General features: G+C 69.7%; 48 protein-coding genes, 2 pseudogenes and 1 riboswitch (2 of these 51 cut by a window edge). Of the genes and pseudogenes, 30 read left to right on the top strand and 20 right to left on the bottom strand.

The window, feature by feature from the left end; all coding sequences use genetic code 11:
* On the bottom strand, positions 1-975 hold the 5' portion of the coding sequence (locus AB5J55_RS31490; protein WP_369273849.1) for an MFS transporter. The gene continues 573 nt to the left of window position 1, outside the view; only the first 975 of its 1,548 coding nucleotides appear in the window; the start codon lies at positions 973-975; the stop codon falls past the left edge of the window.
* A 187-nt stretch (positions 976-1,162) separates the two neighbouring features.
* Between AB5J55_RS31490 and AB5J55_RS31495 the strand changes: the two genes are divergently transcribed.
* The 3 genes from AB5J55_RS31495 (at position 1,163) to AB5J55_RS31505 (ending at position 3,277) form a co-directional block, all read left to right on the top strand.
* Complete coding sequence (locus AB5J55_RS31495) at positions 1,163-1,786, top strand: TetR/AcrR family transcriptional regulator (RefSeq protein ID WP_369273850.1); 624 nt, start codon at positions 1,163-1,165, stop codon at positions 1,784-1,786.
* A gap of 82 nt (positions 1,787-1,868) precedes the next feature.
* Positions 1,869-2,570, top strand: a complete 702-nt coding sequence (locus tag AB5J55_RS31500) for a ribonuclease HII (RefSeq protein WP_328878688.1) — start codon at positions 1,869-1,871, stop codon at positions 2,568-2,570.
* A gap of 68 nt (positions 2,571-2,638) precedes the next feature.
* Positions 2,639-3,277: a hypothetical protein gene (locus AB5J55_RS31505; RefSeq protein ID WP_369273851.1), complete on the top strand. Its 639-nt coding sequence runs from the start codon at positions 2,639-2,641 to the stop codon at positions 3,275-3,277.
* Positions 3,278-3,758: 481 nt separating this feature from the next.
* Here AB5J55_RS31505 and AB5J55_RS31510 read toward each other — a convergent pair whose 3' ends face one another.
* The gene (locus AB5J55_RS31510) at positions 3,759-4,394 is read right to left on the bottom strand and encodes a hypothetical protein (protein ID WP_369273852.1); all 636 of its coding nucleotides are present in this window, start codon (positions 4,392-4,394) and stop codon (positions 3,759-3,761) included.
* Between the two features lie 336 nt (positions 4,395-4,730).
* Here AB5J55_RS31510 and AB5J55_RS31515 point away from each other — a divergent pair, with 336 nt between their 5' ends.
* Both AB5J55_RS31515 and AB5J55_RS31520 read left to right on the top strand, forming a co-directional pair.
* Positions 4,731-6,890, top strand: a complete 2,160-nt coding sequence (locus tag AB5J55_RS31515; RefSeq protein ID WP_369273853.1) for a RecQ family ATP-dependent DNA helicase — start codon at positions 4,731-4,733, stop codon at positions 6,888-6,890.
* Positions 6,891-7,414: 524 nt separating this feature from the next.
* A pseudogene (locus tag AB5J55_RS31520) lies at positions 7,415-7,927 on the top strand (DUF4192 family protein); the annotation flags it as partial.
* Between the two features lie 1,042 nt (positions 7,928-8,969).
* On the opposite strand, the gene AB5J55_RS31525 reads toward AB5J55_RS31520, so the two are convergent.
* Complete coding sequence (locus AB5J55_RS31525) at positions 8,970-9,191, bottom strand: hypothetical protein (protein ID WP_369276348.1); 222 nt, start codon at positions 9,189-9,191, stop codon at positions 8,970-8,972.
* 2 nt (positions 9,192-9,193) lie between these two features.
* Positions 9,194-9,409 carry a hypothetical protein gene (locus AB5J55_RS31530; protein ID WP_369273854.1) on the bottom strand — a complete coding sequence of 72 codons (216 nt, stop codon included), beginning with the start codon at positions 9,407-9,409 and terminating at the stop codon, positions 9,194-9,196.
* A 174-nt stretch (positions 9,410-9,583) separates the two neighbouring features.
* On the opposite strand from AB5J55_RS31530, the gene AB5J55_RS31535 reads away from it, so the two are divergent.
* Genes AB5J55_RS31535 through AB5J55_RS31545 form a run of 3 tightly spaced genes read left to right on the top strand, consistent with a single transcriptional unit; the run spans position 9,584 to position 11,190 of the window.
* Positions 9,584-9,817, top strand: a complete 234-nt coding sequence (locus AB5J55_RS31535; protein ID WP_369273855.1) for a hypothetical protein — start codon at positions 9,584-9,586, stop codon at positions 9,815-9,817.
* The gene (locus tag AB5J55_RS31540) at positions 9,798-10,322 is read left to right on the top strand and encodes a DUF6879 family protein (RefSeq protein WP_369273856.1); all 525 of its coding nucleotides are present in this window, start codon (positions 9,798-9,800) and stop codon (positions 10,320-10,322) included. The genes AB5J55_RS31535 and AB5J55_RS31540 overlap by 20 nt, the downstream gene beginning before the upstream one ends.
* 19 nt (positions 10,323-10,341) lie before the next feature.
* Entirely contained in the window at positions 10,342-11,190 is an 849-nt protein-coding gene (locus AB5J55_RS31545; RefSeq protein WP_369273857.1) for a helix-turn-helix domain-containing protein, read from the top strand.
* Between the two features lie 144 nt (positions 11,191-11,334).
* Here the strand turns inward: AB5J55_RS31545 and AB5J55_RS31550 are convergent, their stop codons facing one another.
* Entirely contained in the window at positions 11,335-11,748 is a 414-nt protein-coding gene (locus AB5J55_RS31550) for a hypothetical protein (RefSeq protein ID WP_369273858.1), read from the bottom strand.
* Positions 11,749-12,103: 355 nt separating this feature from the next.
* Between AB5J55_RS31550 and AB5J55_RS31555 the strand changes: the two genes are divergently transcribed.
* Positions 12,104-12,703, top strand: coding sequence for a hypothetical protein (locus AB5J55_RS31555; RefSeq protein WP_369273859.1), 600 nt, complete (start codon positions 12,104-12,106; stop codon positions 12,701-12,703).
* Between the two features lie 89 nt (positions 12,704-12,792).
* On the opposite strand, the gene AB5J55_RS31560 is transcribed toward AB5J55_RS31555, so the two are convergent.
* The 5 genes from AB5J55_RS31560 to AB5J55_RS31580 all read right to left on the bottom strand — a co-directional run bounded on the left by AB5J55_RS31560 (position 12,793) and on the right by AB5J55_RS31580 (position 17,297).
* Positions 12,793-13,431: an HK97 family phage prohead protease gene (locus AB5J55_RS31560; protein ID WP_369273860.1), complete on the bottom strand. Its 639-nt coding sequence runs from the start codon at positions 13,429-13,431 to the stop codon at positions 12,793-12,795.
* Positions 13,432-13,440: 9 nt separating this feature from the next.
* On the bottom strand, positions 13,441-14,883 hold the full coding sequence (locus AB5J55_RS31565; RefSeq protein WP_369273861.1) for a phage major capsid protein: 1,443 nt from the start codon (positions 14,881-14,883) through the stop codon (positions 13,441-13,443).
* Positions 14,884-15,093: 210 nt separating this feature from the next.
* The gene (locus AB5J55_RS31570) at positions 15,094-15,438 is read right to left on the bottom strand and encodes a hypothetical protein (protein WP_369273862.1); all 345 of its coding nucleotides are present in this window, start codon (positions 15,436-15,438) and stop codon (positions 15,094-15,096) included.
* Between the two features lie 388 nt (positions 15,439-15,826).
* Positions 15,827-17,032, bottom strand: coding sequence for an AAA family ATPase (locus AB5J55_RS31575; protein WP_369273863.1), 1,206 nt, complete (start codon positions 17,030-17,032; stop codon positions 15,827-15,829).
* Between the two features lie 76 nt (positions 17,033-17,108).
* On the bottom strand, positions 17,109-17,297 hold the full coding sequence (locus tag AB5J55_RS31580) for a helix-turn-helix transcriptional regulator (protein WP_369273864.1): 189 nt from the start codon (positions 17,295-17,297) through the stop codon (positions 17,109-17,111).
* Positions 17,298-17,590: 293 nt separating this feature from the next.
* Here AB5J55_RS31580 and xerC point away from each other — a divergent pair, with 293 nt between their 5' ends.
* From xerC to AB5J55_RS31620, 8 genes and pseudogenes are all read left to right on the top strand, one after another.
* Entirely contained in the window at positions 17,591-18,718 is a 1,128-nt protein-coding gene (xerC, locus tag AB5J55_RS31585) for a tyrosine recombinase XerC (protein ID WP_369273865.1), read from the top strand.
* Between the two features lie 90 nt (positions 18,719-18,808).
* Positions 18,809-19,900 (top strand): annotated as a pseudogene (locus AB5J55_RS31590) (DUF4192 domain-containing protein); the annotation flags it as partial.
* A gap of 1,014 nt (positions 19,901-20,914) precedes the next feature.
* Entirely contained in the window at positions 20,915-22,804 is a 1,890-nt protein-coding gene (locus AB5J55_RS31595) for a glycogen debranching N-terminal domain-containing protein (RefSeq protein ID WP_369273866.1), read from the top strand.
* Between the two features lie 131 nt (positions 22,805-22,935).
* On the top strand, positions 22,936-23,694 hold the full coding sequence (locus AB5J55_RS31600) for an NUDIX domain-containing protein (protein ID WP_031486391.1): 759 nt from the start codon (positions 22,936-22,938) through the stop codon (positions 23,692-23,694).
* 384 nt (positions 23,695-24,078) lie between these two features.
* A complete protein-coding gene (locus AB5J55_RS31605) occupies positions 24,079-26,055 on the top strand; it encodes an ATP-binding cassette domain-containing protein (RefSeq protein ID WP_369273867.1) in 1,977 nt (658 codons plus the stop codon).
* Positions 26,056-26,218: 163 nt separating this feature from the next.
* The gene (locus tag AB5J55_RS31610; protein ID WP_369273868.1) at positions 26,219-27,106 is read left to right on the top strand and encodes a FadR/GntR family transcriptional regulator; all 888 of its coding nucleotides are present in this window, start codon (positions 26,219-26,221) and stop codon (positions 27,104-27,106) included.
* Between the two features lie 427 nt (positions 27,107-27,533).
* Positions 27,534-29,069, top strand: coding sequence for an RNA polymerase sigma factor (locus tag AB5J55_RS31615; RefSeq protein ID WP_369273869.1), 1,536 nt, complete (start codon positions 27,534-27,536; stop codon positions 29,067-29,069).
* Between the two features lie 152 nt (positions 29,070-29,221).
* Positions 29,222-30,079, top strand: a complete 858-nt coding sequence (locus tag AB5J55_RS31620) for a serine protease (protein WP_369273870.1) — start codon at positions 29,222-29,224, stop codon at positions 30,077-30,079.
* A 110-nt stretch (positions 30,080-30,189) separates the two neighbouring features.
* On the opposite strand, the gene AB5J55_RS31625 is transcribed toward AB5J55_RS31620, so the two are convergent.
* Positions 30,190-30,420 (bottom strand): hypothetical protein, encoded by a 231-nt coding sequence (locus tag AB5J55_RS31625; protein ID WP_053848812.1) that lies wholly within the window; start codon positions 30,418-30,420, stop codon positions 30,190-30,192.
* Positions 30,421-30,864: 444 nt separating this feature from the next.
* On the opposite strand from AB5J55_RS31625, the gene AB5J55_RS31630 reads away from it, so the two are divergent.
* From AB5J55_RS31630 to AB5J55_RS31640, 3 genes are all read left to right on the top strand, one after another.
* The gene (locus tag AB5J55_RS31630) at positions 30,865-32,985 is read left to right on the top strand and encodes a type IIA DNA topoisomerase subunit B (protein WP_369273871.1); all 2,121 of its coding nucleotides are present in this window, start codon (positions 30,865-30,867) and stop codon (positions 32,983-32,985) included.
* Between the two features lie 216 nt (positions 32,986-33,201).
* Positions 33,202-33,627 carry a DUF485 domain-containing protein gene (locus AB5J55_RS31635; protein WP_369273872.1) on the top strand — a complete coding sequence of 142 codons (426 nt, stop codon included), beginning with the start codon at positions 33,202-33,204 and terminating at the stop codon, positions 33,625-33,627.
* Positions 33,624-35,216 (top strand): cation acetate symporter, encoded by a 1,593-nt coding sequence (locus AB5J55_RS31640; RefSeq protein ID WP_369273873.1) that lies wholly within the window; start codon positions 33,624-33,626, stop codon positions 35,214-35,216. The genes AB5J55_RS31635 and AB5J55_RS31640 overlap by 4 nt, the downstream gene beginning before the upstream one ends.
* Positions 35,217-35,350: 134 nt before the next feature.
* Here the strand turns inward: AB5J55_RS31640 and AB5J55_RS31645 are convergent, their stop codons facing one another.
* From AB5J55_RS31645 to AB5J55_RS31665, 5 genes are all read right to left on the bottom strand, one after another.
* Entirely contained in the window at positions 35,351-36,031 is a 681-nt protein-coding gene (locus AB5J55_RS31645; protein WP_369273874.1) for a response regulator, read from the bottom strand.
* Positions 36,028-37,704, bottom strand: a complete 1,677-nt coding sequence (locus AB5J55_RS31650; RefSeq protein WP_369273875.1) for an ATP-binding protein — start codon at positions 37,702-37,704, stop codon at positions 36,028-36,030. Before AB5J55_RS31650 ends, AB5J55_RS31645 begins: the two co-directional genes overlap by 4 nt.
* A 107-nt stretch (positions 37,705-37,811) precedes the next feature.
* Positions 37,812-38,753 (bottom strand): sucrase ferredoxin, encoded by a 942-nt coding sequence (locus AB5J55_RS31655; RefSeq protein ID WP_369273876.1) that lies wholly within the window; start codon positions 38,751-38,753, stop codon positions 37,812-37,814.
* 220 nt (positions 38,754-38,973) lie between these two features.
* Complete coding sequence (locus AB5J55_RS31660; RefSeq protein ID WP_031486357.1) at positions 38,974-39,210, bottom strand: hypothetical protein; 237 nt, start codon at positions 39,208-39,210, stop codon at positions 38,974-38,976.
* Positions 39,211-39,313: 103 nt separating this feature from the next.
* Positions 39,314-39,865, bottom strand: a complete 552-nt coding sequence (locus tag AB5J55_RS31665) for a DUF6082 family protein (protein WP_369273877.1) — start codon at positions 39,863-39,865, stop codon at positions 39,314-39,316.
* A gap of 323 nt (positions 39,866-40,188) precedes the next feature.
* Here AB5J55_RS31665 and AB5J55_RS31670 point away from each other — a divergent pair, with 323 nt between their 5' ends.
* The gene (locus AB5J55_RS31670; RefSeq protein WP_369273878.1) at positions 40,189-41,298 is read left to right on the top strand and encodes a GTP-binding protein; all 1,110 of its coding nucleotides are present in this window, start codon (positions 40,189-40,191) and stop codon (positions 41,296-41,298) included.
* Here the strand turns inward: AB5J55_RS31670 and AB5J55_RS31675 are convergent.
* Positions 41,295-43,751: a DNA topoisomerase (ATP-hydrolyzing) subunit A gene (locus AB5J55_RS31675; RefSeq protein WP_369273879.1), complete on the bottom strand. Its 2,457-nt coding sequence runs from the start codon at positions 43,749-43,751 to the stop codon at positions 41,295-41,297. The two genes, AB5J55_RS31670 and AB5J55_RS31675, sit on opposite strands and share 4 nt — an antisense overlap.
* Before the next feature lie 546 nt (positions 43,752-44,297).
* On the opposite strand from AB5J55_RS31675, the gene AB5J55_RS31680 reads away from it, so the two are divergent.
* The 4 genes from AB5J55_RS31680 to AB5J55_RS31695 all read left to right on the top strand — a co-directional run bounded on the left by AB5J55_RS31680 (position 44,298) and on the right by AB5J55_RS31695 (position 49,128).
* Complete coding sequence (locus AB5J55_RS31680; protein WP_369273880.1) at positions 44,298-45,677, top strand: M16 family metallopeptidase; 1,380 nt, start codon at positions 44,298-44,300, stop codon at positions 45,675-45,677.
* Positions 45,674-47,062 (top strand): M16 family metallopeptidase, encoded by a 1,389-nt coding sequence (locus AB5J55_RS31685; RefSeq protein ID WP_369273881.1) that lies wholly within the window; start codon positions 45,674-45,676, stop codon positions 47,060-47,062. Before AB5J55_RS31680 ends, AB5J55_RS31685 begins: the two co-directional genes overlap by 4 nt.
* Positions 47,063-47,275: 213 nt before the next feature.
* Positions 47,276-47,438: riboswitch (cyclic di-AMP (ydaO/yuaA leader) on the top strand.
* 13 nt (positions 47,439-47,451) lie between these two features.
* Complete coding sequence (locus tag AB5J55_RS31690; RefSeq protein WP_369273882.1) at positions 47,452-48,234, top strand: M23 family metallopeptidase; 783 nt, start codon at positions 47,452-47,454, stop codon at positions 48,232-48,234.
* A gap of 198 nt (positions 48,235-48,432) precedes the next feature.
* Complete coding sequence (locus tag AB5J55_RS31695; RefSeq protein ID WP_369273883.1) at positions 48,433-49,128, top strand: GntR family transcriptional regulator; 696 nt, start codon at positions 48,433-48,435, stop codon at positions 49,126-49,128.
* 187 nt (positions 49,129-49,315) lie between these two features.
* Here AB5J55_RS31695 and AB5J55_RS31700 read toward each other — a convergent pair whose 3' ends face one another.
* Positions 49,316-49,597: an HPr family phosphocarrier protein gene (locus tag AB5J55_RS31700; protein ID WP_019755624.1), complete on the bottom strand. Its 282-nt coding sequence runs from the start codon at positions 49,595-49,597 to the stop codon at positions 49,316-49,318.
* Positions 49,598-49,787: 190 nt separating this feature from the next.
* Between AB5J55_RS31700 and AB5J55_RS31705 the strand changes: the two genes are divergently transcribed.
* From AB5J55_RS31705 to AB5J55_RS31720, 4 genes are read left to right on the top strand one after another with little or no spacing between them, the layout of a single operon-like run.
* Positions 49,788-52,634, top strand: a complete 2,847-nt coding sequence (locus AB5J55_RS31705; protein ID WP_369273884.1) for a GNAT family N-acetyltransferase — start codon at positions 49,788-49,790, stop codon at positions 52,632-52,634.
* A 52-nt stretch (positions 52,635-52,686) separates the two neighbouring features.
* Positions 52,687-53,274 carry a DUF5998 family protein gene (locus AB5J55_RS31710; RefSeq protein WP_328422510.1) on the top strand — a complete coding sequence of 196 codons (588 nt, stop codon included), beginning with the start codon at positions 52,687-52,689 and terminating at the stop codon, positions 53,272-53,274.
* Position 53,275: 1 nt separating this feature from the next.
* Positions 53,276-54,469, top strand: a complete 1,194-nt coding sequence (locus AB5J55_RS31715) for an alkaline phosphatase family protein (RefSeq protein ID WP_369273885.1) — start codon at positions 53,276-53,278, stop codon at positions 54,467-54,469.
* Positions 54,470-54,524: 55 nt separating this feature from the next.
* The gene (locus tag AB5J55_RS31720) at positions 54,525-55,166 is read left to right on the top strand and encodes a thymidine kinase (RefSeq protein WP_369273886.1); all 642 of its coding nucleotides are present in this window, start codon (positions 54,525-54,527) and stop codon (positions 55,164-55,166) included.
* A 43-nt stretch (positions 55,167-55,209) separates the two neighbouring features.
* On the opposite strand, the gene AB5J55_RS31725 is transcribed toward AB5J55_RS31720, so the two are convergent.
* Positions 55,210-56,013 (bottom strand): VOC family protein, encoded by an 804-nt coding sequence (locus tag AB5J55_RS31725; protein ID WP_369273887.1) that lies wholly within the window; start codon positions 56,011-56,013, stop codon positions 55,210-55,212.
* Positions 56,014-56,308: 295 nt separating this feature from the next.
* Between AB5J55_RS31725 and AB5J55_RS31730 the strand changes: the two genes are divergently transcribed.
* Entirely contained in the window at positions 56,309-57,160 is an 852-nt protein-coding gene (locus AB5J55_RS31730; RefSeq protein ID WP_369273888.1) for a sulfurtransferase, read from the top strand.
* A gap of 135 nt (positions 57,161-57,295) precedes the next feature.
* Here the strand turns inward: AB5J55_RS31730 and sepH are convergent, their stop codons facing one another.
* Positions 57,296-57,416 carry the 3' end of a septation protein SepH gene (sepH, locus tag AB5J55_RS31735; RefSeq protein WP_369273889.1) on the bottom strand. It continues 920 nt past the right edge of the window, so only the last 121 of its 1,041 coding nucleotides appear in the window; its start codon lies off the right edge, out of view; the stop codon is at positions 57,296-57,298.

Genomic DNA, 57,416 nt, shown 5'->3' on the forward strand with positions numbered 1-57,416 from the left:
GGCGATCACGACCGTCACCGGCAGGAAGGCGAGACCGGCCTCGATCGGGCTGTACTGCAGCACGTTCTGCACGAACAGCACGATGTAGAAGAACATGCCGAACATGGCCGCGGCCAGGCTGAGCATGATCACGTACGTGCCCGAGCGATTGCGGTCGGCGAACATCCTGAGCGGCGTGATGGGCTCCTTGGCCCGCGACTCGATGAACGCGAAGGCCACCAGCAGGACCACCGCCGCGCCGAACGACCCGATGGTCAGGCTGTCCCGCCAGCCTTCGTCCGCCGCGCGGATGAAGCCGTAGACCAGGGAGGCCATACCCGCGGTCGAGGTCAGTGCGCCCGCGATGTCGAAGCGTCCGGAGTGCCGTTCGGACTCGCTGATGTACAGCGGCGTGAGCACCGCTATCAGGACACCTATCGGCACGTTGACGAAGAGCACCCACCGCCAGTCGAGCCATTCGGTGAGCATGCCGCCGGCGAGCAGACCGATGGCGCCACCGCCCGCGGAGACGGCGGCGAAGACGCCGAACGCCCTGTTGCGCTCCGGGCCTTCGGGGAACGTCGTGGTGATGAGCGCCAGCGAGGTGGGCGACGCGATCGCGCCACCCACGCCCTGGAGCACGCGGGCGGCCAGCAACTGCCACGGTTCCTGCGCGAATCCACCGAGCAGGGAGGCGAGGGTGAACAGCAGGATGCCGGTCATGAAGACCCTGCGGCGGCCCAGGATGTCACCGGCGCGACCGCCGAGAAGCAGCAGGCCACCGAAGGTGAGCGTGTAGGCGCTGACGACCCACGTGAGGTCGGTGGTGCTGAAGTTGAGGGCATTTTGAATGTGCGGGAGCGCGATGTTCACAATCGTCGCGTCGAGTACCACCATGAGTTGGCAGGCCGCGATGACGGTGAGCGCGATGCCGGGATGCCCCTCCCGGCGGGCCGCACCTGGTTTTTGATCCTTGATCAACTGAGAGGTTGTCACTATGGGTCCCCCACAAGTGCCTTAGTGAACGCTCGCGTTCACTGTCGCGTCAACCGTAGTGAGTCCCCAGTAGTGAACGCAAGCGTTCACTTATGTTGTTGTCGCGCGGTCTGTCTCCCCGTAGTCGCCGCGTGGAGTTCCCGTGTCCCCGAAATCCCCGCTTCGCTTGTTTGTTGGAGACGCTCAGATGGTTACCTCGCGCTGGACGGCCGCCCCCGCTCAGGCGGCCTCTCCCCGTCGCCGTGGCGCCGCGCTCGAACGCGCGATCCTCGATGCCGCGCTGGAGCAGCTCAGTACGGTCGGATGGAACGGCCTCACGATGGAGGGCGTGGCGGCCGGTGCCCAGACCGGGAAGGCCGCCGTCTATCGGCGCTGGCCTTCCAAAGAGGAGCTCGTCGCCGATGCGCTGCGGGCCGGGCTGCCGAACTTCGCGTCGGCTCCCGACCTCGGGAGCGTGCGCGAAGACCTGCTCGAGCTGTGCCGGCATGCGCGGGAGGCGATGTTCTCGCGGCCCGGTTTCGCGCTGCGGTCGGTGATTCACGAATGCGACAGCCTCCAGGCTCAGCGCTTTCACGGGGTGATCTTCGAGGGGGTCGTGGAGCCGACGATCGCGTTGCTCCGAGAGGTCGTCAACCGTGGAATTGAGCGGGGAGAGGTGCGGGCCGACGCGGCGAACGGCTATGTCTTCGACGCCATTCCGGCGATGATGATGTACCGATCGAAGATGTGCATGAGCGAATGGAATGATCGAGATCTCGAGGAGATGGTCGATCAGTTGATGCTTCCACTGCTCCGCCCGGCGGCCCGCTGAACCGCGGCTGGACCGGCTCGGAGGTGGCTTCGGTGAACCAGGGTGTCGAAGCCGGTTCCGGGCGGCGTACGCTAAGGGCGCCATGCCGTACGAACCGCCTACTCACACCGTCGAGCGCTCCCTCCGAGCCACGACCGGAGCGAAGATCATTGCCGGTGTCGACGAGGTGGGGCGCGGTGCGTGGGCCGGCCCCGTCAGTGTCTGCGCTGCGATCACCGGACTGCGCCGACCCCCCGAAGGCCTCACAGACTCCAAGCTGCTCACCGTAAAGCGGCGCACCGAGCTCGCCGACCTGCTGCGGACGTGGGTGACCTCGTACGCCCTCGGGCATGCCTCTCCTGAGGAGATCGACGCCCTGGGGATGACCGCAGCGCTGCGGCTCGCCGCGGTGCGTGCCCTGGAGGCCCTGCCGGTCCGACCCGACGCGGTGATCCTCGACGGGAAGCATGACTATCTCGGGAACCCTTGGAGGGTACGGACGGTCATCAAGGGTGACCAGTCGTGTGTGGCGGTCGCGGCGGCCTCGGTGATCGCCAAGGTGCAGCGCGACAAAATGATGGCCGAACTGGGTATCGACCATGCAGACTTCGGTTTTGCGGACAACGCCGGGTATCCGTCGCCCGTGCACAAGGCCGCATTGGCGGAGCGGGGGCCCACCCCGTACCACCGGTTGTCGTGGGCGTATCTTGATGCGCTGCCCCAGTGGCGGCACCTCAAGAAGGTCCGCAGTTGGGTGGAAGGAAGCGTTCCGGAGATCGAGGGGCAGCTCGGCTTCGACTTCTGACGATTCCGCTCGCACTTGTGTGCCACCCGGCCATGCGAGCCGCACCAGCGTTTGATAAATATCAGCTCATGCCTCTCATTCCCGAGGAGCCTCAGATTCACGAGAGTGCCCAGGGTCCCCGCGTTACGCCGGCCAGCGGCCGCACCGCGCCGACCCCTCGTCCCGTACCCGGCCCCCGCCCCGCGGCTCCGTCGCGTCCCGGCCGACCCGGGCCCGTGCGGCCCGCGCCGCCGGTGCAACGTTCGCCGCGTGACGTGGCCGTGGCCAAGCCCGGACCGTCGAGTCCGGCTGCTCCCGCCGCCGCTCCGGCTGCGGCGGCCCCGCAGATCCAGCTGATCCCGGCCTCGCTCGAGGGCGCGCTCGACGCTGCCGAGGAGGCCGTCGACCTGCTCCTGGAGTCGGGCCGCGCCCCCAGCGACGTACTGGTGATCACCACCGGTGAACAGCACCCGTGGGCCGCCCACGAGCTGTCCTTCGGCGAAGCCTCCTACTGGGCGCAGCACGACGCCGGTGACGACGTCTTTTACGCCGATGCCTCCGTCGCCGACCGTGCCGCGCCGCGTCCGGTGGTCGTGGTGGCCGTCAATGGCGGTCCGGACACTGCCGCTGCCAACGCCCTGCCTCTGGCCCTTGGCCGGGCCGGTGCCCTGCTGATCGTCTGCGGTGACCCGCAGCGGATCAACTCGGTGCTGGGCGTGGGCGTCTGAGCCGTTCCGGCTCGTCCTGACGGAAACTCCGCAGGACACCGGGGGCGAGGGCCGTTCTGGCGGCGTCTGCACGGCGGGCGGTCCGGCGTGCTCGGAGGGATGGGAAGCGCGCTGTGCGCAGGCCGGTCGGTTCTGGGATCGGAGTGTCAGTTCACGCCGTACGGGTGAGTCGGCGTGGGGGTTTCCATCGCGAGGGCCGGCCGATCACCAGGCGCATGCTGCTTCCGTGGTGTCAGTGCACGGAAGCCCTGTGTTCACGGCGTGAGCTGGGCGGGTTTCGTCCGGTGGTCGCGCGGTGCCTGCGTGGTGGCTGCTCGGCGACTGCGCGTGGCACTCGCAGCGGCTTGGCGGTCCGTGTCGGGTCCTCGTCTGCCTTGGGCAGTCGTATCGCGTGCGGCGTATGGCGTGCAGTGTGCGGCTCGACCGTGGCGTCGGTCGAGCACCCTTGCGGGCCGTTGGTCGAAGACTCCTGCGGGCGCCCTCAGCGAGCCGCCGCGCGCCGTAGGACCTCTGAGGCCGCGCCCCCGGTGCGGGGCAGCGGGAGCGGTGACTCGGACGTGGCGAAGGGCTCCGGCGCCGAGTCGGTGTTGGGGCGGCGGCCGCCACGGCCCTCGCCGAGGACCTGCCAGCCGTCCCGGGTCAGCGTGATGTACGCGCCGCAGCGCAGTCCGTGCAGGGTGCAGGCGTCACGCAGGCCCCACATCCACGCGCCGTCCTCCTCCGTCCAACGGGCGTCGCCCTCGCGGCAGTAGAGCAGGACGGCGGTGCGCACGGGGGTGCGGCGCCGCAAGTCGTGCGGGATGACGCGGCGGAGCTGGGCGAGCAGCGCGTTGCGGAACATCCAGCCATCCGCCGGGGACGGCCGACGCGTGAACGAGGCACTCGCCCGCAGGCGCTCCTCGGCGTCGAGGACGGCCACGATCGCGGTCGTCGGCCCTGGGCGGTGCCGGGAGTGCAGACCGCTGACGACCTCGCGGGGATTGCGCAGAAGCGGGATGCCCGCGGCGGCCCACTCCGCTGGTTCGAGCATGCGGGCCAGCGGGTTGGTGGATGCGGTGGACGGGTCGGCTGACGTCGACACGGATGCTGCAGAGGACGGAGCGAATCCGAAGGTCACGGTCCTCCCTTCGGCTACGCGCCCACACTGCGGGCGAGGTCGGAATCGGGGGAGCGCACGCCGCAGCAGAGCCCTACCGGATCACGGACGAGCCGTGCGGGGAGCGGACTTCAATTCTTCCTGTCGAACCTGAATGCGGCAACGAGCAATTGGGGCCACCGACCGATATCTGGTGGTGCGAGGGTTATATCCCTACCCAGCGCGTCACTGTGCGACGCATGGGGCCACCTGCACAACCAGGTCTTTGATGCCCACCGCGCTCCGTCAACGGTCCGTGAGCGCCTGTTGCCCCGGGTGAGGTGGCTGATTGTCAGTGGCATCGGGTTGCATGGAGACATGGACGATCTGGAGCTCCGTACTGAAGCCGATGCCATCCTCGCTGAGCTCGTCGGCGCCCCCGGCGGTTCGGCCCGACTGCGGGAGGACCAGTGGCAGGCGGTGGCGGCCCTGGTGGAGGAGCGCCGTCGTGCCCTGGTGGTGCAGCGCACGGGCTGGGGCAAGTCGGCGGTGTACTTCGTCGCCACCGCTCTGCTGCGCCGACGTGGTGCCGGCCCGACGGTGATCGTCTCCCCGCTGCTGGCGTTGATGCGCAACCAGGTCGAGTCGGCGGCGCGGGCCGGTATCCGGGCGCGGACCATCAACTCGGCCAACCCCGAGGAATGGGACACCATCTACGGGGAGGTCGAGCGCGGTGAGACCGACGTACTCCTCGTAAGCCCCGAACGCCTCAATTCCGTGGACTTTCGCGAGCAGTTGCTGCCCAAGCTCGCCGCCACCACCGGCCTGCTGGTGGTCGACGAGGCGCACTGCATCTCCGACTGGGGCCACGACTTCCGGCCCGACTACCGACGGCTCCGGGCGATGCTTGCCGCGCTGGCCCCCGGGGTTCCGGTGCTGGCGACCACGGCGACCGCCAATGCCCGCGTGACGGCGGACGTCGCCGAGCAGCTGGGGACCGGCGCCGGTGAGGCCCTGGTGCTGCGCGGCTCGCTGGAGAGGGAGAGCCTGCGGCTGGGCGTGGTGCAGTTGCCTGACGCCGCGCACCGTCTGGCCTGGCTGGCCGAGCACCTGGACGAGCTGCAGGGTTCCGGGATCATCTACACGCTCACGGTGGCCGCAGCCGAGGAGGCCACCGCGTTCCTGCGGCAGCGCGGCTTCCAGGTGGCCTCGTACACGGGGCGCACGGAGAACGCGGACCGGCTGCAGGCCGAGTCCGACCTGCTGGCGAACCGGGTCAAGGCGCTGGTCGCGACGTCGGCGCTGGGGATGGGATTCGACAAGCCGGACCTGGGCTTCGTGGTGCATCTCGGCTCGCCGTCGTCGCCGATCGCCTATTACCAGCAGGTCGGCCGCGCCGGCCGAGGCGTCGAGCACGCGGACGTCCTGCTGCTGCCCGGCAAGGAGGACGAGGCCATCTGGCGCTACTTCGCCGATACGGCCTTCCCGCCCGAGGCACAGGTCCGGCAGACCCTCTCGGCGCTGGCGGAGGCGGGACGCCCGCTGTCGGTGCCGGCCCTGGAGGCTGCGGTGGATCTTCGGCGTACCCGGCTGGAGACCATGCTCAAGGTCCTCGACGTCGACGGGGCGGTCAAGCGGGTGAAGGGCGGCTGGATCTCCACCGGCGAGCGGTGGGTGTACGACGCTGATCGGTACGCGTGGGTGGCGCGGCAGCGAACTGCCGAGCAGCAGGCCATGCGGGAGTACGTGAGCACGACACAGTGCCGGATGGAGTTCCTGCGCCTGCAGCTGGACGACGAGGGAGCCGCTCCGTGCGGCCGCTGTGACAACTGCGCGGGCACCTGGATCGCTTCGTCGGTCTCTGCCGAGGCTCTGACGGGGGCGGCGAAGGAGCTGGATCGCCCGGGGGCGGAGGTCGAGCCGCGCCGGATGTGGCCGACGGGGATGCCCGCACTGGGTATCGACCTCAAGGGCCGCATCCCGGCCAAGGAGCAGTGCTCGACCGGGCGGGCGCTGGGCCGACTCTCGGACATCGGCTGGGGCAACCGCCTGCGGCCCCTGCTGGCCGAGAACGCCCCCGACGGCCCGGTCCCTGACGACGTCCTGCAGGCCGCGGTCGCGGTCCTCGCCGACTGGGCGCGCTCACCGGGCGGCTGGGCACCGAACGTGCCGGACGCCTCCGCCCGGCCGGTGGGTGTCGTCGCCGTACCGTCCCTGGCCCGTCCGCAACTGGTCGGTTCCCTCGCCCAGGGCATCGCGACCATCGGCCGCCTGCCGTATCTGGGGACCCTGATGTACACGGGACCGGGTGGCGCGCATGCTGCGCGGCGCAGCAACTCGGCTCAGCGCCTGCGGACACTGGCCGACACGTTCGCCGTTTCCGAGGAACTGGCTGCCGCCCTGGCGGGTTCCCCGGGGCCTGTCCTGCTCGTGGACGACTACACGGACTCGGGCTGGACCCTTGCTGTCGCCGCCCGCCTCCTACGCCGGGCCGGCAGCGAAGCGGTTCTTCCTCTGGTCCTCGCTGCGGCGGGTTGAGCTGCTCTGGGGTGTTGTGGAGACGGGCGGTGACGGTCGCCCGAAGGCGAGCGTGGACTGCCGCGGTGATCGGGGCTCGGGGAGGGGCACGTGCGTGCGTGGAACGCGGCGATTCGGTCCCACATCCAGGTGAGGTTGGAGTGCTTCGGCCAGTGCCCGCTGTGTGGAGTCTGTGCCAACTGGACGCCATTCGCTGTGAGTTTTGGCGGGTAGGGCAACGCACCCGGGCCATCACCCTGGGGCCGGCGCTGAGGGAGTTCTGCGTACCGCGTCGGGTGAACGGTCGGGCGTCGCGCATCCGGAGTGAACGGTGCCGCGCGTCCCATGAATGACACAGCGCACCAGTGAATGACGGCGAGCATCAGAGCACGGCATCTGAATGACGCCGCGCACCAGAGCACGGCATTGAATGACACCGCGCACCGGAGCACGGCTTTGCGCACGCCCGAGCAATTGTCGTGTCCATGGTTGGACTTATCCACAGGGTCAAGCGGAGCATCGCGATCCGGGAGATCGTCTGTCGCATGACGAATCACAGCGAAGCGACTGGCTTTTCCGAGAGTGACGACGCCGGGCGCGGTGAGCAGCCCCTCGCCCCTGGGGCAACCGGCCCGGACGAAGCGGGTCTGCCCGAGCACCAGGTCACCCTGCGCACCCCCGCCGAACTCGCCGATGCCCTGCCCTATCTCCTCGGATACCGCCCCGAGGACAGCATCGTCCTCGTCGCCCTGCACGACAGGGCAGGCCGCGGACGGTTCGGTGGTCGAGCGAGGCTCGGCATTCCAGCGAGTGCGGATGACTGGGACTCCGCGGCCGGGCAGTTGGCCCACGGCCTGGTGACGGGCAGCGAGCGCAGGGGAGTCCGACCGGAGCAGATGGTCGCCTTCCTCTGCCAGGAACCGGCCAAGGGCGAGACGGGCCGCCAGGTCATGGAACGGCTGCGCCCCCTGGCCCAGAAGATGCGTGTCGCCTGCGGCAACCTGGACGTGCCGGTGATCGAGGCCCTGTGCATCTCGGACGGCCGTTTCTGGACGTACTTATCTCGTGTCCTGGGTTACCTGCGGCAATGCCGCGAAGTGGCCGCTGACCTGCGCAGAAGGTGATGGACAGCGTCGGTCGTTTTCGGTCCTTTCTCGGTGTCCAGTGGCCTGGATGTGTCCCGGAGGTGGCCTAGCGCCGAGTAGGTCCGCCGGATGATTGAGGCGATCGTATGAGGGGATACCTCCTGATGAGTCGTCATTGGCGTCGTGGACGGCGTCGGGGGTATGGGGGGATGCCACATGTCGGGCTGGAAGAACCACGACTATTCGCGAGACGTCCGGAAGCGGTGGGAGGACGTACGCAGGCGGGAAGACGGTCTGCGTAAGCGGCTGGATCCGACTCCCCGTCCTCGTCACCCTTCGGATACCTGGCGACCAGAGCGACCGACGGCAAGCGGTGGCGGCAGTGACGGTGCGGGGGCGCTTGGTCTTGGTTGCATCGCGATCGTAGCCGTGTTCGTTTTTGCCATTTTCGGCGTGGCCGTCGCGATCATCGGCGCCATCTTCGGGGTGTGGGGCTAGCGCCGCCCGCCCGGCACACCCTCCCCACCCGACCTGCGGAGATGCACGGGAGTATCAGCCGGTGGGGAAGGCGTTCAGGGATCGTCGGAGTCGCCCGGCGAGCGTGCCGCAACCACTACGTCAAGGGCGGGCAAGGAGCACTGTTACGACGAGTGCCCCAACAGAGACGGCGACGAGCACTGGCTCACGCATGTTTGGGTAACGGGCCGCACCGTACGCCGCTGCCGCAACGACGAGAAGTGTCAGGATTAGGTTCTCGGGGGACACCTTGTTCCTTCGGGTCGGGGCCCGCCCGCGCCCTGCTTCCAACGGCCTTGGCGCGGGTGGACCCTGCGTATTGGGCCCTCCGCGCAAAAACGAAAAGACCCCTGCCCACTGAGGGCAGGGGTCCATCAAACAGTTAACGATGGCGACCAGCCGCTAGTTACGGGGGGATTCCCCCTAGACGGGGCCAAATTCGGCATCCCAGTAGCCCCATCGTATTGGGAGGTTCTATGGGCCGAACATATGCAAGATCTCAATCGCCGTTACTGCTGTTCAGGATCGCCTCGGCCATCTTCTCGGCCGCGTCCGCGCGGACCATGCCCAGGTGGACATACGCCTTGCCGCTGTGGGTCACCATCGGGCGCACGCTGCCCCAGACGCTTTCGGGAAGGCCCAGACCGGCCAGGGCTTCCCGGATCGCCTCCGCCGCGTCCGTGGCCGCCTTACGGCCGTCGCGGTAGGTCTGCATCTCCATCGTCACGAGTGGCCGCCTCCGGCGTGCTCACGGACGGCGCTGGCGTGCCTGGCAGCCTGGGCGATCTTCCCGGCCTTCTTGCATGCGTTGAGCTTGCGCCACTCGGACTGGCAGCGTGCGCAATCGGCGACTGGTGCGCAATCGAGCAGCCATGCGTTAAAGCCAACAGGCAGCTCTACAGGCGGTTCCTGCGTGGTCTTGTGGCGTGTGGCTGCCATGGCGTCTCCCCGACTCGTGTGACTCCGGTTAACGACCGTAGGTAGGCGAACACTGGCCGGTCCACGGAGTTGCACGCGGTTGCACGTGGGGCATGTTTGCCCTTGACCCCCTCTTCCGCCCAGGTGAGGCTCACCCTGCAACCGGCAGCAACCGGCTCGACGTTGGGAGAGGCAATGCAGCTACGGTTCGTCGGCAAAGATCCGGAGTCCGGAGATCACGGCTGCCCGGCCGTGTGGGTGGACGAAGCGACGCAGGATCTCGTCATCCAGGGTGTGAAGGCCGATGTCGAGACGCTGGCCCGAACCGTCCAGGACAGTCCGCATCCGGACCATGAGGGCGTGGTCCGGCTACCGCAGCGCATGATCCCGCTGCTGAGGGAGGCACTAGGTGTCGCAAAGCCTCAGTAACTTTGCTGACCTGGTCCGGGCCGTGGAGCACTCCGCCGTGCACCTTGAGATGCGCGACGTGTACGCGATCTCAAACGAGGACGAGGGATTCACGGCGTGGAAGCAGGGTCACCGGCTCGATCCCGATGACCGCGCATCGTGGTGGCGTCCCTGGCTCGACCTCGTCCAGGAGATCACCGCCAAGGGCGTCGTCATGCGCCGCGCCCGCATCGTGTCGGAGCCGGTGAGCGAGTACATCCACTATGAGCACTCGTTCACCTTCACGAACGTCGCCGCAGGCGAGGACGTCCGCTGGCTCCCGAGGCGGCAGGCTTCCGACCTCGCCCTCCCGGGGAACGACTTCTGGCTATTCGACGGCCGTATCGTGCAGTTCAACGTCTTTGACGGTGACGGGCGTTGGGTGCACACCGACGAAAACGACGGGCCGGCAGTTGCCCGGATGTGCTCGACCGCGTTCGACGCCGTCTGGGAGCGGGCCATCCCGCACGAGAAGTACGTCATCTGAAAGCCCGGTACGCCAGTTCATGTCCACATCCCCGCTGTCCACCGCCCAGGCAGCCCGTGCGGCCATCGCTACCCGCCTGGACGAGATCCGAAGGGATGCCGGGCTCAGTGGGCTTGAACTGGCGACACGGTGCGGCTGGCACAAGTCGAAGGCTTCCCGCATCGCACGGGCCAAGACGGCTCCATCCGACGAGGACATCCGGGCGTGGTGCAGGGCCTGCGACGCCGAGGAGCAGGCGGCGGACCTGATCGCCGCCTCCCGCACCGCCGAGTCGATGTACGTACAGTGGCGACAGCTCCACAGCGACGGCATGCGGCGCGTCCACGAGAAGACCCTGCCGCTCTACCAGCGCACACGCCACTTCCGCGTTTACGCCTCGAACCTGGTTCCGGGCATGCTTCAGACCGCCGACTACGCCACGGGGCTCCTGCGGTCCATCACCGACTTCCAGGGCACCCCCGACGACGTCGCCGACGCCGTACAGGCACGCCTCAACCGCTCCCGCGTCGTCCATGAGGGCAACCACCTGTTCGCCCTGCTACTCGAAGAGACGGTGCTGTACTACCGGGTCTGCGACGACGCATCGATGGCCGGGCAGCTGCGGTACCTCCTGGAGATCATGTCGCGCCCGAACGTCTCCCTCGGGATCATCCCCTTCACGGCCCGCCGCACCGTGTGGCCACTGGAGGCCTTCTACGCCTTCGACGACGCCCAGGTAGCAGTCGAGACACTGACGGCCGAGGTCAACATCACCGCGCCTGGTGAGATCCGCGCGTATCTGAAGGCGTTCGCCGAGCTGTCCCGGATCGCCGTGCACGGCCGCGAGGCGCGAGAGTCCATCGCGAGGGCCCTCGTGAGCTGCGGTTAATTCTCCCACTTCTCAGCGTGCAGGCGAACGTCTCACGCCTCACAATCGGCAGACAGGAGAGCATCTTGTCGACGGCGAGGGAATGGTGTCATGGCATCGCGCACGGTGTGGTTCAAGAGCATGCGAACAAATGGGCTTGAAGCATCAGTCGAGCATGCATACGTCGAATTCCAGACGATCGAAGAAGCTGAGAAATTCAAACGAGACGGCGGCTTCCCGGTGGGCGTCGAATTCTCCTGGCAGCCCGGGGGAGAACCCCCGGCAGGTGCAGCAGAAGAGGGAAGGGTCGTAGAAATGGAGCTTCGTGTCATACCGCGAAGGATCACCAGTAGCGGACCACAGTAATAGCCTGAAGGGCTGGCTCCCATGGGAACGACGATCACACTTGTTTTCGGTGGCATTCTCGGCGTTCTGGGCATCCTGGCGGTCATCAGCTTTAAGGGAAGGACTGCCGGAGACAGTAAAGCAGCAGTAGAAGCGATCCGGGCTCAGACTGGTGTTCTTGCTGTAATCGCCGCAGATGCAGCGATCCTCGGAGCCGCTCTCTGGGGCGCCCATAAGACAGGGGATAACGTAAACCAAGTGGTGGGAATACTGACGAGCGCTTTTACCGCTGTGACAGCGATCACTACATCCTTCTTTGGGATCAGAGCTGTATCCAATACCGCTGCGCAGGCCATGGGCAGCCACTCCTCCGGCGTCGCCCCGCCCTCCCGGGCGGCGGATGAAGGGCAGTGAGGGGGACTGAAGCCGCTCCCAAATCGCCGCGCGGGGAGAAACGCGGACGGGGGGGGGTCGACCGCCCGGCCCGAGATCACGTCGGCACCCGCCCCCCTGGCGGTGAGCAGCCAGGCCAGAACCAATATCACGTTGGCAACCCCATCCCTGGGTGGCGGGCTGGCAGAATCTCGCCATGGACGAGGGGTGGGCGGCGGTCTCTGCCGCAGCGATCGGCGTGGTAGGCACTGTCCTGGGTGCGATCTTTGGTTACCTCGGCGGTCGGGCGCAGGCGCGAGGCACCGTCGAAGGGGTGGAGCTGAATCTCTCAGGACAGCGGGCAGACGCTCTGCGGAGGGCCGAGGTGGATGCGTGTGCGCTGTTCGTTGATGCTTGCAATCGCGCACTACTCAAGCTGAGCCACGTGCGGAGCATTGCTGAGCTGGACGGTGATCAGGTGCATATGTTGAGCATGTACGGAGTTGGCTGCCGCGACGACCTTCTTCGGGAACTGCGAGACATCCAGGACGAATGCCTCTTGCAGCAGACCACACTATTTCTCCGCGCACCAGCAGCCTTCGCACTAGAGGCTATTGCTGTCCGCCAATCCTTGGCGACGGCTACGGACGGTATGTATCGATGGCTTGCTGCGCGTGCCGGCAGGACAGAAAATGAACAGGAATGGCGTGGAGAGGCTCTTGCAAGACTTAGTCGGTATGGACAGATGTTGACGAAATTCAGCACTGATGCTCAGATGCGCTACTCGACGGAACCTCAGTCACTACATCAGCAGTGACGCATTGGGTGGCATGGGTGCGTTGCACACAAGCGATGGCGCCTTCTCCCACGGTCTCGGGCTGCACCGTGGGAGAAGCTCATGCACACCTACTCGGCAGGGCCTAGGCGCAGGGCAAGTCCACGCAAGTACGTTGCCCGCTCGCCAGGCCTCAGAGCCATCGACGAACGCACGCCGACCGACGTGGATTCGTAGGCGGGCTGGAGGACTGGGCCAGCCTCGTACAACTCGACCGCGCGGAGCGTCCGGAGCATGTCCTCACCTCGGTAGAGGCGGTCGATGGCGCGCTCGGCGTCCACCGTCCGCCCCTTGCTGTCCGTCCACTCCTCGGCAGTCACGCGGAAGGCGAAGGACATACCGGAGATGGCCCCGGCGACGATCGCTTCGCGAACCGCCTCGGCTGCCTCCGAGGTGAACAGTCGAGCCTCGACATAGAGCCCGTGCGTATCCTCCCGCGCGGCCGTCATCGCACCGATCGGCAGGGTGCCCACCTTCGGATCCCGCCCATGGTTGTACTGGATCTTCGGCGTCCGTCGGGCGAGGCTTTCGGCGAACGCCCCCGGTGCCACCTGCTCACGGAACTGGACCCCCATCTCGCGGATGAGAGTCGGGCTGTTCCACACGGAGGCGTAGCCAGAGAGCGTGCGGCCGCTGCCGGCCCGGTCGGTGACCTGGTCGGCGAGGCGCTCCTCGACACCCCCCGTCTGAAACCGTTGTATGGCTGTCATCCCGTCACCTCACGCCGTGGTAGCGACGTTCAGGACACGCGCCGCGTTGGCGATAACGACACCGGCACCGACGCGGCTCCACAGGAGCAGCCCTCGCTCGCCCGTCGGGCGCCGGTTGGCGCCGACCAGGTGGTGCACCAGCTCCACCGTGGATCCGGCGAAGTCGACGATCGTGTAGGTCCGCCGGATGTCGCCGTAGATGAGCACCGGGTTGTCCGCCGTGACCGCCGGATTGATGTCGGCGGTGCTGCGCATGGTCGAGTTCTCATAGAGCCGCTTCCTCAGCAGCACCGGGTTCTCGCTGCCGACCTGCGGATAGCGCGGCGCCCCGTTACTTGTCTCCGCCTCCGAGAGCTTGTTGATGGTGGCGATGTCGGCCATCCACACAGCCCCCGGCTGGAAACGCGGCGGCAGGACGTTCTGAACGTTGTACGGGTCCACGTTCGCGTTGAACGTCTCCGCCACTGCCGGGGACAGTTCCGAGGCGGTACCGTCCAGACCGGTCCACAGTCCCTGCGGTTGTGTCGTGCCGTTGCCGTTGAGGAATGCCTCAGCGGTGATCTGGTCGTACCCGTCGACAAGCAACCGGGTGAGGTCAGAGATGGCGCCCCCGTACGAAGCGGTTTCGTACTCGAACGAGAACGGAACGAAGGACGTGGTCTTGAAACTCTTGATGGACGGAGACGCGAGGGTCGGCGAGTTGTCCGGTACCTCCACGGATTCGGCCGTCCACTGGTTCGTCACGTGCGCGGAGGTCACCGGCCGGAACTCCTGCCCAATCTCCCGGCGCACCTCGGCCAGCTGACGGATCGGGCTGATCGAGCCGTCCGACGAGATCCGGATGGCAGGGTCGATGACCACGGGGATCTGGAAACCGCCGGAGGAGTTGACGCCGGCCTGCATAGCGCGCATCTCAGCGCGGACTTCTTCCACGCGACGGTACGCCTCGGCTTCGCGGGCACTCCATAGCAAGTGGCCGCGTTCGCCGGAGATGGCCTTGAAGAACGCGGAGACGTAGGCGGGGTCCGACCCAGCAGCCGCCCAGCGCGCGGCGAGGGTGCTGTGCTCGCGGGCGCCCATGAGTTCCTCCACACGCTCCGCAGCGGCGGCGGGCATGGTTCCGTCCCTGACAGCACCGTCGAGGTTGCGCATGGCCGTGTCCCGCAGCTCTGTGCCAGGAGTGCGTTCCCGCCGCGCGCGAGTGCCCTGGTCGCTGCCGGGCTCGACGGCGGCGCCCATCTCGACTCGGCGGCGCAGGGCAGCCTCGCGGGCGGCGGCGCCTTCGAGGAAGGACTCAGCGTCGTTCCAGCGCTGCTGCTCGTCGTCGTCCAGTTCGCGGCCTTCGGCGGCGGCATGAATGTCAGCGAGAGCCTGCCGGGCATCGGCGACGGTGGAGATTTCGGTGTCGCTCTCAGTAGGGTCGTAGTTCGCGTAGTACTTGCGTCGTGTCATTTTTCGGTTGTCCATTCGAAAAAGGCATGGGTTGATTACTGCCTGATCGAAGGGGGGCACTTCCGACCCTAACGCTCTACGACCAATCCCGGCTTTCCCAGGGGGCCCTCCCAGGGGCCCACACCGCCGAAACAGCCAGAATTCGGCATACATATTCATGAGAACATGATTGGGGCGCCAAAGTCAACCCCCGGCGCCCCTTCTTCTGGATTATTCTCCGGTTTCCCATTCGGGTGGAATAGTGTTCGGCGCATCGAGTGGCATCCATTGCCCCTCGGGCATTTCCTTGACCTCGTCGTTGAAAATCCACTCGTGATCTACCACGCCGAAATCCTCGCCCGCGAATGAGAACCAAATGGCCTGGCCTTCCCTTCGGAAGCGGGTGCAGGCGTCCCCGGCCAGTATTCCCTGGACTCGAAGTGCAGCCCTTCGCTCATCGGACTGGGCGAGCCAGGCCGCTTCGATGGCCGCCTGGAGCTTAATCTTCTGGGTGGCGGTAAGGCCATTGAGCCTCGGCATGCCATCGGGGCCCGTTGAGTCGGGAGAGTGTGTCATTTCGAATGATCCCTTTCGGTTTTAAGATATTGAGCGCGCCGGGCCGGGCATCCACTGTCGTGGTGACCGTCCAGGAGTAGGGCCTCGCAGAAATTGCACACCGGTGACTGTTGGCGTTGGCGGCGACGGAATTCTGGCCACCAGGGGAGAGCGTCGGTTTCGATATTCGGTTTTGGTGACAATTTTCAAGGCCGTTCCTTCTTTGGGCTTTCGGCAGCCAGTGCACGTTTCCCCGTCCTAAGGGACGGGGGAAAACGTGTACCCGACCGTGCACGATGTGCACTGACCCGTGCACCCGTTGACCTGCGCCTTTGTTGGCGCCCGTGCACCCCCGTGGACCGATCGGTGCAGCCGGAGTGCACGTAATGGGCGTGAATGATTACGCTCCTTAGCCCGGGGGAAGGTGGTACGTAGCCGCTCCGGCCTTCCCCTGGGGGTCGAGTCGGAGAAGCCGTCCACTGGTCGCAAGCGCCTCCAGGCGGCGCCGGGCCTTCTCCTTCTGGGCGGGCGTTGGCCTGGCCTCCCCGAAGAACTGCTGCGCGGCGGCCAGCACAGTCAGCCCTTCCGGCGCGGCGAGACGCGCCAGCTCAATGGGATTCGGCTCGTGGGCGACGGTGGAGAGACCAGCGTCGTGGTCGTGAAGCACGTCAAAGGGGCCAACCTCAGACGCAGGCTGCTTGAGGTGTCGGAGCTTGATCACCGGGTCACCCGCGTCGCCGTGGAGGCCGAGGACCGACCCGGCGCCGGAGGTGATCCATGTGGAGCCGTAGACGTCCGCGAGCGTGGTCGGTGCCGCGCCGTTGGCGCCCTTCTTGACGTTGTGGTGCAGCTCCAGCACTTCGATCTCTGCAGTGAGCGCCGTCTGCCGGGCACGGTTCAGGCCAGCTCCTGCTTCGTCGCTGGACAGACCGACCGCGACGTCCTTGAGGCTGTCGACGATGACGGTGTCGGCGTCGTACGCCCTGCACAGCCGGACCAGGGCGTCGGTGTCCTGGGCGAAGTCGGTCGGGGGCGGCCCCTGCCAGACGGCCAGCTTGTCCCTCAGCGTCTCTCGATCTCGTTCGCTGAAGATCCGGCCGGCGGCCCGCTGGAACTGCTTCGGCCGGTCCGCGGCCAGGTAGAGCACACGGCCAGGGGTCTGGGTCACGGGGTAGCCGAGCACGTCGGTACCGCCGATGCCGAGCAACGCTCGGAGCACTTGACACGCGATGGTGGTCTTGCCGACTCCGGGCGGCCCGGCAATGAGCAGAGCCTCACCCGACGCCCACAACACCTGCGACCCGGCCCCCCATATGGCCGGGGTGTTCGTAGCGTCGAGGAGGAACTGATCGCCGGGGACGGCGGTTTTCACGTCTCCTGCGTCGGCCTCCATGATCGCGACGAGTTCCTTGATGCGTCGCTCCAGCCGGTTTTGTTGGACCTGATTCCTAGCCCCTTGGACGGCGCGGGTCTCGAAGTTGAGCCCGCCCACTTCCTTCTTTACGGTGACGATCTCAGTGAAGCGTTCGTGATGCTCCCCGGGTATGGATACCTTGATGTCTTCGACACTCGGCCCAAACCCCGACAGGGCATAGTCGGCAAGTTGGGCGAGCATCTCGTAACCGACGTTGAAGTCGGAAGCTGGTTGGCTAAACATTTCCCTTGTTCTCTTGACCCTTCTGTTCGTTACGCTACACGCCGCACCGATCCACGGTCCGCGATTCGAGCCACTTCTCTATATCTGCGGCGCGGAAGCGGCAGTGCTTCCCAACCTTGACGTAGCGGGGGCCGACTCCCTGGCTGTTCCAGCTGTAGACGGTCTTGACTGAGACCCTCAGGGCTTCGGCGAACTCTTCGATCGTGATCATCTTCTTCAGCATCCAATCTCTTTCCGTCCGCACTGGTCACTACTGCCTGTGAGATAAGCGAATCACGCGGAGTGCGTCTTCAATGAAACGGGGTTTTCCATAAACTCCTGTACGTGCGCAGCAGTACGCTGGACACGGAAGTCACAGGGGGGCGGTTAGAGAAGAGCACAACCATGGCCACCGTCGAAGACCGCTGGCACTCTCGGAAACCGAAGAGCCGCGATAACACTCCCTGTGCCGAACATCGCATAGCCGACGGCGAGTTGTACCCGTCGGCCATTCATGGAACCGGTAAGCGCTACTGCGTGCGCTGGCGCGATGAGGGACGCCGTGAACGCCGGAAGTCCTTCACGAAGAAGGGCGATGCCGACAAGTTCGCCGCGAAGGTCACGGTCGACCTTGAGCGCGGCCACTACATCGACCCGGACGCGCCGAAGAAGCCTCTCCGCGAAGTGTGCGAGGGATGGCGGAGGAGTGCCGACCACAGGCCGCAGACCGCACAGGGAGCGGAGAGGCAGTTCCGCATCTGGGTATATCCGTACCTCGGTGACCGCGCGGTCGGCGGACTCAAGCGCGGTGACATCGAGGCTTGGCTCAAGATCCTTCGCCAGACGCTGGCTGAGTCAACCACCGCGATCATCTACGGGCGGCTCAAGGCTGTGCTCACCTGGGCCGTGCACAACGACATGATCGTCAAGAACCCGTGCAACGGCATCAAGGCACCCAGCACTCGCCGTCCTGAGATCCTCCCCCTGCCGCAGGAAGCGGTGGCGGCGCTGGTCGCGGCAGCACCGCCCAGGTACCGGGCGCTGATCCTGCTGGCGGCCGGATCGGGCCTACGGCTGGGCGAACTCGTCGGCCTCGAACTCCGGGATCTTGACCTCGACAAGGGCGAGGTCCACGTCCGGCAGCAGGCGGTGCGGCTCGACCAGGGAGACCCGTACATCGGCCCCCCGAAGACGGACAGCAGCTACCGGACTGTCCCGCTGGCCAAGGGGGTCGTGGAGGCCCTAAGCGAGCACGTGCGGCGCTTCCCGGCCGTCCCCCTGGAGTTGGTCGACCAGACCGACCCGAGGCGGCCACACAAGCGCACGGCGCTCCTGGTCTTCCCCAACGGCAGCGGCCGGGCAACCATCAACGGCGGTAACTGGTCAGGCGTGTGGTCGAACACGCGCAAGAGGGCGAACGCGGCGCTGGAAGCGGCAGACGCCCCGATACGGGTGCCGCAGTCGGCGAGCATGCACGACATGAGGCACTTCTACGCCTCGCTGCTGATCGCGCACCGCGAGTCGATCAAGACCGTGCAGAAGCGGCTGGGCCACGCCAAGCCCTCCGTGACGCTGGACGTGTACACGCACTTGTTCGAGGAGATCGAGGACACCACACGGGACGCCGTCCAGAACATCCTGGGCGGTATCAGCGTCGAGTACTGACGGTCACTCGGGATGACCCTCCGCACGCGGCCACAGCGTGTCCTGATCTTGGAGTAAGAAGGAGAAATCCCAGCTCACGCAGGACGGACTGGGCAGTACGTCCAGTACTGCTGCGACCGCGCCGAGTGCTGTCCGCCCGAGGGCCGTCCGATGGGCCTGCCCGGTACGTCCGTGCTGGCCGCCGCGGCCACGTACGCCGGGGTTCAGGTGCGCGGAACGCTGCGCGAGTTGCGGGCCAGGTTGCTGCCCTGGGAGACCGCCGGCGCTCCGGAGCAGGAGGTCGCCCTCGATACGGTCGGCATGGAGCTTGTCGCCAGGATCCTGGACGACACTAAACGCGCGGGCGTGGCGGTCGAGACGCTGGAGCTCGCGGAGCGACTCAGGTGCCGGTTCGCCGAGGCCCCGCCTGTGTCCGGGACGCTGACCGCTGATCTCCGCGATGACGGACTGCTCGGCCACGACGAAGCAGCGAGGCTCATTCTGGGTCTGCAGGACCGCGTGACCCGCGACCGCGCGGCCGAGTGGATGGAGGGCGACGAGGCCGCTCCCGCGCTCCGACTCTGGCGGGCACTGGCCCGCCGCTGTGTCGGTCCGTACAGCGAGCACGCGGCGGCGCCCCTCACCCTCGCAGGCTGGGTGGCCTGGTCCACCGGCGATGAGCTGGAGGCCCGAGCAGCCCTCGCCATGGCCCTCGGCGTCGACCGCGACTACCTCTTCGCACGTCTGCTGCACCAAGCCTGCAACGAGGGGCTGGACCCCGAGTCGATCCGCCGCTGCCTGCGCGCGGAACGCGTGAGCCGTGAGCAGGAGGTCACAGAGCGGCTCGACCAGCCGGAGGACGTCGAAGAGCCGGTGCGGGGCACGGGGGTGGAGTCCGCGCCGACATCTGGGGAGGGCGGTGGTCGCCGATCTCGGGAGACGGTGGGTGCTGCCGGCAGCCTGCCTCGATCAGCCAGGGGCAGCGGGCGGAACCCGGGGGAGCGGGCCGCGAGGGGGCCGAGTGTCACGCGTCCTCGTGCGTCGGCGGGAAGCCGTCCCGGTGCCGTGCGGCCGGGCGGCACGGCACCGGGGAGCTCGAAGGGGTCGGCTCCGCGTACGTCGAGGAAGGGCGCCGGTCGCCGGAGTGGACCCCGCCCGGACGGCATGCGTTCTGGAGGGGCAGCCGGGGAGGGGGACGCGTGAGCGTCGATGGCAGAGTGCCGACCGAGGTCGTGGAAGCGGTGGCATCTACTTGCGACGCCGCGTGGGCGGGGACGTGGTGGGGGGCCTCTGACGCGCGGGCCGGCGGCCATGCAGGGGCTCAGGCGCGCAGGCGGGAGCGCCATGGTGGGCCTCAGCCGCGCTGGCGGGAGCGACATGCAGGGGCTCAGCCGCGTCGACGAACCCCGCCAACGCGGTGGCCCTCCGGACGAGTTACCCCGTCATGGGCGTGACCTGGAGGGATCCGTCCCCGTTCACCTGAGTGGCGGAACGCCTGAACCAGCCGTGCCGTCGCACCGCCCCTGTCACTCCGGGTCCCCCAGCCGGCGCCGCACTCACCCGCGGCGCACAGAGCGCAGAGGAAGCCGCATGCCACAGTCGACTCCGGTGCGGGCGCCGATCCCGGTGCCTCCGCCGACGCCGATGCCACCGCCGACTCCGGCCTCCGGGGCCGTCGACGACCGCGACCGCTCCACCCCCGGCGGAATAGTTCCGTCCCAACGGCTGGACACTGGGCTGCCTCCGGCCGTGGACGGTGCGGGGCGGCACACGCCCAGGGGCCCCAGCGATACCCCTGGACGCGATGCCTCTCGGAGCGCGGAGTTCGGCGGTGCAACTCGAGGCGCCGATGTCGGCGATGCCCCTCGGACAGCGGAGTACGGCGGTGCAGTACGGACCGCCGAGTACACGGACGCCCCTCGCCGCGCGGAGTGCGGCAACGCTCCCCGACGCACCGAGCCCCCCAACCGGCCGACGTCCCAAACCTCCTGGACCACGTCGCCGACCCCCCAGAGCCCGACAACGCAGTCACATCCCGACCACGCAAGGCGCGCGTCCCCGCCTCAAGACACCCCTTCGTCGGCTCAGCCACCAACCAAGCCAACCCCGCTAACCACATCAACTCCACTAACCACACCCACCTCACCAACCCCGCGTCGGTCCGACCTGCCTCCCACCCACAACGCCCTGATCTGCGTAGCCCTCCCGGGCCTCGCCATGTCCACGGATCAGGGGCAGTTGACCGGCCGGGGCCTCGACGGCTTCTATCGCGCAGGTCGTCGAGTGCTCTCGCGCTGCCAGATCCGTGTGGCCGGGCGGGAGCCGCTCGCCGTGCAAGCCCGGATGACCGGGGCCGACCTCGCCCGTTTCGTGGGCACGCTGCGCAGTTCCCCGCAGGCGGGCCCCGACCCGGACGTCGTCGTCGAGCGAACCCGTCACGCGGACGGCACCGAGCGGATCACGCTGCAGAGCGCGGCCGCCCGCCCCCTGCGTCTGCCGGTCGAAGTCGCTTTGGGCACGGACCTGGCCGACCTCGGTGCGATCGTGAGTGGCAACGCGGGACCGGAACTCCCCGCCACCGTCCACGACTGCGGCCTGCGCTGGTCGTCCGCCAAGGGGAGCACGACGGTGACGGCCGACCCCCCGCCCGCCGACGCACTGGCCTCGGCCGGGCTGCTGCGCTGGGAGTTCGTGCTCCCCCCGGGCGGCAGCGCGAGCATCGAGCTCCGGGTGCGGCCGGACGGTGCGGGACCCGTGCGTGCCGTCGGCCGAGCCGCGACCAGCCCGCTGGCGCCGGCGCGGGCGGTCGGTGACGACCCCGGGGTGGAGGCGCTGCTGCGGACGAGCATCGAGGACCTCCAGGCCCTCCTGCTGCGCGACCCGGCCCACCCCTCCGACATCCACCTGGCCGCCGGGGCACCGTGGCGCTGTGGCCTGGCCCCGGCCGAGGCCCTCGCCGCAGCCCGGATGACACTGCCCCTGGGTACCCGGCTCGCCGCGGGCACACTGCGCACTCTCGCCCGCACCCAACTCCGGGGCCAGGGACCGCAGTCCGGCATGATTCCCGCGCCGATGAGGGACGCCGGCACACATCTGCCACCGGGCTGCACAGGCACGGAGGCCACGCTGCTCTTCCCCGCACTGCTCGCGGAGGCCCGACGCTGGGGGCTGCCCGAGTCCGAGACCGAAGAGCTCCTCCCGGCGGCCGAGTCGTGTCTGACCTGGCTGCGGAACACCGTGGGCGACGGCACGTATCTCCCCGACCCGCAGCCCGGCGGTCCCGTCCGCTGCGAGACCCAGGCCCACGCTCATCGTGCGGCGCTGCTTGGCGCCGATCTGCTCGACGACTTCGGCAGACCGGGCGGTTCCCAGCTGCGGCAATGGGCCGGGGCGCTGCGGAACGCGTTCCGTGCGGACTTCTGGATCGATGACCTGGGTGGCGGCCGGCCCGCGGCAGCCCGGGCCCCGGACGGACGCCTCGTGCCGCAGCTGGGCGCGAGCGCCGTCCACCTGCTCGACACCGGCCTGCTGGGCGGTGGCGAACAGGCGCCCGGCCTGCTCGACAAGGTGCAGACCGAGCAGCTCACCCGGCTGCTGGGCGGTCCGGCCATGGACTCGGGCTGGGGTCTGCGCGGGCTGGGCGTGAAGGAGGTGGGGCACAACCCGTTCGGTCACCGCAGTGGCGCCGTGCGGGTCCACGAGACCGCGCTCGCCGTCGCGGGCCTCGCCGCGGCCGACTACGAGAAGGAGGCGAGCGCTCTGCTGAGAGGCGTACTGGCCGCCGCCGCCGTGTTCGGCCACAGGCTGCCCGACATGTACGCGGGGGAGCGGCGCACCAACGGGAGCGCACCCCTCCCGCATCCGGCGGCCTGCCGCCCCGCGGCCACGGCGGCGGCAGCCGGGGTGCTGCTCTTGACCACGCTCGCGGGCATCCGCCCGGACGCTCCGGCGGGCGCGGTCACGCTGCGCCCCGTGCGCAGTGCGCCGGTGGGCGAGATCATCCTGACCGGCCTTCGGATCGCCGGTGCGCCCTTCTCTGTACGTGTCAGCCGCCTGGGTCTCGCCATGGTCGAGGAAGCGGCCGACGGGCTGCAATTGCGAGCGTGACCTCGTACGACTCTCAACGACACGACATGGGGAGAGGGCGGTGAGGCCCGTACCGGGGCCGAATTGGATCAGCCATCGATGGGGCCGACGAAGGGAGTGTTTATCGTCAGGCAGACGACTATGATCGCCGCATGCCCTACGACCCGTCAGCGTTTCCGCCCTTTGCCGTCACCGTGGACCTGGTCGTGCTGACCGTGCGCCGCCATGCCCTGTGCGCGTTGGCGGTGCGCAGGGGCGAACCGCCGTTCCAGGGACGCTGGGCACTGCCGGGTGGGTTCGTACGGGCCGACGAGGACCTGGCGCAGGCCGCCGCGCGCGAGTTGGCCGAGGAGACGGGGCTGCGTGCTCACGACCCGGCCGTCCCGGCGCAGGACAACGGCGCCCACCTGGAGCAGCTCGCGACCTACGGTGACCCCAAGCGGGATCCGCGGATGAGGGTGGTCAGTGTCGCTCACCTGGCGCTGGCCCCCGACCTGCCGGCCCCCCGTGCAGGCGGCGACGCCAGCAACGCTCGCTGGGCGCCGGTCGACGAACTTCTGCAGCAGGGCGGTTATGGCCGCGACGGCGAACCCGTAGCACCGCTCGCCTTCGACCACGCGCAGATCCTGGCTGACGGAGTGGAGCGCGCCCGCTCGAAGATCGAGTACTCGTCGCTGGCCACGGCGTTCTGCCCCACCGAGTTCACCGTCGGTGAGCTGCGCCGGGTCTACGAGGCCGTGTGGGGTGTGGCGCTCGACCCGCGCAACTTCCACCGAAAGGTGACGGGCACGCCGGGCTTCCTCGTCCCCACCGGCGGCACCACCACGCGCCAGGGCGGCCGTCCCGCCCAGCTTTTCCGGGCGGGCGGAGCCACGCTGCTCAACCCCCCGATGCTGCGGCCCGAGGTCTGACGCGGACCAGAAGCGCGACGCCGGCCAGGCGCGCACCCGATGCCGAAGCGGGCTCGGGAACGACGTCATGGGATCCGAAATCGGCTCATGGGCAAGGGCCACCGCATCCGAACGGGGCTCAGGAACAAGGGGCGCGGGATCCGATCGCGGCTCGGGAACGAGGGTCACGCTTCCCGACCGCGGCTCAGAAACGAGGGCCACGGGCCCCCGAACAGGGCTCGGGAACATGCGCCGCTGGCCCCGAACAATGGTCGAGAACGAAGCCCGCAGGCACGAACAGCGCTCGGAAACGAGGACCTCGAAACCCATCCGGGCCGAATCCCCCCTGCACAGCGGGCCTTGCCCTACCCGAAAAAACGGACATAGCGCGCTATCTTGCTGCGAGTGATCCAGGCCATCGGACTGACCAGCGACCCGCGCAAGGAGCTTCCTCCTGCCGTCGACGACGTCTCCTTCGAGGCCCACGCGGGCCGCGTCACCGCGCTGCTCGGGGCGTCGGGAGCGGGCAAGTCGACGGTGCTCAGACTCATGCTCGAACTCCAACCGGGCCGTGGAATCACCTACTTCAGAGGCCGCCCCCTGCACCGCATCGCCCATCCTTCGCGCGAAGTCGGCGTGCTGCTGGGCGACCTCCCCGGGCACCCGGCGCGCACGGTCCGTGGGTATCTGCGCATGCTGTGCGCCGCCGCGGGCGTTCCGGCCCGGCGCGCCGACGAAGTCCTGGAGGTGGTCGGCCTCGTCAGCCTGCGCGAGGAACGCCTCGGCACCCTCTCGCGCGGCATGGACCGCCGCCTCGGCCTGGCCTGCGCACTGCTGGCCGACCCGCACACCCTCGTCCTCGACGGCCCCGCCGAGGGGCTCTCGGGTCGCGAGAGCTGCTGGCTGCACGGCATGCTGCGCGCGCACGCGGCCCAGGGCGGCACGGTCCTGCTGACCACGGCCGACCCGAAGGAGGCCGCGCGCACCGCCGACAGGGTCGTCACGTTGCAGCGGGGCAGACTCGTCGCCGATCAGGACGCCGCCGACTTCGCCCGCACGCGGCTGCGCCCCCGCGTCGCCGTCCGCACTCCCCACGCCTCCCGCTTCGCCTCTCTGCTCACCAAGGAGGCGCGCGCCGCTCACCGCTCCGTCGAGGTCGTACGCGAGAGCGGCAACCGTCTGTCCGTGTACGGCAGTACGTGCGCCGATGTCGGCGAGACCGCGTTCCGTCACGGCATCCTCGTCCACCAACTCGCCGACGAGATCGGGGACATGGGCCCCGGTGCCGGGGTGGGTCCCCAGTCGGCCGAACCGCGAACCGACGAGGTGCCGCACACCCCGGACGTCGAGTTCGCCGCTGCCGGTGGCCGCGGGCGCAGGACCACGCCACCCCCGGCGTCCGACTCGGGGCCGGCCACAGTTGCCGCGCAGGAGGCTTCCGCAACCGCCCCGAGCGCATCCGCGGAGGTTGCGCAGGCACGGGCAGGCGTTCCGCGACCGGCCGACGCACCTACGGCTGGGTCTGCCGCGCAGGCCACCGCAACGTCGCGTCCGCCGGCTTCTGCCGCCGTCGCCCTTCCCGACCTCCCGCCCCCGATCTCCGTCCGCCCCGCCCCCAGCCCCCTCCGCCCCCTCCGCTACGAACTCCGGCGCGCCGTCGGTGTCGGTACCAGCTTCGTCACCGGCGCCGCCGTGCTCGTGGTGTCCGCCCTCACCGCCGTACTGCTGGCACGCGTCGGGCATACGCCGCAGGCGCGGCTGATGGCCGGGTGGCCGCAGCAGTTCCCGCTGCCTCCCGCGGCGCTCGGGGCCGGGCTGCTCGGTGCGATCGCGTTCGGCGACGAGTTCCGCCACCCCGCCCTGGCCGCGGATCGTGGCACCGTGCCCCGCCGGCTGGGGCTGCTGGCCGCGAAACTCCTCGTCGCCACCATCACCGCGCTGGTACTGGCCGTCCTCACTGTGGGGTGCGTCACCGAAGTGCTCTACCTCGTATACGGACCGGAGCTCGCGGAGGTTCCCGCGGACTGGCTTTCGCTGAGCGCGAGTTGGATCGGGCTCATCGTCGGCTGCGCCTGGGCCGGAGTCCTCGCGGCCGGCCTCTTCAGGTCCACTTCGGCCGGGCTCGCGGCAGTGGTCGCCGTGCCCATCGTCGTCGTACCCCTCGTACAGAAGGTCTTCGAAGGACCGTCTGTACGGACGGCGGCCGGGTTTCCGCTGCGGCTGCGGGAGCTGCTCCTGTCGCAGTGGCCCTTCGGGGGAGAGCGCTATCTGGAGGCCGCCGCGCGTGTCGTGGCCCAACCCGTCGGCGGCGCCCTGACGTTGTCGCTCACCGCCCTGCTCTGCGCCTACCTGCTCACGACCCTGCGTGGCAGGGTCCGATGACGACCATCCGTGCCGTTACCGTTCCTGTCGTGCGCACAACTCCCCGGGGGAAGCCCATTTCTTTCCGATAAGGCGTCAATTGCGACGGGGTGAGCGATCACCCTTTCGTGTGCTTTTCACCAAAGACCTCAAGGGAGTTGAGGACGGCGCCGACAAAGGATGCGTGAGTACCCTTGCGCACACCATGATGACCGCCGCCCGCTCCGCAGACTCCGGCCTCGCCGGCCCGGGCGAACTCGACCGCTACCCCTACGCCGAGGCCCCCGTCGCCGACCGCGTCGGAGCCCCCCTCTGGGACGGCGGGGACCCGGAACTGGGCCGCGTGGGCCGGCGCGCCGCCGGCAACCGTGGACGCGGGCTGCACGGCCAACTCGTCCAGCAGCTCGGCCAGATGATCGTCTCCGGCGACCTGGGCGCCGACCGTCCGCTCGTGCCCGAGGAGATCGGTCAGCGGTTCGAGGTCTCCCGCACCGTCGTCCGTGAGTCGCTCCGTGTCCTGGAGGCCAAGGGCCTGGTCAGCGCCCGTCCGAACGTCGGCACGCGCGTGCGTCCCGTCAGTGACTGGAACCTCCTCGACCCGGACATCATCGAATGGCGGGCCTTCGGGCCGCAGCGCGACGACCAGCGCCGGGAGCTCAGCGAGCTGCGCTGGACGATCGAGCCGCTGGCCGCCCGTCTCGCCGCCGGGCACGGGCGCGACGACGTCCAGCAGCGGCTCGCCGACATGGTCGAGATCATGGGCCACGCGATGGGGCAGGGTGACGTGCTCACGTTCTCCCGCGCCGACGCTGAGTTCCACTCCTTGCTCATCCAGGTCGCGGGCAACCGCATGCTGGAGCACCTTTCGGGGATCGTCTCGGCCGCCCTCCAGGTCTCCGGCGGCCCCGTGACGGGCTGCGACCGGCCGAACGACGCGTCGCTGGCGCAGCACAGCAGGATCGTCGACGCCCTCGCCGCCGCTGACGGCGCGGCCGCCGAGGCGGCCATGCGCCAGCTGCTCACCGTCCACCCCGAGGTCGAGCGCGTGGTGCCCGCCCCCCGCGAGCACTGACCGCGCCACCGGGTGGCGCGGCCGGGATGCCTCCCCCTCCTGTGGCATCTTCCGGTCTGCGCTCCCTCCCCCGTCGGACCCGCAGGATCCAGTACTGGATCCTGCGGGTCCGACGGTGCGACGAGGCCGCGGAATCGCCGTAGAGTGCATGGTTCGGGCCGCGGGCGACCTGTTATGTCTATATCTGCCTGCTTTTGATCGGTTACGGGATGTGACTCGGGCCACGCAGATTGGGCGTAACGCTTGGGGAAACAGCGCGATGACCTAAGAGGTGACTGCCGAGGAGGGAATACGGACGCCGCTCAAGGCGCTGTGCATCTTCCCGGCCCCCGCCCGCACCGTCGGCCCAATCCCCAGGTCGGTGGTCGGCTCCTGTCCGCCGTGGACGGAGCCGGAAGCCGTTTTCCAACGTTCCGAGAGGTTGTTCGTGTCGGCCAGCACATCCCGTACGCTCCCGCCGGAGATCGCCGAGTCCGTCTCTGTCATGGCTCTTATCGAGCGGGGAAAGGCTGAGGGGCAGATCGCCGGCGACGATGTGCGTCGGGCCTTCGAAGCTGACCAGATTCCGGCCACTCAGTGGAAGAACGTACTGCGCAGCCTCAACCAGATCCTCGAGGAAGAGGGTGTGACGCTGATGGTCAGTGCCGCGGAGCCCAAGCGCACCCGTAAGAGCGTCGCAGCGAAGAGTCCGGTCAAGCGCACCGCAACGAAGACGGTCGCGGCCAAGACGGCGACCGCAAAGAAGGCCACCGCCCCCGCCACGCCCGAGGCGTCCGCCGTCGAGCCCGCCGTCGAGGACGACGCCCCCGCCAAGAAGGCCGCTGCCAAGAAGACGACCGCCAAGAAGGCGGCCGCGAAGAAGACCGTCGCCAAGAAGACGGCGGCCAAGAAGACCACCGCAGGCAAGAAGGACGACGCCGAGCTCGTCGAGGAAGAGGTCCTCGAGGACGCCCCCAAGGGCGGCGACGAGCCCGAGGGCGCCGAGAGTGCCGGCTTCGTGCTGTCCGACGAGGACGAGGACGACGCGCCCGCGCAGCAGGTCGCCGCCGCCGGTGCCACCGCCGACCCGGTCAAGGACTACCTCAAGCAGATCGGTAAGGTCCCGCTGCTCAACGCCGAGCAGGAGGTCGAGCTCGCCAAGCGCATCGAGGCCGGTCTGTTCGCCGAGGACAAGCTGGCCAACGCCGACAAGCTCGCCCCCAAGCTCAAGCGCGAGCTGGAGATCATCGCCGAGGACGGCCGCCGCGCCAAGAACCACCTCCTGGAGGCCAACCTCCGTCTGGTGGTCTCCCTGGCCAAGCGCTACACCGGCCGCGGCATGCTCTTCCTGGACCTCATCCAGGAGGGCAACCTCGGTCTGATCCGCGCGGTCGAGAAGTTCGACTACACCAAGGGCTACAAGTTCTCCACGTACGCCACCTGGTGGATCCGTCAGGCGATCACCCGCGCCATGGCCGACCAGGCCCGCACCATCCGTATCCCGGTGCACATGGTCGAGGTCATCAACAAGCTCGCGCGCGTCCAGCGCCAGATGCTCCAGGACCTGGGCCGCGAGCCCACCCCGGAGGAGTTGGCCAAGGAACTCGACATGACCCCCGAGAAGGTCATCGAGGTCCAGAAGTACGGCCGCGAGCCCATCTCCCTGCACACCCCGCTCGGCGAGGACGGCGACAGCGAGTTCGGTGACCTCATCGAGGACTCCGAGGCCGTCGTCCCGGCCGACGCGGTCAGCTTCACGCTTCTGCAGGAGCAGCTGCACTCGGTCCTCGACACCCTGTCCGAGCGCGAGGCGGGCGTCGTCTCCATGCGCTTCGGTCTCACCGACGGTCAGCCGAAGACCCTCGACGAGATCGGCAAGGTCTACGGCGTCACGCGCGAGCGGATCCGCCAGATCGAGTCCAAGACCATGTCGAAGCTGCGCCACCCGTCGCGGTCCCAGGTGCTGCGCGACTATCTCGACTAGGTCGCACCAGTACGACACACAAGGCCCGGCCCCCGAGTGGGGACCGGGCCTTCGTGCTTCAGGGGCAGCCTTCGGACCGGTGCGCGGGTGCGGGGTCGGGCGGGCTGGATCACTCTGGGTGTCCCACGACCACTCCAGAGTGAGGAGCGTGCATGCGACGTCCCTTTATCCGGGCCCTCGCCCGGCCGCTGGTCCTGGCGGCCGTGGCGGCTGCCATACCGTTGGCGTCCGCCGCCCCCGCGGCTGCCGACAGTGTCGTCGTCGGCGGCTTCCCGGTCGATGTGTCGGGCAGTCCGTGGACCGTGGCGCTGTCCAGCCGTGACCGGTTCGGGGGTACGCGGGCGGGTCAGTTCTGTGTCGGCGTGGCGGTCGGCCGGACCACCGTGCTCACCGCGGCCCACTGCCTCAGCGAGGAGGTCCTGGGGGCACCAGCCCACCAGGTACGCGACTTCACCGTCATCACGGGCCGTACGGATCTCACGTCCGGCCGGGGCCAGGAGATCCGGGTCCGTGGCAGCTGGGTGAACCCGGCCTACGACGATGTCAGCAACGCGGGCGACTTCGCCGTGCTCTCGCTTGCCCAACCGCTTCCCGCGAGCTCGGTCATCAGGATGGCCCGCACCGGCGATCCTGCCTATGCGCCGGGGACTCCGGCCCTGGTCTACGGGTGGGGAGACGTCACGGGGGCGGGCGACTACCCGCGCAGCCTGCGGGCGGCGCGCGTGCACGTACTGCCCGACACCCTGTGCAAGCAGGCGTATTCGGGCGGTGGTGACGGCAGATACCAAGCCAACAGCATGGTCTGCGCCGGGGAGCGGGAAGGGGGCCGGGACGCCTGTCAGGGGGACAGCGGAGGGCCCTTGGTCGCCCAGGGGAGGCTGATCGGGCTCGTGTCCTGGGGCACCGGCTGCGGCCGCGCGGGCAGTCCCGGTGTCTACACGCGGGTGTCCGAGGTCGTACGGACACTGGGGTGGCGGGCCGCGGGGCGAGAGCGTCATGCCGACGGCTGAAGGGGGCCTGAGAGCCCGCGGGGTATGAGCGCGGGCGACCGCCCCTGCTCTCAGGGGCGGTCGCCCGTCAACCGGCCTGTGCCGGAGCTGGCTCGTCGTTAATGCGAGGTTCAGCGCTCTTCTTCGGACGCCGATGCGGGAACGGCAGTCAGCCGCTCCGTCTCGTCCTGTATCTCAGCGGCGATCTTCTTGAGTTCCGGCTCGAACTTGCGGCCGTGGTGGGCGCAGAAGAGCAGTTCACCGCCGCTCAGCAGGACGACACGCACGTACGCCTGGGCGCCGCAACGGTCGCAGCGGTCAGCGGCCGTCAGCGGGCTCGCGGGGGTCAGAACAGTAGTCACGTCGCCTCTTCTCTAGCTCGACGAGCTGTCGTACCAGGGTCAACATCCAACCAGCCCCAAAACGTTCCCGCTCGCGGCTTCTCCCAGAGAGAAATTTTTCCGGGGCGGCTGGCTGCTGCCGGTTTGGCGGCGAATGTGCCGTAGTGCGTCTCTGTCTTGCTTACGGTTTCGCGCTGTCGGTCAAGGTCGGGTCCCCCCGGCTGGGTTGCCGGTTGTTCATGAGGACGTGCCCGGAGCCTAAATGGTTCATGCCTGGAAGGGAACGTGATATGTGCTTCACTCCAACGAGGGATCGAACACGCATGCGACTCTGGTCTAGTCTGGGTTTCACACGAGGGTGGCGTTACAACGGCTCTACCAGGCCTCGGTACCCTCTTGACGGCGACCGAAGCCGCGCCCTTACCCACAAGGGCCTCATCTGAAATTCAGCGAGGAGCGAACCGCGTGACCGCCGAGACGTCCGTGCCGTCCACAGCGCTGCTGGCAGGAGCAGACCTGGACGGTTCCAACTACACCGCGCGGCACCTGCTCGTCCTCGAGGGCCTCGAGGCCGTGCGCAAGCGCCCGGGCATGTACATCGGGTCGACCGACAGCCGTGGTCTCATGCACTGCCTCTGGGAGATCATCGACAACTCCGTCGACGAGGCTCTCGGTGGCTACTGCGACCACATCGACGTGATCCTTCACGACGACGGCTCCGTGGAGGTCCGGGACAACGGCCGGGGCATCCCCGTCGACGTCGAGCCCAAGACCGGTCTGTCCGGCGTCGAGGTCGTGATGACCAAGCTGCACGCCGGCGGCAAGTTCGGCGGCGGTTCCTACGCCGCCTCCGGTGGTCTGCACGGCGTAGGTGCCTCCGTGGTGAACGCCCTGTCCGCGCGACTGGACGTCGAGGTGGACCGAAACGGCCACACGCACGCCATCAGCTTCCGCCGTGGTGTCCCCGGAGCCTTCGCCGCCGACGGCCCGAACGCCAAGTTCGAGACCGGCGGCCTGCGCAAGACCAAGAAGATCCCCAAGACCCGCAACGGCACGCGCGTGCGGTACTGGGCCGACCGCCAGATCTTCCTCAAGGACGCCAAGCTGTCCCTGGACACGCTGCACCAGCGCGCCCGCCAGACCGCGTTCCTGGTGCCCGGCCTGACCATCGTCGTGCGCGACGAGTTCGGCCTCGGTGACGGCGGCAGCAAGGGCGAGGAGTCCTTCCGCTTCGATGGCGGCATCAGCGAGTTCTGCGAGTACCTGGCCGCCGACAAGCCAGTGTGCGACGTCCTCCGTTTCTCGGGTCAGGGCACCTTCAAGGAGACCGTGCCGGTCCTGGACGAGCACGGCCAGATGACCCCCACACAGGTCACCCGTGAGCTCGACGTCGACGTCGCGATGCGGTGGGGCACGGGCTACGACACGACCCTGAAGTCGTTCGTGAACATCATCGCCACACCCAAGGGCGGCACCCACGTCGCGGGCTTCGAGACGGCCGTGACCGGCACCATGAACGAGGTGCTGCGCACCAAGAAGATGCTGCGCGTCGCCGAGGACGACATCGTCAAGGACGACGCTCTGGAGGGCCTCACCGCGGTCGTCACCGTCCGCCTCGCCGAGCCGCAGTTCGAGGGCCAGACCAAGGAGGTCCTCGGCACCTCGGCGGCCCGGCGCATCGTGAGCACGGTGATCTCCAAGGAGCTCAAGGCGTTCCTGACGTCCACGAAGCGGGACGCCGCGGCCCAGGCGCGGGTCGTCATGGAGAAGGCCGTCGCCGCCGCCCGTACGCGCATCGCGGCCCGCCAGCACAAGGACGCGCAGCGCCGTAAGACGGCCCTGGAGTCCTCGTCCCTGCCGGCCAAGCTCGCCGACTGCCGCAGCGACGACGTCGACCGCAGCGAGTTGTTCATCGTCGAGGGAGACTCCGCGCTCGGCACCGCCAAGCTCGCCCGGAACTCCGAGTTCCAGGCGCTGCTGCCGATCCGCGGCAAGATCCTCAACGTCCAGAAGTCGTCCGTCACCGACATGCTCAAGAACGCCGAGTGCGGCGCGATCATCCAGGTCATAGGAGCAGGGTCGGGCCGGACCTTCGACATCGACGCCGCCCGCTACGGCAAGATCATCATGATGACCGACGCCGATGTCGACGGCTCCCACATCCGGACGCTGCTGCTGACGCTGTTCCAGCGCTACATGCGGCCGATGATCGAGGCGGGCCGGGTGTTCGCGGCCGTGCCGCCGCTGCACCGGATCGAGATCGTCCAGCCCAAGAAGGGCCAGGACAAGTACGTGTACACGTACTCGGACCGTGAACTGCGCGACAAGCTCATGGAGTTCCAGAGCAAGGGCGTTCGCTACAAGGACTCCATCCAGCGGTACAAGGGTCTCGGCGAGATGGACGCCGACCAGCTGGCCGAGACGACGATGGACCCGCGTCACCGGACCCTGCGCCGGATCAGCCTCACCGATCTGGAGGCCGCCGAGCGGGTCTTCGATCTGCTGATGGGGAACGACGTGGCGCCGCGCAAGGAGTTCATCTCCAGCTCGGCGGCCACGTTGGACCGGTCGCGCATCGACGCGTAGTCGCTGCGCCGGCTCGGGCCGGGGGCCGGTCTCGGCTTCGCGTTCGGCCGGATTGGGATCCCACCTGCACCGCCCGTGCGGCATCGCCGTCGGGTGCGGGTGGCCCCTGCGGGGTTTCTCACCATTGGCGGCTGCCGCACTCCCGCGGTCACCTGATGGGGTGAAGCCCTGGGAGAACGCGATCCGGGGATCTTTCCGTTCTGTCCATGCTTGGGCATGCACTCAAGCCACGACCCCTGGTACGACGCCCTCGCCTCCGGATGGGGGGAGTCGGGTGCCGAGGACGTCCCGGCCGCTGTTCCGCCGGGTGCGGCCGATGTGTACCTCGAGGTGCAGCGGAGCGCGGCCTTCCAGGAGGTGCGCAGCCGGTACCGGCGGTTTGTGGTGCCGGCTGTTGTGATCTTCCTCTCGTGGTATGTGGCGTACATCGTGGCCGCCACGACCGCGCCGGAGCTGATGGCCCGGCCCGTGGCTGGTGCCGTGAACGTGGCGATGCTGGCGGGGCTCGGACAGTTCCTCACCACCTTCCTGCTCACCTGGGCCTACGCCCGTCACGCGCGGCTGCGCCGGGACCGGGCGGCGCTCGAACTGCGCTGGGACACCCAGGAGTTGGCGCGCGTCGCGAAGGGCGGTGCCGCGTGACGGTCGACCATCAGACGCTGTCGCTGCTGCTGTTCAGCGTCTTCGTCGCGATCACGTTGGCGATCACTACCTGGGTGAGCCGTAACCGGCGTGGTTCCGCGGAGGAGTTCTACGCGGGCAGCCGGCTCTTCACCCCCATGGAGAATGGTTTTGCCATCGCCGGTGACTACATGTCGGCTGCGTCCTTCCTCGGCATCTCCGGACTCATCGCCCTCTTCGGCTACGACGGGATGCTCTACTCGGTGGGCTTCCTCGTGGCCTGGCTGGTGGTGCTGTTCCTCGTCGCCGAACTCGTGCGCAATTGCGGGCGGTTCACGCTCGCCGACGTGGTCGCCGCGCGGATGAGAGAGCGTCCCGTGCGGATCGCACTGGGAACTTCCTCGGTCACCGTGTCCGTTCTGTATCTGGTGGCGCAGATGGTGGGCGCGGGCACCCTGGTCGCGCTGCTGCTCGGGGGCAAGGGCGAGGCGGCGCAGGCCTGGACCGTCATCGGCGTCGGTGCGCTCATGGTGATCTATGTGTCGTTGGGAGGGATGCGGGCCACCACCTGGATTCAGATCGTCAAGTCGGTCCTGCTGCTCGGCGGCACCGTCGCGTTGACCGTGCTCGTCCTGCTGCGCTTCCACGGCGACTTCGACCGGCTGCTGCTCACGGCGGCCGAGCGCAGTGGTCACGGTGCGGCGTTCCTGGCACCGGGGCTGAAGTACGGCGGTGACTGGACCGCCCGGTTCGACTTCATCAGCCTCGGCCTCGCGCTGGTGCTGGGCACGGCGGGGCTGCCGCACATCCTGTCCCGCTTCTACACCGTGCCGACCGCTCGCGCGGCGCGGCGGTCGGTGGTGTGGGCGATCGGGCTCATCGGCGGCTTCTACCTGATGACGATCGTGCTGGGCTTCGGCGCTGCCGCGATCGTCGGGCCCGAGGCCGTACGGGGGTCGAACGCGGCCGGGAACACGGCAGTTCCGCTGCTGGCCCTCGATCTCGGCGGCGGCGCGGACTCCACGGGAGGAACGGTTCTCTTTGCCGTCGTGGCCGCCATCGCCTTCGCCACGATCCTCGCAGTGGTCGCCGGAATCACGCTCGCCTCCTCGGCCTCCGTGGCCCACGACCTGTACGCCTCGCTACGACGGCGGCGCGCCGAGCCCCGCAGCGAAGTCGCCGTGGCGCGTGTCGCGGCGGTCGGCATCGGCGTGGTCGCGATCGCCCTCGGACTGCTGGCCCGCGACCTCAACGTCGCCTTCCTCGTGGGACTCGCCTTCGCCGTCGCCGCGTCCGCCAATCTGCCGGTGCTTCTCTACTCGCTGTTCTGGCGGGACTTCACCACGCGGGGCGCCGTATGGGCCGTGTACGGGGGCCTGATCCCGGCCGTGGTGCTGGTGGTGCTGTCCCCGGTGGTGTCGGGCAGCCCCGAATCGCTGTTCCCCGGCGTCGACTTCCAGTACTTCCCCCTGCAGAACCCGGGCCTCGTCTCCATCCCGCTGGGCTTTGTCGCGGGCTGGCTCGGCACGCTCATTTCGCCAGAGGTCCCCGACGAGGCCAAGCACGCCGAGGTCGAGGTGCGGTCGCTGACGGGGGCGGGGGCCGTATAGGCGCGGTCTTCGAAGCGGTCGGGCACGCTCGCACCGCTATGGCCAGGCGTCGAGCGGTCGGCTGATACGCAGCGCGGCCCGTATCCGTATGTAGGACGGGCACGGTTCCTTCCCCCGCCCCCACGGGCCGTGCCTCAGGCGCGGGTCGCCCACACGTAACGGTGTTCCGGGCGACCCGCGTCACCGTACTTGAGGGTGAGACGGGCCCGACCCGTGCGCTCCAGGAGCTTGAGATAGCGCTGGGCGGTCTGACGGCTCACTCCGGTCCGCTCGGCGATCTCCTGGGCCGACAGCGGGCCTTCGGCGTTCATCAGGGCGCGGCGTACGAGTTCCGCGGTGGTGGGGGAGTGGCCCTTGGGCAGGTCGGGCTCCGAAGACGCCGAAAGCGCTCCGAAGATGCGGTCCACCTCGGCCTGCTCCGCCTCGCCGCCGCCGTCCAGGGTGCGGCGCAGTTCGCCGTACGCCTCCAGCTTGGCGCGCAGGCCCGCGAAGGCGAACGGCTTGACCAGGTACTGCAGCGCCCCGTGCCGCATCGCCGCCTGGACCGTCGACACGTCCCGCGCCGCCGTCACCATGATCACGTCGGCCTGGTGGCCGCGCCGGCGCATCTCCTGGACGACCGAGAGGCCCGTCTCGTCGGGGAGATAGTGATCCATGAGGACCAGGTCCACCCGGGGCAGCTCCTCAACCCGACGAAGCGCCTCGGCCGCGCTGTGCGCCTCACCCGCCACGTGGAATCCCGGCACCTTCTCGACGTAGGCGGCGTTGACCCGCGCCACGCGCGTGTCGTCGTCCACGACCAGGACCTCGATCATCGCGACTCCTCCTCGGCGACGGTCTGCGCATCTGACGGCACGGCGAGGGCAGGCTCCAGATCCGGCTCGGCCAGTGCCTCGGGCAGGACGACGGTGAACTCCGCGCCGCCGCCGGCCGCCTCGTCCACCATCGCGCTGCCACCCTGCCGTTCGGCGAACCTGCGCACCAGGGAGAGCCCGATGCCGCGCTCACGGTGAGCCGGCGGCTTCTTGGTGGACCACCCCTCGGTGAAGATCAACTCGCGGTGCTCCTCGGGGATTCCCGGCCCCGTGTCGCGTACCCGGAGGGTCGCGGTCCGCCCCTCGGCACGCAATTCGACCTCCACGCGCGCGTGCGCGGTGCCCGCGGCGGCGTCCAGAGCGTTGTCCACGAGGTTGCCTACGATCGTGACGAGCCCCCTGGGGTCGATCAGCCGGTCCGGGAGCCCGGTGCGGTCCGACAGACGCAGCGCGACGCCCCGCTCGGCCGCCACGGTCGCCTTGCCGACCAACAGTGCGGCGAGCAGCGGGTCCTGGATCTTCTCGGCGACCTGCTCGGCGGTGTCCCGGTGGTCGCCGACCACCTCCCCGACGAACTCCACGGCGTCGTCGTACATCTCCAGTTCGAGCAGCCCGAGGAGCGTGTGCATCCGGTTGGCGTGCTCGTGGTCCTGGGCGCGCAGTGCGTCGATCAGGCCGCGCGTGGAGTCGAGTTCCCGGCCGAGCTGCTCCAGCTCGGTGCGGTCGCGCAGGGTGGCGACGGCACCGCCGTCGTCGGTGGGCATGCGGTTGGCGACCAGGACGCGCTGGCCACGGACCGTGAGCAGATCGGTGCCCGTCACCCGGCCGGCCAGCACGTCGGTCGTACGGCCCGCGCCGAGCGCCTCGTCGAGGGACCTGCCGACGGCCTCGTCGCCGAGACCCAGCAGGCGCCGCGCCTCGTCGTTGAGGAGGCGGACGTGGCCGGCGCGGTCCAGCGCCACGACGCCCTCCCGGATGCCGTGCAGCATCGCCTCGCGCTCCGCGAGCAGCGCCGAGATGTCGGAGAAGGCCAGGTCGCGGGTCTGCCGCTGGACCCGGCGGGAGATGAGCCAGGCGGCCAGCGCGCCGACCGCCAGGGCGCCGCCCGCGTACGCGAGCAGCCCCGGGATCGCATGCAGCAGCCTCGCCCGCACGCTGTCGTAGGCGATGCCGACCGAGACCGCCCCGATGATCCTGCCGTCGTCGTCGCGCAGCGGCACCTTGCCCCGGGCGGTGCGGCCCAGGGTGCCGTCGTCGATCTGCATGACCTCGTGACCGGCGAGGGCCTGGCCCGGGTCCGTCGAGACGATCCTGCCGACCTCGCCCGGGGTGGGATGGGACCAGCGCACCCCGCGCCGGTCCATCACGACGACGTATTCGGCCTTGGTCGCCTCGCGGATCCGCTCCGCCTCCCGCTGGACCGGGCCGCCGGTCGTCGCGGGGGTGCTCGCAAGATCCTCGGCGATATCCGGCTGCGCCGCGGTGGTCTGCGCGATCGACAGCGCGCGGCGCATCGCCTGGTCGTCCAGCTGGTCGCTGAGTGGTGCGAGGAACAGGCCGGTCGCGAGCACCGCGACTCCCGCGGCGATCGCCACCTGCATCAGCAGCACCTGCGCGAACATCCGCCGAGGCAGAGCGAGGCGCAGGCGACGTGCGGGGGGAGTGCGGCTCATACCCATGACGGTACGTGGGCCGGTCGGCGCTCCTGGAGGGGTGTGGCGTGGATCTCTTGATCGATGTCGGGCAGCCGGTCCACCTGATGGCGAGCCGACGCGTCTGATCAGCTTGCGAGTGCCGTCGTCACCCTGAGCTCACGCACCGCCACGACGTCCATCCGCGCGGGCGAGCCGAGCACCGAACCGCAGCTCGCCGGGCGTGGCGGTACGGATGCCTCCTGCGCGACGACGACCCGCCAGCGGCGCCCGTCCACGTGGGCGACCGTCACCTCCCAGCGCGGGGCCGCACCGTCCGTCGTTACGACACTCAGAGCTTCGGCGGCGTACTCACCCGCAGCCGAGCGCACGGCCAGCTCGGCCGCCTGGCCCGGGCGCTCCCAGGCCGAGTTCCCGCGACACCCCTCGACGACGATCCGGCCCTCCTGGACGCTGTGCAGGACATCCTTGACGGCGTGGGCCTGCGCCCGGCCGTAGGCGTAGCCGTACGGCAGCACGAGCAGCGTCGGTGAGAACCGGTGTCCGCCCAGATGGGTGACCTCCCAGACGCCGTCCACGCCGGAGGCGGCGAGCTCGGCCGCGAGCGGGCGGCCGAGGAGTGCGCAGCAGCGGTCCCGCTTGCCGTTGGTGCAGACGAGGGCGAGCGGGCCGCCGGTGTGGCGCCGTCCCTGGAGCGCCGAGCCGAAGGAGCGGTGGTCGCCCTTGCCGAGCGCGGCGAAGTCCAGGTCGAGCAGCTGCCGGGGGTCGCGGGTGGTGGCGGAGTGCAGCCATACGTTGCCGGGGGTGGTGTGAGCCACGTAGACCCGGCGCTCGGCCGGAATCCCGCAGTCGGCGTGCCGGCCGGGGCGGCGGATCAGCGCGAGGCGCACGCCCGTGCCCTGCGCGGCTGCCTCCAGGGCGCGGCCCAGGGCGGGATCCAGGTGGCTCTGCGTGAGCGCCTTGGCACCCCACGGGCCGGGCTGCTCGAGCAACAGCCAGGTCGTCGCGGTCGCCGCGGTCCCCGCGATGGGCTCGTCGAGGTCCTGCGAGACGGTTGAGCACGTACTCACAGAGGTGAGCCTAACCTGACTTGGGTGGCCATGGCGGCTCGAGGGGCTGACACACGTGTGGCCTGGAGCCGTTCTGGCGCCAGGCCTCATCGGTGGAGATCGAGCAGTGACGGGGTGCCGGCTGCTCGCCGGGTCGGTGGCCCGGCTCGCTGAACGGTTGCGCGCGGCCGGGGAGCGTGACGGTACGGGTCTGGGGTGGACGCGTGCTCGTGCGGTGGGCTCAGGCGTCGGGGATGTCTGCCTTGGCGCGGATGAGAGTCTCCCGGCTGACGATGACGATGCGCTCGTAGTCGGCGCGGGCGGCATCGGCGGGCAGTTCCGGCTCAAGCGCCTCGGTGGCCTCGGTGCCGATGACGGCGAAATTCCCGTCGCTGAGTTCGAACACGTCCGGGCAGGTAGCTCCTGAACTACTGCCACGGGCGCTTGGAGGCACACCGATGCGGCGCACGATCTTCAAAGGTACCGGTCCTTACGAACAAAAGGGCTGGGCATACTGGGTGGGGAGCAGGCTACTGGTGTTTCAGAGCCCCTTGTGGCTGGACGGCAAGAAAATCACTCGGTCAGTCGGTCGGCGGATCGCCGACCACCCACCACTCGTCCGTGTCGGATTCGTCGAGGTCCCGGACGAGGCCGTCCACCATGTGCCCCAGCTGGGCTTCCACCGATGAATCGTCCAGGCTGGCGCGCATGTGCCGCGATGCCTCCCAGTACTCGCGGAAGACCGGACTCTGGAAGAACTCCCGCAGACGTGTGTACAGCTCCTCCCGATCGAGCAGTTCCGCCTGGTACAGGTGGTAGAGGTGGACGTACCAGGCGTTGGCGTAGAAGAACTGACGTCGCCTCTCCGCCGGGATGCTTTGGTCGTAGGTGTCGATCACAGCGGCGAGGGACGGATCATCGATCGCCCTTGCCAGCAACTCCCAATGCATGCGCTGCTGATGTGCCAGAGCCGTTCGTCGGATCGCCAGCTCCTCGAGTTCCAGCTGCCGCTCGTGCTGACGCGCCTTCTCCCATCGCCACTGACGCGCTGCCAGCGTCACGGTTGCGGTGGTGGCCAGGAGCGCGAGCGTGGTGGAACCCAGCCTCCTTGCAGAACACTTCAGTGTGGCCATGTCAATTACCCCCGATCAAACGGCCGTCCGCCGGTCGTCGGGGTGCGGGTCGACTGGAGGGGACCGGCGAGCCGTGGGCGGCGCTTGCCGTCTCCCAGAGTGCCGAGCGGCTCTGATCGGCGGGGAGGCGGAGAGGCGGCGCACGGAGGGAAGCGAGGGTCGCACGCTCCAGCGCCATGCCCAACGTCTGCCCGGCAAGTGCTGCTAACAATCGTTCACTTCGCAGTGATTCTTCCGGCTCGTATCCTGGGTCGGCATTCAATCTTCGTACGCGCGCCGCCTCCGCGAGCCGGTGCACCCGTCGGCGTGAGAAAGGTCGCACGTTGAGTCAGCCGAGCCCCGGTCCGCAGCAGATTCCGGTCGTCGTTCTCGCCGGATTCCTCGGTTCCGGCAAGACGACTCTGCTCAACCACCTCCTCCATCGCAGCGGCGGCACCCGCATCGGCGCCATCGTCAACGACTTCGGCGCCATCGAGATCGACGCCATGGCCGTCGCCGGCGCGCTCGGCGACTCGACCGTCTCCCTCGGGAACGGCTGCCTGTGCTGTGCCGTCGACTCCAGTGAGCTGGACGGCTACCTGGAGCGGCTCGCCCGGCCCGCCACCGGCATCGACGTCATCGTCATCGAGGCCAGCGGGCTCGCCGAACCCCAGGAACTCGTGCGCATGGTGCTCGCCAGCGAGCATCCGGGCATCGTGTACGGCGGACTCGTCGAGGTCGTCGACGCCGCAGAGTTCGAGGGCACGCGCGCCAAGCATCCCGAGATCGACCGGCATCTCGCCCTCGCGGACCTCGTTGTCGTCAACAAGCTCGACCGTGCGGAGGACGGGGAGCGCGTCCTCGGGCTGGTCCGCGATCTCACCGACGGCGCTGCCGTCGTCCCCGCCACCTATGCCCGTATCGACCCGGAGTTCCTCTTCGACTGCCGGCCCGGTGAGGAGCGCATCGGGCAGCTGTCCTTCGATGACCTGCACCAGCACGACGAGTTGCATCCGCACGACGGCCCCCACCAGCACGACGACCTGCATGAGCGCGGCGAGGGCCACCCCGGTCATCTGCACACCGGATACGACAGCCTGCCCTTCACTTCCGAAGTCCCCCTCGACCCACGTCGGTTGATGGACTTCCTGGACAGCAGGCCGGAGGGGCTCTACCGCATCAAGGGGTACGTCGACTTCGGCCCGTACGACGTTCGCAACCGCTACGCCGTCCACGTCGTCGGCCGCTTCCTCCGCTTCTACCCGGAGCCCTGGCCGGCCGCCGACGACCGCCTCACCCAGCTCGTGCTCATCGGCTCCGGCATCGATTCCGCTGCCCTGGCCAAGGACCTGGAGGCGTGCAAGAGCGACGCCCCACACGCCGACGAGCACGGCATGTGGGGCGTTCTGCGCTACGTACAGGACCCGGAGGACGGGGTCGCCGAGGAGGTCTAGACCGGGCCGGCCACCACCGACACCGTCTTCGGCAGCGACACCCCGGAGCCGTCGCGGCGCGGGTCGATCTCCGGGAGTTCGGCCGGGGTGCCGTTCTTCTGCGCGGCCCGTGCCGGGACGGCGCCCGCCCAGGCCAGGGCCAGGCAGTCCTCGCCCTTCAGGAACCGCTGGCAGCGCACGCCACCGGTGGCGCGGCCCTTGCGGGGGTACTGGTCGAACGGGGTCAGCTTGGCCGTCGTCTGGACCGAGTCGTCCAGCGTGCCGCGCGAGCCCGCGACCGTGAACACCACCGCGTCGACCGCCGGGTCCACGGCCGTGAAGGAGATCACCTTCGCGCCCTCGGCAAGCTTGATGCCGGCCATGCCGCCGGCGGCGCGGCCCTGCGGGCGGACCTGCGAGGCCTGGTAGCGCAACAGCTGTGCGTCGTCCGTGATGAAGACCAGGTCCTCCTCACCCGTGCGCAGCTCGATCGCACCGACGATCCGGTCGCCCTCCTTCAGGGTGATGACTTCCAACTCGTCCTTGTTGGTCGGGTAGTCCGGCACCACGCGCTTGACGACACCCTGTTCCGTGCCGATCGCCAGGCCGGGGGAGGACTCGTCGAGCGTGGTCAGGCAGACCAGGGTCTCGTCGCCCTCCAGGGAGACGAACTCCGACAGGGGCGCCCCTCCCGAGAGGTTCGGACGCGCCGCGGTCTCCGGCAGCTGCGGCAGATCGACGACGTTGATCCGCAGCAGACGGCCCGTGGACGTCACCGCGCCCACCTCGCCGCGGGCCGTGGCCGGCACCGCCGAGAGGATCACGTCGTGCTTGGAGCGCTTCGCCTCGCCGTCCTCCGCGAACGGATCGCCGTTCGCCGTACGGGCCAGCAGACCCGTTGAGGACAGCAGCACCCGGCACGGGTCGTCCGCCACCTGAAGCGACACGGTGGCGACCGGCGCACCCGCCGACTCCAGCAGGACAGTACGGCGCTCGGTGCCGAACTTCTTGGCCACCGCGGCCAGTTCGGCGGAGACCAGCTTGCGCAGCTCCGCGTCGGAGTCGAGGATCCGCGTGAGCTCGGCGATCTCCTCGTTCAGCCGCTCCTTCTCCGCCTCCAGCTCGATGCGGTCGTACTTGGTGAGGCGGCGCAGCGGCGTGTCGAGGATGTACTGGGTCTGGACCTCGCTCAGCGAGAAGCGCTCCATCAGGCGTTCCTTCGCCTGCGCGGAGTTCTCGCTGGAGCGGATCAGGCGGATGACCTCGTCGATGTCCAGCAGCGCCGTGAGCAGGCCCTCGACCAGGTGCAGGCGGTCGCGGCGCTTGGTGCGGCGGAACTCGCTGCGGCGCCGGACGACCTCGAAGCGGTGGTCGAGGTAGACCTCCAGCAGCTCCTTCAGGCCCAGGGTGAGGGGCTGGCCGTCGACAAGGGCGACGTTGTTGATGCCGAAGGACTCCTCCATCGGCGTCAGCTTGTAGAGCTGCTCCAGGACCGCCTCCGGCACGAAGCCGTTCTTGATCTCGATGACCAGGCGCAGGCCGTGCTCGCGGTCGGTGAGGTCCTTGACGTCGGCGATGCCCTGCAGCTTCTTCGAGCCGACCAGATCCTTGATCTTGGCGATCACCTTCTCCGGACCGACCGTGAAGGGCAGTTCGGTGACGACGAGACCCTTGCGGCGGGCGGTCACGGTCTCGATCTCGACCGTGGCGCGGATCTTGAAGGTGCCGCGGCCCGTCTCGTACGCGTCCCGGATCCCGGCCAGGCCGACGATCCGGCCGCCGGTGGGCAGGTCGGGACCCGGGACGTGCTTCATCAGCGTTTCCAGATCCGCGTTCGGGTGGCGGATCAGGTGGCGGGCGGCCGCGATGACCTCGGAGAGGTTGTGCGGCGGCATGTTCGTGGCCATGCCGACGGCGATGCCGGACGCGCCGTTGACGAGGAGGTTCGGGAAGGCGGCGGGCAGCGCCACCGGCTCCCGCTCCTGGCCGTCGTAGTTGGGCGTGAAGTTGACCGTGTCCTCGTCGATCGACTCGGTCATCAGGCTGGTCGCAGCGGCCTGCCGGCACTCGGTGTACCGCATGGCGGCCGGCGGGTCGTCGTTGCCCAGCGACCCGAAGTTGCCGTGGCCGTCGACCAGCGGGACGCGCATCGAGAAGGGCTGGGCCATGCGCACCAGGGCGTCGTAGATCGACGCGTCGCCGTGCGGGTGCAACTTACCCATGACCTCGCCGACGACGCGGGCGCACTTCACATAGCCGCGGTCGGGGCGCAGGCCCATCTCGTTCATCTGGTAGACGATGCGACGGTGCACCGGCTTGAGGCCGTCGCGGGCGTCCGGCAGGGCGCGGGAGTAGATGACCGAGTACGCGTACTCGAGGAAGGAGCCCTGCATCTCGTCGACGACGTCGATGTCGAGGATCTTCTCCTCGTACGAGTCCTCGGGCGGCGGGTTCTTCGTGCTGCGGCGGGCCATCGCTGCCGGCTCCTCTGTTTCTGGTCGCTCGAGCGTTTGCGGATCTGACGCGGACCATTGTGGACCGCGGCACTGACAACCACCGACCAGGACCCGATGTTGGGCTCCGACCCGGCATCGCAGAAGTGTCGCCGACGCAGGGCCTCCCCCGCGACGGAGGGGAGGGGTGGGGCACGAACATCATTGTCCGGGACCGCGCTTGCGGCCGGAGAAGTCGAAGGCAAGCGGGCGCCGCGAGACCGTTCACTCGCCGGAGTGATCGGCGGGCACCGTGCCAGGTCGCGGGGGGTACGAGCCCGCGCATGTCCGGTGGGTACGGCCGGCGCGCGCCGGGCCGGCCCCGTTCGGCAGGGTCGCGGGAGGGGACGGTGAGCCGTGCTTGAGGGCCGTCCAGCGTGTCGACGCGGGCCCGCACTCACCCGCGTCCCGGCACGGCGTTCTGACCGGGAACTTCGCCGACCCTTCGGACGCTGCATACAGTGGCAGGAACTGAGCGCGAAGCGCTCGACACAACGCAGTGCACGCGACCGGAAGGACACCTTGCCCATGGGTCACACGGCCACACCGGAGGCACAATCCGGCGGCCTCACCGCCACGGAGCACCGCCTGGCCAACGGCCTGCGCGTGGTGCTCTCCGAGGACCACCTCACGCCGGTCGCCGCGGTCTGCCTCTGGTACGACGTCGGCTCCCGCCACGAGGTCAAGGGCCGTACCGGACTCGCCCACCTCTTCGAGCACCTGATGTTCCAGGGCTCGAGCAGCGTGAAGGGCACGGGCCACTTCGAGCTCGTCCAGGGCGCGGGCGGCTCGCCGAACGGCACCACGAGCTTCGAGCGCACCAACTACTTCGAGACCATGCCCGCCCACCAGCTGGAGCTCGCGCTGTGGCTGGAGGCCGACCGCATGGGCAGCCTCCTGGTGGCGCTCGACGAGGAGGGCCTGGAGAACCAGCGCGATGTCGTCAAGAACGAGCGCCGCCAGCGCTACGACAACGTTCCGTACGGCACGGCGTTCGAGAAGCTGACCGCCCTGTCGTACCCCGACGGGCACCCCTACCACCACACGCCGATCGGTTCGATGGCCGACCTGGACGCGGCCAGCCTGGAGGACGCCCGCGCGTTCTTCCGCACCTACTACGCGCCCAACAACGCCGTCCTGTCGATCGTCGGTGACATCGACCCGGCGCAGACGCTCGCCTGGGTGGAGAAGTACTTCGGCTCCATCCAGTCCCACGACGGCAAGCCCGCGCCCCGCGACGGCTCGCTGCCCGACACCATCGGCGAGCAGCTGCGCGAGGTCGTCGAGGAGAACGTCCCCGCGCGCGCGATGATGGCCGCCTACCGGCTCCCGGCGGACGGCACGCGCGAGTGCGACGCGGCCGACCTGGCGCTGACCGTCCTCGGCGGCGGCGAGTCCTCCCGCCTCTACAACCGGCTGGTACGCCGTGACCGTACGGCCGTGGCAGCTGGGTTCGGCTTGCTGCGTCTGGCCGGAGCGCCCTCCCTGGGCTGGCTGGACGTGAAGACGTCCGGCGACGTCGAGGTGCCCGTCATCGAGGCGGCCGTCGACGAGGAACTCGCCCGCTTCGCGCAGGAGGGCCCCACCGCCGAGGAGATGGAGCGCGCACAGGCCCAGCTGGAGCGCGAGTGGCTGGACCGGCTCGGCACGGTCGCCGGCCGCGCCGACGAACTGTGCCGGTACGCCGTCCTGTTCGGCGACCCGCAGCTCGCCTTCACCGCCGTGCAGCGCGTCCTCGACGTCACCGCCGAGGAGGTCCAGGCGGTCGCCCAGGCCCGTCTGCGTCCCGACAACCGCGCGGTGCTGGTGTACGAGCCGGTCGCCGACGAGGCCGAGGACCTGGAAGCAGCCGCCGACGGGGCCGCACCCGCCGGGACCACCGACGAGAACGAGGAGTCGGCGCAGTGACCGAGCTCGCCAGCATGGAGTTCCACCCGCAGCCCCAGGCCGGCCAGGCCCGGCCCTGGGCGTTCCCGGCACCGGAGCGCGGCAAGCTGGACAACGGCCTGACGGTCCTGCGCTGCCACCGCCCCGGCCAGCGCGTCGTCGCCGTCGAGGTCCTCCTGGACACGCCCCTGGAGGCCGAGCCGAAGGGCCTGGACGGCATCGCCACGATCATGGCGCGTGCCTTCTCGGAGGGCACCGACAAGCACACCGCCGAGGAGTTCGCCGCCGAGCTGGAGCGCTGCGGAGCCACGCTCGACGCGTACGCCGACCACCCGGGCGTCCGCGTCAGCCTCGAGGTGCCCGTCTCCCGTCTCCCGAAGGCGCTCGGCCTGCTCGCCGACGCGCTCAGGGCTCCCGGGTTCGAGGACGCCGAGGTCGAGCGCCTGGTGCGCAACCGCCTCGACGAGATCCCGCACGAGCTGGCCAACCCCTCGCGCCGCGCCGCCAAGGAGTTGTCCCGGCAGCTGTTCCCGGCGACCTCGCGCATGTCCCGCCCGCGCCAGGGCACCGAGGACACGGTCGCCGGCATCGACTCCGCCGGAGTACGTGCCTTCTACGAGCGCCATGTGCGTCCGGCGACGTCCACCGTCGTGGTCGTCGGCGACCTCACCGGCGTGGACCTCGACGCCCTCCTCGGCGACACCCTCGGTGCCTGGACCGGCTCCCCGGCCCAGCCCCGGCCGGTCCCGCCGGTGACCGCGGACGACACCGGGCGCGTCGTCATCGTGGACCGCCCCGGCGCCGTCCAGACGCAGTTGCTGATCGGTCGCGTGGGCCCCGACCGGCACGACCGCGTCTGGCCCGCGCAGGTGCTCGGCACGTACTGCCTCGGCGGCACCCTCACCTCCCGCCTGGACAAGGTCCTGCGCGAGGAGAAGGGCTACACCTACGGAGTGCGCGCGTTCGGGCAGGTCCTGCGCTCCGCCCCGGACGGCTCGGGTGCGGCGATGCTCGCCATCAGCGGCTCCGTGGACACCCCGAACACCGGTCCCGCCCTGGACGACCTCTGGAAGGTCCTGCGCGGTGTCGCCGACGGGGGACTCACCGACGCCGAGCGGGACTTCGCCGTGCAGAACCTCGTCGGGGTGGCGCCGCTGAAGTACGAGACGGCCGCGGCCGTGGCGGGCACGCTGGCCGACCAGGTCGAGCAGCACCTGCCCGACGACTTCCAGGCGACGCTGTACCAGCAGCTCGCCGCGACCGGCACCGTCGAGGCCACCGCGGCGGCCGTGAGCGCCTTCCCGGTCGACCGTCTGGTGACGATCCTGGTCGGCGACGCGGCCGAGATCCGGGAGCCCGTCGAGGCCCTCGGCATCGGCGAAGTCAGCGTCGTGGCTGCCGAGTAGGGGACTGGCGCGGCGCCGGAGACGGCACGCGTGCGTAGGGGCCCTGGCGACGGAAGAGTCACCAGGGCCCCTTTATGCCCGAATTGAGGGAGAGGTTGCCTGTCTGACCTGTGGGATGCACTACAAAAGGCAGGATCCGTTTGGGGATTGAAAGATGCCCCGTTTAGCGTCTTCCGGGCTGTCCGTCAGGCACTGCGCCGCGCCCGCGGCACCGGACAGCCATCGCCGAGTCCCCGTACGGCGCGAGCCAGGGGAGCCGGGGACCCATCGAAGTCCCTGGGGTGAATCGGACGCCCGCGCAGCCGCGAGGGGGTCCGTAGGAGACCTTCCTGCTCCGAACCCGTCAGCTAACCCGGTAGGCGAGAAGGAAGGAAAGGACCAGCCACTTCATGGCGTTCACCTGCGCCACCGGGAAGCGTCCCGCGGGGAAGCACCGTCGCCCCAGCCGCTTCGAGCGCACCACCGCCCGCGCCGCGGGCGTCGCCGCACTCACCGCCACCGGCGTCATCGGCACCCTGGCCGCCCCGGCGCTCGCCGCCGAACCGGCCGTCGAGCAGACCGGCCTCATCCCCGTCGTCGCCGTCGAGAACTCGATCGCCGACCAGATCGACGCCCAGGCCGCCGCCCAGGAGCAGGCCGCCAAGGAGGCCGCGGCCCGCAAGAAGGCCGCCGAGGAGGCCGCGCGCAAGAAGGCGGCCGCGAAGGCGAAGAAGGAGCGCGAGGCCAAGGAGCGCGCCGCCCGCGAGGCCGAGCGTAAGCGCCTGCTGTCCTACGTCGCCCCGATCTCCGGCTCGTACGTCTCCACGGGCTACAAGGCCGGCGGGGCCGTCTGGTCCTCCGGCAGCCACACCGGCGTCGACTTCCACGCAGCCAGCGGCACCTCGGTCCACTCGGTGGCCTCCGGCACCGTCGTGGAGGCCGGCTGGGGCGGCTCGTACGGCAATCAGGTCGTGATCAAGATGAACGACGGTACGTACACCCAGTACGGCCACATGTCGTCCATAGCCGTCTCGGTGGGCCAGACGGTCACCCCCGGTCAGCAGATCGGCCTGTCCGGCGCCACCGGCAACGTCACCGGGCCGCACCTGCACTTCGAGGCCCGCACGACGCAGGAGTACGGCTCCGACATCGACCCCGTCGCCTACCTGCGCTCGCACGGCGTGAACATCTGACGCTCCGCCGCTGACGCCCGCGCGTCTTCCGAAAGCCCCGGCTCCCCGAGCCGGGGCTTTCGGCGTTTCGAACGACCCGCTGTCCAAAAAATATCCATGGATTCCGGCCTCCCGTCGGAAATTCCCGCCGGTTGCAATAGAGTCACTGAACACACGTCATTCGTCGACGTTTCACGGGGATTAAGGCGGAGGTCGGTCATGCGTATTCCGGCGCACTCGGTATGCACCGCGATCCGGGACGACATCGTCGCCGGGGTCCACGCGCGCGGCGGCAGGCTCACCGAGGAACTCCTCGCCCGTCGCTACGGCGTCTCCCGCGTCCCCGTGCGGGAGGCCCTGCGCACCCTGGAGGCGGAGGGCTTCGTGGTGACCCGGCGGCACGCGGGCGCATGCGTCGCCGAACCGAGCGAGCAGGAGGCCTCCGACCTGCTGGAGATGCGCACCCTCCTGGAGCCGCTCGGCGCCTCCCGGGCCGCCCAGCGGCGCACCGAGGCCCATCTGAAGGTCCTGCGCGGCCTGGTCAGGCTGGGCCAGGAGCGGGCCAGGCGGGGGAACAGCGAGGACCTGCGCTCGCTGGGCGGCTGGTTCCACGAGACGCTGGCCCAGGCCTCCGGCAGCCCTGCCCTGACCTCGATGCTGACCCAGCTGCGGCACAAGATCGCCTGGATGTACGCCGTCGAGGCACCGGCCGACCCCGTGGAGTCCTGGACCGAGCACGGCGCGATCGTGGACGCGGTGGCGCGCGGCGACGGCGAGCGCGCCCGTGCGATCACGGCGCTGCACACCGAGCGCTCGATCTCCGCGCACCGGTTGCGCTTCGGCTCCCGCGGTGATCGCCCGGAGCGTGTGAGGAATTTGCAACATCCCGTAAACATGCCGAGCCTGCGGCATTAACACGGGCGCCGTATACAAAGAGGGGATATTCGGAGGCGGTAATTTACGCTGCCCTTTTTCAGGTGTGCGGGTAATTCTCGGCCGCCAACCTCAAAAAGCGGGGCCGCCTGCCGAAAACAGCGAAGCCGCGCCCGCCGGAAAGGCGGACGCGGCTTCACCGCTTGTTGTGGCGTCCCGCTCAGGTCCTTCAGACCGTCTCGGGCAGCTCCTCGAGGCCCTCGGAGACCAGCTTCGCCAGACGGTCGAGGGCGGCGTCCGCACCCTCGGCGTCGGAGGCGAGGACGATCTCCTCGCCGCCCTGGGCGCCCAGGCCCAGGACGGCCAGCATGGAGGCCGCGTTGACGGGGTTGCCGTCGGCCTTGGCGATCGTCACCGGGACGCCTGTGGCCGTGGCGGCTCGGACGAAGATGGAGGCGGGGCGGGCGTGGAGGCCCTCGGCCCAGCCGACGTTGACGCGGCGCTCAGCCATGTGATGCTGCCCTTCGGTGTTCAGGGTTGTCTAGACCAGTTTCCCACACCCGTGAAGCACGACGGAACTGGACGAACGTCTGACGAACGTCCCCTCCTGAGGTGACCGTGGGGTCGCGGCCTCGACCCCACGTACGTCCTGAACAGACTGCCTCGCGCCGTTGTCGTACGCGAGCCGTACTCTGGGCCCCATGCAGAGCGCCTCGGACAGGCACGCGTACCCCGCCCACTGGGAAGCCGACGTGGTGCTGCGCGACGGCGGCACCGCGCGCATCCGCCCCATCACCGTCGATGACGCCGAGCGCCTGGTCAGCTTCTACGAGCAGGTGTCGGACGAGTCGAAGTACTACCGCTTCTTCGCGCCCTACCCGCGACTGTCCGCAAAGGACGTCCACCGCTTCACGCACCACGACTTTGTGGACCGGGTGGGACTCGCGGCCACGGTGGGCGGCGAGTTCATCGCCACCGTACGCTACGACCGGATCGGCGCCGACGGAATGCCCGCGTCCGCGCCCGCCGACGAGGCCGAGGTGGCCTTCCTCGTCCAGGACGCCCACCAGGGCCGCGGCGTCGCCTCCGCCCTGCTCGAACACATCGGCGCCGTCGCCCGCGAGCGCGACATCCGCCGCTTCGCCGCCGAGGTACTGCCCGCCAACAACAAGATGATCAAGGTGTTCACGGACGCCGGATACACCCAGAAACGCAGCTTCGAGGACGGCGTCGTCCGCCTGGAGTTCGACCTGGAGCCGACGGACCGCTCGCTCGCCGTGCAGTACGCGCGCGAACAGCGCGCCGAGGCACGGTCCGTACAGCGGCTGCTGGTGCCCGGCTCGGTCGCCGTCATCGGCGCCGGCCGCACCCCCGGCGGGGTGGGCCGCAGCGTCCTGGGCAACATCAGGGACGCCGGGTTCACGGGACGGCTGTACGCGGTGAACAGGGCGTTCCCGCACGACCTCAAGGAACTCGACGGCGTGCCCGCGCACCGCTCCATGCGCGACATCGACGAACAGGTCGACCTCGCGGTGGTCGCCGTGCCGGCCGCGTACGTCCCCGACGTGGTCGCCGAATGCGGCGAGCACGGCGTGCAGGGGCTGGTCGTGCTCTCCGCCGGGTACGCCGAGAGCGGGCCGGACGGCCGCGAGCGGCAGCGTGAACTCGTACGGCAGGCACGCGCGTACGGCATGCGCATCATCGGACCGAACGCCTTCGGGATCATCAACACCTCCGCCGACGTACGGCTGAACGCCTCCCTGGCCCCCGAGATGCCCCGCCCGGGCCGCATCGGGCTGTTCGCGCAGTCCGGCGCGATCGGCATCGCGCTGCTGTCCCGGCTCCACCGGCGAGGCGGCGGCGTGACCGGCGTCACCGGTGTGTCGACCTTCGTCTCCTCCGGCAACCGCGCCGACGTGTCCGGCAACGACGTCCTTCAGTACTGGTACGACGACCCGGACACCGACGTCGCCCTGATGTACCTGGAGTCCATCGGCAACCCGCGCAAGTTCAACCGCCTCGCCCGGCGTACGGCCGCGGCCAAGCCGTTGGTCGTGGTGCAGGGCGCGCGACACGGCGGCGCGGCGCCGCAGGGCCACGCGGTGCGCGCCACGCGGCTGCCGCACGCCACGGTGTCCGCGCTGCTGCGGCAGGCCGGCGTGATCCGGGTGGACACCATCACCGAGCTCGTGGACGCGGGCCTGCTGCTCGCGCGGCAGCCGCTGCCGACCGGGCCGCGGGTGGCGATCCTCGGCAACTCCGAGTCGCTGGGACTGCTGACGTACGACGCGTGCCTCTCCGAGGGGCTGCGGCCACTGCCGCCGCTGGATCTGACGACGGGCGCGTCCGCGGCGGACTTCCACGAGGCGCTGTCGCACGCGCTCGCCGACGAGACGTGCGACGCGGTCGTCGTCACCGCCATCCCGGCGATCGGCGACGCGTCGACCGGTGACGCCGAGCTGGCCCAGGCCCTGCGGTCGGCGGCCGAGCAGGTGCCGGGGAAACCGGTGCTGGTGGTGCACGTCGAGCTGGGCGGCCTCGCCGAAGCCCTGTCGGCCGCGGCGAGCACCGCACCGCAGGCGGACCGGAAGGCGCCCGGCGCCATGATCCGTCCCCATCCGTTCCGTCCCCTGGACTTCCAGTCCGTCAACCCGGCCGAGCAGTCGGACACCCCGCAGAGCCCGACGACCCTCATCCCCGCCTACCCCGCCGCCGAGCGCGCCGTCCGCGCCCTCGCCGAAGCCGTCAACTACGCGCAGTGGCGACGCGACGCGGCCGACCCCGGCAAGGTCCCCGAGTACGAGGACATCGACGAGAAGGGCGCCGCCCGGCTGATCGGTGGACTGCTCGCGCGCGGGCAGGGACTCACGCTCGGCACGGACGAGACCTGTGACCTGCTCGGGAAGTACGGCATCGACGTGCACCGCGCCCTGCACGCGCCCACCCCCGACGCCGCCGCGGACGCCGCCCGCACCCTCGGCTACCCCGTCGCCCTCAAGGCCACCGCCCCGCACCTGCGGCACCGCGCCGACCTCGGCGGCGTACGGCTCGACCTCGCCGACGAGGAGCAACTGAGGCGGGCGTACGCCGAGTTGAGCGAACTGTTCGGCAGGCCGGAGGAGCTGCGGCCGGTCGTGCAGAGCATGGCACCGCGCGGCGTCGACACCGTCGTACGGGCCGTGATCGACCCGGCGGCCGGCGCCGTGCTGTCCTTCGGGCTCGCCGGAGCCGCCTCCCAGCTGCTCGGGGACATGGCGCACCGGCTGATCCCGGTCACCGACCGTGAGGCGACCTCGATCGTCCGCTCCATCCGGACGGCACCGCTCCTCTTCGGCTGGCGAGGCTCCGCTCCCGTCGACACACCTGCGCTGGAGGAGCTCCTGCTGCGGGTGTCGCGGCTGGTCGACGACCACCCGGAGGTCGTCGCGGTCACCCTGGAACCGGTCGTCGTCGCCACCCACGGCCTGAGCGTGCTCGGCGCCTCCGTACGCCTCGCGCCGCCGCCCGCCCGGGACGACCTCGGGCCGAGGACCCTGCCGACGTACTGAGAGCGCCCTCAGCGGTGCCTCGCAGTCAGTGCGCCCCCGTAGGATGGGCGTCATGGCCAAGACCAGTACGACGACCCAGGGGCTGCGTGCGGCGATCGAGCGCAGCGGCTACTACCCGGCCCTCGTGGCCGAGGCGGTGGAGGCCGCTGTGGGCGGCGAGCCCATCCGGTCGTACCTGGTCCACCAGGAGACGACGTTCGACCAGAACGAGGTGCGGCGGCACGTGACCGTGCTCGTCCTCACCCACAACCGCTTCATCGTCAGCCACACCGACGAGCAGGCCGCCGACAGCACCTCCCCGACGCCGTACGCGACGACGTCCACCGAGTCCGTGAAGCTCGGCCGGATCTCCTCGGTCGTCGTCAGCCGCGTCGTCGCCAACCCGGAGTCGTACACGCCGGGCACGCTGCCCCGCGAGATCGTGCTCACCATCGGGTGGGGCGCGGTCGCCCGGCTCGACCTGGAGCCCGCCGCCTGCGGGGACCCCAACTGCGAGGCCGACCACGGCTACACGGGCAGCTCCACGGCGGACGACCTCAGCCTGCGCGTCAGCGAGGCCGGCGACGGACCGGAGACCGTGCGCCAGGCGCTCACCTTCGCGCAGTCGCTCTCCGAGGCGACCGCGGACATCGCCCGCTGAGATGATCCAGCCCACCGCCTGGGACTCCCACCCGGAACCCCTCGCCGTCGACTCCGCGCCCGCCCCCGAGTACGGCAGCGGCTCGCTCGCCGACCTGCTGCCCACGCTGGCCGCCGGCATGGCCGTGCCGGAGATGACCGCCGCGATCCCCGAGCTGACCGCCGCCGACCGCGCCTGCGTGTTCCTGATCGACGGCCTCGGCTGGGAGCAGCTCAAGGCGCACGCCGACGAAGCGCCGTTCATGACGTCGCTGCTGAGCAGCTCGCGCGGCGGCACCGGGCGCCCGATCACCACCGGCTATCCCGCGACCACCGCGACCTCCCTCGCCTCCGTCGGCACCGGTCTGCCGCCGGGCGCGCACGGCCTGCCCGGATACACCGTGCGCAACCCGGAGACGGGCGAGCTGATGAACCAGCTGCGCTGGCAGCCGTGGACGTCACCGCGCGTCTGGCAGCCCTACCCCACGGTCTTCCAGCTGGCGCAGCAATCCGGCGTGCACGCGGCGCAGGTGTCGTCGCCCACCTTCCAGAACACCCCGCTGACCAAGGTCGCGCTCAGTGGCGGAACGTTCCTGGGGCGGCTGACCGGCGAGGACCGTATGGACCTCGCGGCCGAGCAACTGGCCGCGGGCGACCGCTCCCTGGTCTACACGTACTACGCCGAACTCGACGGCGCCGGCCACCGCTACGGCGTCGACTCGGACACCTGGCGCGGCCAGCTCATGTACGTCGACCGGCTCGTCCAGCGCCTCGCCGAGCAGCTGCCCCCGCGCACCGCGCTCTACGTCACCGCCGACCACGGCATGATCGACGTGCCCTTCGACGAGCAGCACCGCATCGACTTCGACGAGGACTGGGAGCTGCGCGCCGGCGTCGCCCTGCTCGGCGGCGAGGGCCGCGCGCGGCACGTGTACGCGGTGCCCGGCGCCGCGAACGACGTCCTGACGTGCTGGCGCGAGGTGCTCGGCGAGCAGTTCTGGGTGGCCTCCCGGGACGAGGCGATCGCGGCGGGCTGGTTCGGTCCCACGATCGACGAGCGGGTGTACGGACGGATCGGCGACGTGATCGCGGCCGCACGGGACGACGTCCTGATCATCGCCTCCGAGCGGGAGCCGAAGGAGTCGGCGATGGTCGGCAACCACGGTTCGATGACCCCCGCCGAGCAGTTGATCCCCCTGCTCGAAGTACGCTCCTGAAACTCCCGTAGCCCGCCGTGGCCGACGCTCTCCGCCGAAAGGTGCTCAACTCAACATGCCCGAGCTGGTGTTCTTCTCCGGAACGATGGACTGCGGGAAGTCGACGCTGGCTCTCCAGATAGAGCACAACCGTTCGGCGCGTGGGCTCGCGGGCATGATCTTCACGCGTGACGACCGCGCGGGCGAGGGCAAGCTGTCCTCGCGGCTCGGCCTGGTCACGGACGCCGTGGAGGTCGAGGACGGCGTGGACCTGTACGCGTACCTGGTCGACCACCTCTCCAGGGGCGGCCGCGCGGACTACGTCATCGCCGACGAGGCCCAGTTCCTCGCGCCCGACCAGATCGACCAACTCGCCCGCGTGGTCGACGACCTGGGCCTGGACGTCTACGCCTTCGGCATCACGACCGACTTCCGCAGCAAGCTGTTCCCCGGCTCGCAGCGCCTGGTGGAACTGGCCGACCGGGTCGAGGTGCTGCAGGTCGAGGCCCTGTGCTGGTGCGGCGCCCGCGCCACGCACAACGCCCGCACGATAGGCGGCGAGATGGTCGTCGAGGGCGCCCAGGTCGTCGTCGGCGACGTCAACCAGGCGGACGCCGTCGGCTACGAGGTCCTGTGCCGCCGCCACCACCGACGCCGTATGACGGCGGCGAGCGCACGGGCGGCGGCGCTGTCCCCGGACGTCCTGCCGGTGCAGTAGGTCCGAGCCGAGGTCCCGTTCGGCGGCCTCGCTCCCGAACCCGTCAGCGCGGGTCCTGGATCAGGGAGAAGCGGGCGCCCTCGGGGTCGGCCACCGTGGCCACACGGCCGTGGGCGCTGTCGTGGGCCGGCCTGAGTACATGGCCGCCGAGCTCGACGACCCGGGCCAGCGTCTCGTCCGTGTCGGCGACCTCGAAGTACGTCACCCAGTGCGGGCCCCGGTCGCGCGGCAGGGAGGTGCCGACGCCGTGGATTCCGGCGACCGGGCGGCCGTCGATGAGCAGGGTGACGTAGTCGAAGTCGGCGGAGACCACCGGCTCCTCCTCGTAGGCGAACACGGTCTCGTAGAACTTGGCGACGTTCACGGACTCGAAGGTCAGCAGCTCGTTCCAGGCCGGGGTGCCGGGCACGCCCGTGATGGCCGTGCCGCGGTGTTCGGCCCCCTGCCAGATGCCGAAGACGGCGCCGGACGGGTCGGAGCAGATCGCCAGCCGGCCGGCCTCGGCGGCGTCCAGCGGGCCCACGCCGACCGTGCCGCCGCACAGCCGTACCGTGTCGGCGGTCTGGCCGACGTTGTTCGAGGCGAGGTAGGGCGTCCAGGCGATGGGGAGGTGGCGGTCGGGCGGCAGCTGGCCGATGCCGGCCACCTCACGGCCGTTCAGCAGGGCCCGCACATAGGGGCCGAGTTGCTGGGGGCCGGGCTGGAACTCCCAGCCGAACAACGCTCCGTAGAAGTCCTGGGTCGCGGCCAGTCCGTGCACCATCAGACTCACCCAGCAGGGCGTGCCGGGCGCGTGCCGAGCGTGCGTCTCGCCGTTCGGGCCGGCCGACCCCCGTGCCTCGGTCATCGTCACTCTCTCCTCGGCCCCTCGCGGTGGCCGTGTCGCTTCCGCTGTCCGGACCCCCGTGCCGATGCTCGCACCACCCGTGGCCACGTGCGCTGCGGGCGCGCCGCGCACGGCGGCCGGTGCCCGGAGGATGCCCGGTGTGCGATTTACCGCCCGTTTCCGTGCGATTGCCGTCGGATGTCGATCGGCTGTACAGCATGTGCCTGATCCCGTACGCCTCGTGATCGGGCCTGTCCGGCGGGCAGAGTAACCGGACCGCGACGATGGGGCCACCCCGTGCGCAAGGATGGTGGCCATGAACGCCATCATCTCCGCATCAGAACTCGCCGGCGAACTGACGGGCGACGAACCCCCGGTGCTGCTCGACGTCCGCTGGCAGTTGTCCCTGGCCAAGGCGTCCGGTGAGCCGCCGTTCGACGGCCGGGCCGAGTACGGGGCCGGGCACATCCCCGGCGCGGTCTACGTCGATCTGGACCGGGAACTGGCCTCCGCGCCCGGTTCGCGCGGGCGTCACCCGCTGCCGGACTTGGCCGAATTCGGTGCGGCGATGCGGCGGGCGGGCGTGACGTCCGGGACGCCGGTGGTCGTGTACGACGGCGGGCAGGGCTGGGCGGCGGCCCGGGCGTGGTGGCTGCTGCGCTGGACGGGTCACCCCGACGTGCGGGTCCTCGACGGCGGGTTGCCCACCTGGGAGGGACCGCTGGAGACGTCCGTGCCGACCCCGGCCGAGGGCGACTTCGAGCCGGCACCGGGAGCCACGGAACTGCTCGACGCCGACTCTGCCGCGGCGCTCGCCCGGTCCGGGGTGCTGCTGGACGCGCGGGCGGGGGAGCGGTACCGCGGCGAGGTCGAGCCGATCGACCCCGTCGGCGGCCACATCCCGGGCGCCCTGTCCGCCCCCACGAACGAGAACGTGGCCGCGGACGGCCGCTTCCGCCCCGCCGCGGAACTCGCGGCACGCTTCAAGGCCCTGGGGGCGACCGAGGGCACCGCGGTCGGTGTGTACTGCGGCTCGGGCGTCTCCGCCGCGCACCAGGTACTGGCACTGGAGGTCGCCGGCATTCCGGCGGCGCTGTACGTCGGTTCGTGGTCGGAGTGGTCCTCGGACCCGTCGCGGCCGGTGGCCGTGGGGGCGGATCCGCAGTAGGGCGTGACGGGCTGGGGAGCGGGGCGACGACTCGGCCGGAACCACCAGCGGCACCACCCCGCACAGCACGAGGGCCGCGCTGCAACCAGCGCGGCCCTCGTTGCCGTACGGCCGCGTCCACAGCCGTACGACCGACTACTCCTGCTTCTTCCTCCGCGTCCCGAACACGATCTCGTCCCAGCTCGGTACCGCGGCGCGGCGGCCCGGGCGGACGCCGTCCGCTTCGGCCTGGCGGTCCGTGGCGCCGATGAGGCGG

This window comes from Streptomyces sp. R11, from assembly GCF_041051905.1.
Classification (GTDB): domain Bacteria; phylum Actinomycetota; class Actinomycetes; order Streptomycetales; family Streptomycetaceae; genus Streptomyces.

Excerpts from the sequence above, each read along its gene's own strand:
- AB5J55_RS31680 (WP_369273880.1), top strand. The coding sequence starts at position 44,298 with ATGGGTCACACGGCCACACCGGAGGCACAATCCGGCGGCCTCACCGCC.
- AB5J55_RS31545 (WP_369273857.1), top strand. The coding sequence starts at position 10,342 with ATGTCCACATCCCCGCTGTCCACCGCCCAGGCAGCCCGTGCGGCCATC.
- AB5J55_RS31530 (WP_369273854.1), bottom strand. The coding sequence starts at position 9,409 with ATGGCAGCCACACGCCACAAGACCACGCAGGAACCGCCTGTAGAGCTG.
- AB5J55_RS31595 (WP_369273866.1), top strand. The coding sequence starts at position 20,915 with ATGTCCACGGATCAGGGGCAGTTGACCGGCCGGGGCCTCGACGGCTTC.
- AB5J55_RS31620 (WP_369273870.1), top strand. The coding sequence starts at position 29,222 with ATGCGACGTCCCTTTATCCGGGCCCTCGCCCGGCCGCTGGTCCTGGCG.
- AB5J55_RS31580 (WP_369273864.1), bottom strand. The coding sequence starts at position 17,297 with ATGCTGAAGAAGATGATCACGATCGAAGAGTTCGCCGAAGCCCTGAGG.
- AB5J55_RS31560 (WP_369273860.1), bottom strand. The coding sequence starts at position 13,431 with ATGACAGCCATACAACGGTTTCAGACGGGGGGTGTCGAGGAGCGCCTC.
- AB5J55_RS31710 (WP_328422510.1), top strand. The coding sequence starts at position 52,687 with ATGGCCAAGACCAGTACGACGACCCAGGGGCTGCGTGCGGCGATCGAG.
- AB5J55_RS31635 (WP_369273872.1), top strand. The coding sequence starts at position 33,202 with ATGCACTCAAGCCACGACCCCTGGTACGACGCCCTCGCCTCCGGATGG.
- AB5J55_RS31695 (WP_369273883.1), top strand. The coding sequence starts at position 48,433 with ATGCGTATTCCGGCGCACTCGGTATGCACCGCGATCCGGGACGACATC.
- AB5J55_RS31575 (WP_369273863.1), bottom strand. The coding sequence starts at position 17,032 with ATGCTCGCCCAACTTGCCGACTATGCCCTGTCGGGGTTTGGGCCGAGT.
- AB5J55_RS31570 (WP_369273862.1), bottom strand. The coding sequence starts at position 15,438 with ATGACACACTCTCCCGACTCAACGGGCCCCGATGGCATGCCGAGGCTC.
- AB5J55_RS31515 (WP_369273853.1), top strand. The coding sequence starts at position 4,731 with ATGGACGATCTGGAGCTCCGTACTGAAGCCGATGCCATCCTCGCTGAG.
- AB5J55_RS31525 (WP_369276348.1), bottom strand. The coding sequence starts at position 9,191 with ATGGAGATGCAGACCTACCGCGACGGCCGTAAGGCGGCCACGGACGCG.
- AB5J55_RS31665 (WP_369273877.1), bottom strand. The coding sequence starts at position 39,865 with ATGGCCACACTGAAGTGTTCTGCAAGGAGGCTGGGTTCCACCACGCTC.
- AB5J55_RS31505 (WP_369273851.1), top strand. The coding sequence starts at position 2,639 with ATGCCTCTCATTCCCGAGGAGCCTCAGATTCACGAGAGTGCCCAGGGT.
- AB5J55_RS31715 (WP_369273885.1), top strand. The coding sequence starts at position 53,276 with ATGATCCAGCCCACCGCCTGGGACTCCCACCCGGAACCCCTCGCCGTC.
- AB5J55_RS31690 (WP_369273882.1), top strand. The coding sequence starts at position 47,452 with ATGGCGTTCACCTGCGCCACCGGGAAGCGTCCCGCGGGGAAGCACCGT.
- AB5J55_RS31675 (WP_369273879.1), bottom strand. The coding sequence starts at position 43,751 with ATGGCCCGCCGCAGCACGAAGAACCCGCCGCCCGAGGACTCGTACGAG.
- AB5J55_RS31700 (WP_019755624.1), bottom strand. The coding sequence starts at position 49,597 with ATGGCTGAGCGCCGCGTCAACGTCGGCTGGGCCGAGGGCCTCCACGCC.
- AB5J55_RS31565 (WP_369273861.1), bottom strand. The coding sequence starts at position 14,883 with ATGACACGACGCAAGTACTACGCGAACTACGACCCTACTGAGAGCGAC.
- AB5J55_RS31730 (WP_369273888.1), top strand. The coding sequence starts at position 56,309 with ATGAACGCCATCATCTCCGCATCAGAACTCGCCGGCGAACTGACGGGC.
- AB5J55_RS31550 (WP_369273858.1), bottom strand. The coding sequence starts at position 11,748 with ATGGGCGCCCCAGAGAGCGGCTCCGAGGATCGCTGCATCTGCGGCGAT.
- AB5J55_RS31495 (WP_369273850.1), top strand. The coding sequence starts at position 1,163 with ATGGTTACCTCGCGCTGGACGGCCGCCCCCGCTCAGGCGGCCTCTCCC.
- AB5J55_RS31500 (WP_328878688.1), top strand. The coding sequence starts at position 1,869 with ATGCCGTACGAACCGCCTACTCACACCGTCGAGCGCTCCCTCCGAGCC.
- AB5J55_RS31555 (WP_369273859.1), top strand. The coding sequence starts at position 12,104 with ATGGACGAGGGGTGGGCGGCGGTCTCTGCCGCAGCGATCGGCGTGGTA.
- AB5J55_RS31600 (WP_031486391.1), top strand. The coding sequence starts at position 22,936 with ATGCCCTACGACCCGTCAGCGTTTCCGCCCTTTGCCGTCACCGTGGAC.
- AB5J55_RS31720 (WP_369273886.1), top strand. The coding sequence starts at position 54,525 with ATGCCCGAGCTGGTGTTCTTCTCCGGAACGATGGACTGCGGGAAGTCG.
- AB5J55_RS31645 (WP_369273874.1), bottom strand. The coding sequence starts at position 36,031 with ATGATCGAGGTCCTGGTCGTGGACGACGACACGCGCGTGGCGCGGGTC.
- AB5J55_RS31535 (WP_369273855.1), top strand. The coding sequence starts at position 9,584 with ATGCAGCTACGGTTCGTCGGCAAAGATCCGGAGTCCGGAGATCACGGC.
- AB5J55_RS31650 (WP_369273875.1), bottom strand. The coding sequence starts at position 37,704 with ATGAGCCGCACTCCCCCCGCACGTCGCCTGCGCCTCGCTCTGCCTCGG.
- AB5J55_RS31725 (WP_369273887.1), bottom strand. The coding sequence starts at position 56,013 with ATGACCGAGGCACGGGGGTCGGCCGGCCCGAACGGCGAGACGCACGCT.
- AB5J55_RS31705 (WP_369273884.1), top strand. The coding sequence starts at position 49,788 with ATGCAGAGCGCCTCGGACAGGCACGCGTACCCCGCCCACTGGGAAGCC.